The sequence below is a fragment of the Sorangium sp. So ce1153 genome (assembly GCF_051521595.1).
Classification (GTDB): domain Bacteria; phylum Myxococcota_A; class Polyangia; order Polyangiales; family Polyangiaceae; genus Sorangium.
Genome location: NZ_CP150361.1, coordinates 12,220,001 through 12,277,671, shown reverse-complemented (window position 1 = coordinate 12,277,671; position 57,671 = coordinate 12,220,001). Strand labels below are relative to the sequence as shown.

The window sequence follows — 57,671 nt, the reverse complement described above, 5'->3', positions numbered from 1 at the left end:
AGACGCCCGGCGCGGCCGAGCTCGGCGGGGCGACCGCGACCCCGCTGCCGCAAAGCGAGGCCGACGCGACCCTCGGGCGCAGCGGCGACGAGCCGCTCGACGGGGAGATCCGCGAGGCGGCCGAGCTGGCGACGAGGCTGCTCGACGCGACGAAGAGCGTCATCGGCGGCACGCCGCACTACCTGCCGCCCGAGCTGTGGCGCGGCGACCTGGCGACGCGCCGCTCCGACGTGTACGCGCTCGGCGCGGTGCTCTACGAGCTCTGCGCCGGCGCGCCGCCGCACGACGACGTGCCGCTGGGTGACCTGCCGCGCGTCGCCCAGTGCTACCGGCCCCTGCCCCTCGCCCCGCGCGCGCCGGGCGTCGACACGCGGTTCGCGGCGGTCATCGAGCGGTGCCTCGAGATCGACCCCGCCGCCCGCTTCGCCTCGGGCGACGAGCTGCGCGACGCGCTGGAGCAGCTGCTCGCGAGGAGCCGGCGCGCCGCGATCGCGCCGGAGGGCAACCCGTACCGCGGCCTGCTCGTCTTCGACCTCGAGCACCGCGCGGTGTTCTACGGGCGCAGCTCCGAGACGGGGACGATCCTCGACCGGCTGCGCTCCGAGCCGATGATCGTCGTCGCCGGCGACTCGGGCTCGGGCAAGTCCTCGCTCTGCCGCGCCGGCGTGCTCTCGCTGGTGCTCGAGGGCGCCCTCGGCGGCGGGCGCGACTTCCAGGCGGCGATGATGGTGCCCGGCCGGCACCCGCTCGCCGCGCTGGCCGCCGCGCTCGAGCCCGTCCTCGGCTCCCCCGCCGAGCGCATCGCCGAGGCCGTGCGCGCGGCGCCGGGCTCGGTCGCCCGCGACCTCCGCGCGCGCCTCGGGGAGCGCGGCGGGCTCGTGCTGTTCGTCGACCAGATGGAGGAGCTCGCGACGCTCAGCAACCCGGGCGAGGCGGCGCTCGTCGGCGAGGTCCTCAGCGCGTTCGCGGCGCGCTCGCCCTCGCTGCGCCTGCTCGCGACGGTGCGCGGCGACTTCCTCGCGCGGGTGGCCGGCATCTCCGGCCTGGGCGACGAGATCGAGCGCGCGCTCTACCTGCTCCGCCCGATGTCGGCGGACAAGCTCCGCGAGGCCATCACCGGGCCGGCGCGCGCCAAGGGGGTGGCGTTCGAGTCCGACGCGGTCGTCGACGCCCTCGTCGAGTCGACGGCGCGCGCCGAGGGCGGGCTGCCGCTGCTCCAGTTCGCGCTCGCCGAGCTGTGGGACGCCCGCGCCGCGCCCGACGCGCCGCTCAGCAGCGAGGATCTCGCGCAGATCGGCGGCGTCGAGGGCGCGCTCGCCCGCCACGCCGATCGCGTGCTCGGCCGCATGCCGCCCGCGGTCCACGCGGCCGCGCGGCGGCTCCTCGGCGCGCTCATCACGCCGCAGGGCACGCGGGCGCGCCGCGCCGAGGGCGAGCTCGCGCAGGGCGGCGGCGACGGGTCGGCGCGCGCGGCGCTCGACGCGCTCGTGCAGGGCCGCCTCCTGTTCGCCCGCGAGGGCGAGCAGGGGACGGTCTACGAGATCGCCCACGAGGCGCTGATCCACGGCTGGGGGACGCTGCGCCACTGGCTCGAGGAGCAGCGCGAGCAGCGCGCCACGCGCCAGCGCCTCGAGGCCTCCGCCGCCGAGTGGGAGCGGCTCGGCCGGCGCCGCGACGCGCTCTTCAGCGCGCGCCAGCTGGAGGAGGCGAGGGGCCTCGACCCGGGCGAGCTGCCGCCGCGCGAGGCGGCGTTCCTGCGGGCGTCGCGGCGCGCCGTCCTCACGCAGCGCGCGGTCCGGTGGGCCCTCGTCGTGGGCGTGCCGCTCGTCGCGGCGCTGCTCTACGGGGCGCTGGAGCTCAGGGCGGCGCGCCACCTGGCCGCGCGGGCGGACCGGCGGATCCAGGAGGCGGCCGTCACCTCGGCCGCCGCCGCGCGCGCGAGCGCCGAGGCCGAGGCGCTCCGCGCGGAGGCGCTCGCGGCGTTCGACGACCGGCGCCGCGACGAGGGGGAGGCGCTCTGGGAGCGCGCGCGCGGGCGCGCCGCCGAGGCCGAGAAGCTCTCCCTGCAGGTGGGCCAGAAGCTGGAGGCGGCGCTCACGATCGACGGCACCCGCCACGACGCGCACGACCGGCTCGGCGACGTCCTCTACGAGCGCGCGGTCGCCGCGGACAGGAGGGGCGACATCGCGCTGCGCGACGAGCTGCTCCAGCGCATGACCACCTACGATCCCGACGGCGCGCGCCGGCAGCGGTGGAACACGCCCGCCGAGGTCGCCATCGAGACCGATCCCCCCGGCGCGGACGTCACGATCGAGCGGTACGAGAGCGACGCGGAGGGGCGCCGGCAGCTGGTCGACCTGCGGCGGCTCGGGTCGACGCCCCTCGCGCCCCTCGCGCTGCCCCAGGGCTCTTACCTGCTGACCTGCGAGGCGCGGAACCGCACCATCGTTCGCTACCCGTTCCTGGTCCGACGCGGCGAGTCGCTGCGGCTCTCCGTCACGCTCCCGCCGGCCGGCGAGGTCCCCGCCGGGTTCATCTACGTCCCGCCGGGCCGCTTCCTGTTCGGCGCCTCCCTGGACGACATGTACCGGTGGGCGTTCCTCTCGACCGTCCCCCTGCACGAGATCAGCACGGGTGCCTACCTCATCGCGCGGCACGAGACGACGTTCCAGGAGTGGCTCGACTACATCCAGGACCTCCCGAGAGAGCCCCGCGGGCGCCCCTCGATCCAGGCGGGCAACGGCGCCATGACAGGCGCCCTCGGGCTGCGCCAGCTGCCGAACGGCGTGTGGCAGCTCACGATTCAGCCCACGGTGCAGGCCTATACGGCGCGCGCCGGGGAGCCGCTCGTCTACCCCTCGCGGTCGGCGCGGGCGCAGCAGGACTGGCGCCGTTTTCCCGTCACGGGCATCTCCTTCGCTCAGGCCACCGAGTACGCCGCGTGGCTCCACCGGACGGGCCGCGTCCGCGGCGCCCGCCTCTGCACCGACCACGAGTGGGAGCGCGCGGCGCGCGGGGCCGACAGCCGCATCTTCCCGCACGGGGACAGGCTCTCTCCCGGCGACGCCAACTTCGATGAGACCTACGGCAAGGAGAGCTCCACGATGGGTCCAGATGAGGTGGGCTCGCACCCTGTCTCACGTAGTCCCTTCGGCGTCGACGACATGGCGGGGAACGTGCTCGAATGGGCGATTTCGTCGATCGAGGTGGATAAAGTCCTTTTACGCGGAGGGGCTTACCTCTATGATCAAACATCGGTTCGTAGTGACAATCGGACCGTCGTTGACGGCACCTTTCTCGATCCGGTGATCGGTCTCCGCATCTGTGCCTCCTTTCCTCCACCACCATGACGGGCGCCGCTGATCTGACGCGCCGCGCGGGCGGCGCCGCAGGCCAGGTCCACCGCGCGACCGGAGGCCTACAGCCGGAAGGGAGATCGTCGACGCACGAGGCGTCACGGCTTCAGCTTCATCGTCGGGAGGTAAGCATGTTCCACCGAGGGTTCCTGGCAGCGTCGATGGTCGGGCTCCTGTCTCTCTGCGTCGGGTGCGCCGCGGAGGTCGACGGCGGTGAGGACGAGGAGGCGCTGGCGGACGGCTCGCTCGCCCTGCTGGGGTCGAACAACCTCACCCTCAACGGCACGTACCTGAACGGCACGCAGCTCAACGGGGTGCGTTTCAACGGGGTGCGCTTCAACGGGGTTCGCTTCAACGGCGTCTCCCTGAACGCGACGGCGCTGGTCGGGACGCGCGAGAGCGACGGTCGGCTCGTCAGCGGGAGCGATTTCATCGGAGCGGATCTCGAGGCGGTCCTGGACGACCTGTCGACGGTGACTGTCCGCATCACGAACGTCGCCGAGCGCGGCGGGCTCCGGTACTACACGGTGAAGTACAACGTCGTCGGCGGGATCTGGGCGAACATCTGCGGCGAGGGCGTCGAGGCGATCCCGCTGAGGGGGACCTGGGACGCGGCGACCGGCGCCTACTCGGACGACGGGAGCCAGTTCACGTTCGGCTGCCAGGGCGCGGCGCTCGCGAAGTGCGCCGAGTGGGGCTACAACGCGTGGTCGCCCCGGGTGGAGTGCAACGGGAGCAGCTGCGAGAGCAGGGATCTCTCGTATCTCCATCAGGCGTGCGTCCGCCTGGTGCGCGCCGACTACTGCGGCGACGGCGTGCCGCACACGAGGTCCGGGACGGCGATCGACGTCTGGGACGCGCTCGCCATCCAGACGGAGACCGCGGGCTCCGGCATGAGCCTCGAGGCGGAGTGGACCGTGGACGGCGCGGCGTGCGTCAAGCACACGCGGTGGAAGGGCCTCGCCGGCAACCCGGACCGCGACTACATCATGACCCATTGCCCCGAGCGGTGGGCCGGGAACGACCCGAGCTGCGGCGGGGACTCGTCGACGTTCAACAGGGCGAGCGGCTTCACGACGCCGCTCGGCCAGCGGCGCCTCCTGCGGAACGCGTCGTTCATCACGAACGTGAGCCCGCTGTAGGTCGCGCCGCGGCGCAGCGCCGGGCGCGCTGGCACGGTCGCGCCCGGGCAGGGGAGTGCCGGAGTGTGTCAGCGACGCGGCGCGAAGATCGAGGGGAGCGCGCCGCGCTCCGCGCCGATCTCGATCATTGTTGTGTGACGTAGCCTCGGCCGGAGTGGCACATGGCTTGCGATAGCAGCCGGCACAAGGCGCCATGTTCCGAGCTCCTCGCTGTGCTCATGAGGCAGCGGGGCATGGGCTGGAGGTGCACGTCATGCTGCTCGACCGATCCTTTCGACGAACGCTCATCGCCCGCCTGTTGCTGAGCGCCGGCCCCTCGACGGCGGCCGCGCTCCTGATCGCGGCGCCGGGCTGCGGCGATCCCGAGGCCGCCGAGGCCGCGGACACAGCCGAGACAGCCGACATTCGCTGCTTCGAGTGGTTCGAGGAGCTCGGGGCGTGCCTCGACCGCGAGCAGGCGCTGGAGGAGTTCAGGAGCATCTATGCACCCTGCGAGAGCAGGGAGGAGATCCGCTCGGTGAAGAGCGACGCGACGCAGCGAGGCGGCGCGTGCTGCTACGAGGTGGTCGCCGAGGAAACCGGCCCCTGCGCCGTGGGCCGACCCTTCATGCTGGAGGGGCACCGGCGCACGGCGGCTCCGCGGCCGGCCGAGGCAGGGTGGCTCGCGCGCGGGAGGAGCACCGGCCCCGGCGGGATGGAGCCTTCGCTCGCGCATCTGACGGACGAGGAGCGGGAGACGCTCGCGGAAGGCTGGCTCAGGAGCGCGCTCGAGGAGCACGCGTCGGTGGCCTCGTTCGCGCGCTTCGCGCTGGATCTCATGGCTCACGGCGCGCCTTCGTCGCTCGTCGAGGCCGCGCACATCGCCGCGCTCGACGAGGTCGGTCATGCCCGCCTCGGCTTCTCGCTCGCGTCCGCCTACCGGGGCGCGCCGGTCGGCCCGGCCGCCTTCCCCATGCCGCCCGCGATCCCGGTCGCCGCGGACCTCGTGGCGCTCGCGCGCGCCGCCGCGGAGGAAGGCTGCGTCGGCGAGACAGTGGCCGCGCTGCTCGCGGCGGAGCGGCGCGCCCGCGCCGAGGACCCCGCCGTCCGCGCGGCGCTCGAGGCGATCGCGGACGACGAGGCCCGGCACGCCGAGCTCGCGTGGCTCACGGTGGCGTGGGCGATCGGGGCCGGCGGCGAGCCGGTCCGCCGCGCCGTGGCCGGCGTCTTCGAGGCCGCCGCGGAGTCGCTCCAGCGGCCGCCTCCGGCGGAGGCGGAGGCGGAGGCGCCGCGCGGCCGAGCCGCCGCGCTCGCCGCGCACGGCCGCCTCGCCGGCGCCGATCTGCGCGCGCTGTCCCGCGCCGCGGTCGCCCAGGTGGTGCTGCCGTGCGCGCGCTCTCTCGGTCTCTGGAAGCCCCGAGCCGCCGCACCGGCGGTCGCGCCGGCGGTGAGCGCCTAGCCAGAGCACCGCTATCCGATTGAAACGGCCGGGAACAAAGAGATTTGAACCACAGAGGCACAGAGGACACAGAGGAACAGCAAAAAAACTCTGTGCCCTCTGTGCCCTCTGTGCCCTCTGTGCCCTCTGTGCCCTCTGTGCCTCTGTGGTTCGTTTTCTCGGGGTTTCATCTGTTCGATGGCCCAGGAAAGATTCGCCTCCACCTGCGCCATGACATCGCGAATCGAGGCGCAGGAAACTCACGTCGTCGCCGGCTTGTGGGTGGCGAAGAAGAGGCCCGGCAGCACCAGCGCCGCGCCGAGCCAGTGGTGGAGCGCAAGCGTCTCGCCGAGGAGCAGCCAGGCCATCACGGCGGTATAGACCGGCGACATGTAGAGCAGCAGGCCGGTGCGGCCGGGGCCGAGGTGCTTGGTGATATAGCCGTACGTGGCATAGGCGCCGACGCCCGGCACCAGGACCAGGGTCAGCACGGCGGCGATGGTGCGCAGGTCGAAATCCGGCGGACCGCGGCTGGCCAGCTCCCAGCCGAGGGGCGGCAGCAGGAGGATCACCCCGGCCAGCGCGATCGCGGTGAGCCGCGCTGTGACCCCCAGCGGATCGGGCCAGCGCTTCAGCAGCACGGTGTAGAGCGCCCAGGAGATCGCGGCGGCAAGGATGATCAGGTCGCCGGCGCTGAAGCTGAGCGCCAGCAGCGCCGCCGGGTCGCCGCGCAGCACGATGACCAGCACGCCGGCCAGCGCCAGCCCGGCGCCCAGGCCCTGGCGCCGGCTGAGCCGGTCGCCGAACATGGCCCGTGACAGCAGGATGATCATCACCGGCGAGACGGCGTAGATCAGGCCGATATTGGTGGCCGTGGTGCTGGCGGCGCCGCGGTAGACGCCGGCGCCGCAGATGCCCATGCCGAGCAGGCCGAGGAGGGCGTATCTGGCCCAGCCGCGGCGCAGCGTGGCGCGGTGGCGCCACAATTCGCGGCCGCAGAAGGGCAGCAGCACCAGCACGACGCCCAGCCAGCGCAGCTCCGCCAGCGCCACCGGTGGAATGAAATCCGCCGTGGCGCGCGCCAGCACCATGTTGGCGGTGAACATCGCCGGGGTGACGAACAGCAGGACCTGGGCGATGCGCTGGTCGCGGTTCTCGGTGAGGCGGAGAGGGGCGGAAGCCACGGGCGGCGGAGAGTAGGGAAGAGCCGCTGCCATGGCCAGGGCTCGACCCTGATCCCGCCGCGGGAGCGCTCGAGGCGGGAGAGGCGCTCAGCTCTTCGCTGCGGCGAGGATCGCCGCGGCGTGCTCCTTGGGATCCACCTCGAGCCACACCTGCTTGATCTTGCCGTCCTTGCCGATGAGGAAGGACTGGCGCGTGGCGACGTCGTTGCGCAGCGGCACGTGGAACGCCCTGGCGACGGCGCCGTCGGCGTCGACGACGAGCGGGAACGGGAGCTCGTACTTCTGGATGAAGGCCTGATGGCTCTGCGCGTCCTGGGTCGAGACGCCGTAGACCTCGAGCCCGGCGCCATGGAGATCGGCCCAGCCGTCGCGCAGGCCCTTGGCCTGAACGGTGCAGCCCGGCGTGTCGTCCTTGGGGTAGAAATAGACGAGCACCTGCTTGCCTTGCAGGCTCGAGAGCTTCACCTCCTTGCCGTCGTGCAGCGTGAGCGTCACGTCGGGCGCGGCGTCGCCGGGCTTGAGCGCTGCGGGCTGGGCAGCGCTGGAGGCGCCCGTCTGGGCGGGCTTCTCGGCGGCCCCGCCGGGCGCGCCGGCGGGCTCGTTGCAGCCGGCGGCGAGGGCCAGCGCCGCGAGCGCGACGCCGAGGGGGGAGGCGAGGTGCGTTCTGCTCATCATGGCGCGCATGGTCCCACCGGCCCTCGGGGGCCGCAAGCGAGCACCGGACGACTGCGGGCGCCGCGGCTGAGGTTGACAGGGCCGCCTTGACCTTGGCGGGCGGTCCAGGGGCGCTAGGATGCGGGGACGCGAGGAATACAGCATGCAACGAGCGAGGCTGAACATCGTCATCCCTGCGGATCATCGCATCGAGCTGAAGCTGCCGGACGAGCTCCCGCCAGGGCCGGCGGAGGTGATCGTGGAGGTGGTAGTGAAAGCACGAGAGGTGCCGAATCGACGCGACGCCATCGGCAAGGACGTCGGAAACGGATGGATCGCGGAGGATTTCGATGCGCCGCTCCCCGATGAGATCCAGCGTGCTTTTGAAGGCGAGACGTGAGGCTCCTCGTCGATACGCACTGCTGGCTGTGGCAGTTTCTCGCGCCGGACCGGCTGCGCTCTGACGTCGTGGAGCTGCTCACCGACGAGCGGCATGACGTCTTCCTGTCCGTCGCGAGTGCATGGGAGATCGTCATCAAGCATGGGCTCGGCAAGCTGAAGCTTCCGACGGCTCCGGAGCACTACATACCCGACAGCCTCGCCGCTCAAGGGTATCTCGAGTTGCCCATCGAGCAGCGGCACGTCCTCCGGCTCGCGCAGCTGCCACTGCACCACAAGGACCCGTTCGACAGGATCCTCGTCGCGCAGTCGCACGCCGAGGGTCTGCACCTCGTCACCGCAGATCGGTTGATGCTGGCTTATGGCGTCCCGGTGATCTGGGCCGGCGTCGACGCGCCGTGAGGTGCCATCGCCCTGCAGCGCGGCCCAGCGGGCGAGTCGCTCGCGCGCTTCCGCGCTCCCGCGCCACCCACGCCACGCTCAACGCGAGCAATGCAAAACGTCCCGACCAAAAGGTAGGGTGGCGCCTGATATGGAGTCCACGCTATACCTGCGGTTGTCATGCGCTGGACACCTGGAAAACGCAGTGCGAACCTCCAAGACCTCCGCGGCGTATCCGGCGGAGCGAAGCTCGGCATGGGCGGGACGGTGATCCTGCTCGTGCTCTCGCTCGTCTTCGGGAAAGATCTCCTCAACTCGGGGCTCGGCCAGGGCGTGTCGCTCCCCGGCGCGCAGACCGAGCGCGCGAGCTCGCCCGAGGAGGAGCGGCTCGTCGACTTCGTCTCGTTCGTCCTCGACGACACCGAGGCCGTGTGGAAGCAGACGTTCAGCCGGGCGGGGCAGACTTACCCGGCACCCAAGCTCACGCTGTTCACCGATTCCGTGAGGTCGGGGTGCGGCGTCGGCGAATCGGCGATGGGCCCGTTCTACTGCCCGGCGGACCGGACGGCGTACATCGACCTCGGCTTCTACCGCGAGCTCAAGGCGCGCTTCGGCGCGCCCGGCGACTTCGCCCAAGCGTACGTGCTCGCCCACGAGATCGGCCACCACGTGCAGAACGTACTCGGGATCGAGCGCAGCATGCGCCAGCAGCAAGCCGCGCGTCCGAGCGATCGGAACGCGCTCTCCGTGCGCATGGAGCTCCAGGCGGACTGCTTCGCCGGCATCTGGGCGCACTCCACGGCGAAGCGCGACCTGCTCGAGGCCGGCGACGCGGACGAGGCCCTCCAGGCGGCGTCCGCGATCGGCGACGACCGCCTTCAGAAGAGCGCTACCGGCAGGGTCAACCCGGAGACGTGGACGCACGGCTCGTCCGCGCAGCGCGTCGCCTGGTTCAAGCGCGGCATGCAGGGCGGCCGCATCGAGGACTGCGACACGTTCGCCGAGGGCTCGCCCTGAGCGGAGAGCGCGCGCCCGAGGCGGCCTGATCTGTCCAGCGCGCCGCGTCGCGCGCTGGCGCGTGTGTTCAAGACGACCACGACAAGGCGCGTCCAGCGCGCGACTCCGCCTCTCTTTCCGGGGGTGCTTCCGGGGACGCGCGGGCGCGTGAAGAGCGGCTCGCGACAGCTCCGCGCGAAGGTGTACCCTGCTCGCCCGCCGATGGTCTCGCCGCACGGTGTCCTTCGCTCCCCGCCGCAAGGCCGGCCCCTTCGCGATCGTCGTCGCGCGGAGGTGCCGTGAGCTCGCGCCCGTCGACCGACACCTGGACCGCCGCGCCGCGGACGCTCGCGGAGGTCATCGAGGACAGCCTGCCGCAGATCGAGGTGCGCCTGCGCCCGCGCGCCATCGCCACGGTCGTCGCGCGCGTCACCGCCGAGCTGGGCGACGAGGAGCACCCGAGGCCCGCGCTCATCGCCGCGCTCGCCCGGTGCGCCGACGGCGCGGTCGCCGAGGTCGACCGGCTGCGCAGCGCCGAGTCCGCGCTCGCTCTCGCCTACCAGTCGGCCGCCACCCCCGCCGAGCGGCGCGAGCTCCTCGCGCGGCAGCTCCGCGTCTGGGCGCGCGAGCGCAAGAAGAGCGGCCTCTCCCTGCTCGGCTGGGCCGCCGCCCGCGTCGAGCAGGCCGGCGACATGTCGGCGCTCGGCCGCAGCCTCGACCTCGAGGCGGCCCAGGAGCGCTTCGCCACCGCGATCGCCGACCGCCTCGACGAGATCGAGGTCGCCTACCACGCGCTCACCGACCTCGCGCACCACCTCGACGACCCGTCCGACGCGCTGCACGTCGCCCGCGACGGCGGCGTCCTCCGGCTCGCGATCGCGCACGCCGAGCCGAGCCGCCCCGCGCCCGTCCGCCGCGCCGCCCTGCTCGCCGCCGTCGCCCTGCTGCACCGCATCCCGGCGCGCGAGCGGCTCGGCCACCTCGGGCTCGACGCGGCCCGCTCGGTGCTGGCGTGGTCGCGCGGCGTCAACGCGCCCCGCTGGGTGCAGATCGCCGCGCTGGAGATCGGCGTCCTCCTCTTCCCGGACGAGGCGTTCTCGCTCCTCGCCGAGCGCATCCGCGCGCGCGACCCCGCGGACAAGGACGGCCCCATCCTCCGCCGCAACGCCCTGCGCCTCCTCGGCGCGGCCGCGCGCCCCTCGGCCCTGGTGATCCCGATCGACGGCGCGCGCCCCGCGCGCCGCGCCGGCGCAGCCCAGGACCCGCCGGTCTGGAACGGCACGCACGCCGGCCGCGGCAGCACGCCGAGCGAGGCCCCGGAGGGCGACGCCCTCGCCGCCGGCGGCGCGGGCGAGGGGATCGAGGAGCCCGCGCGCTCCGGTGCGTCCGACGAGCGCGCGTCCGACGAGCGCGCGCCCGACGAGCGCGCGCCCGACTCGGCCCCCCGGCTCAGCGCGGAGCCCGCGGTCAGCGCGCCGCCTGCCCGCCCGGCGCCCGCGAGCGCGGATCCGCTGGCGATCGCGCTGATCGCGCGCGACGACCCGAGCGAGCACGTCCGCCAGGAGCTCGTGCGCCAGCTCGTCGCGATCGGCAGCCCCGAGGCCCTGACCGCGCTCGTCGAGCTCGCCGAGGGCGACGCGTCGCCGCGCGTCCGCGGCTACGCCATGCGGGAGCTCTCCCGCCACGCCACCGACCACGTGGAGGCCGCCCCCTTCGCCGAGCGCGCCGTCCGCTTCGCCCTCGCGAAGCCCGGCCCGCCCCTCGCGTCGCGCGCGGCGCTCGAGGCGGTCCGCACGCTCTGCGCCGGGCCGTACGCCCCCCTGCCGCCGACGACGTTCGTCGACCTGCTCGCCGAGTTCGCGAGCCGCCCGGCGATCGCGCCGGACCTCTCCGACGACGCGGCCGCGGCGCTCCGGCTGCTCGAGGTCGAGAGCCGTCCGATCGCCGAGCGCATCCGTCAGACCGTCGTCGCCGCGGCCTCGGAGCTGCTCGAAGGCGAGAGCGCGCCGGTCGAGATCCCGCGCGACGCCGAGCCCCGCGACATCGAGCGCGCCCTCGCGGTCGCGTCGCGCGGGGACATGACCTACACGCTGCGGCGCCGGGGCCGGGGCCGCTACGTGCTCACGCGCGGGGAGCCGCGCGGCTTCCGCCTCTGGCGGCTCGTGCACGAGCTGCGCACGCCGATGCCGGACAAGCGCAAGGGGTGGATGCACACGAGCGGCCGCCTGTTCGCGGGCGAGCTCGTCGCGCCGCCGGTCGGCATGGCGGAGGTCACGCCCACGCGCGTGCCGGGCGAGCGCCACGTCTACCCGCCCGTCGGCGGCTGGGGGCCGTTCATGCCCCGCATCGACGACCTGCTCGCCGCCGCGAGCCTCACCCAGCGCGAGATCCGCCTCATCACGGCGCGCGGCACGGTCACGGTGCGCGGGCCGGCCAAGCTCGCGCACCGGCTGCGCGCCCGCGCCCTGCTCACGCTGCGCTACGACCGCTACGCGCAGGCCCGCATGCGCGCGCTCGTGGCGCAGGAGCCGGCCGAGCAGAAGAAGTTCACGCTGATGACCGGCGAGCTCGGCTTCACGGTCGCGCTCGGCGACACGGGCGGCGACGTCGACGGCCGGCCGTACGCGATCGAGCCGCACCTGCCGAGCAAGTACCTCGCCGTCGCGCTGCCCTCCGTGCTCCAGCTCGGCCGCGACTGGCTCGCCGGCCCGTCGGTGCCCGTCTGGATCGACAGCTTCTTCTCGTACCTCGTGTCGCCGGCGGGCAACGTGCCGACGCAGCTCGCGTGGGTCGTGTTCATCGTCCTCGCGTACATGGTGCTGCGGGCCGCGTGGATCATGACGCAGATCGAGCGCGCGCGGCGCGGCATCCCGCTCTCGATCGGCGGGTGGGGGACGCGGGGCAAGAGCGGCTCGGAGCGGCTCAAGGCCGCGCTCTTCCACGCGCTCCGGTACGACGTGGTCGTGAAGACGACCGGCTGCGAGGCGATGTTCATCCACGCCATGCGCGACCTGCCGGCGCAGGAGATCTTCATCTACCGCCCGTACGACAAGGCGACGATCTGGGAGCAGCGGAACATCCTCACCGCCGGGCGGAACCTCCGCGCGCAGGTGTTCCTGTGGGAGTGCATGGCGCTCCAGCCGCTGTTCGTGGACACGCTCTGCTCCGAGTGGATGCGCGACGAGATCACGACGCTCACGAACGCCTACCCGGACCACGAGGACATCCAGGGCCCCGGGGGCGAGGACGTCGCGCGGGTGATCGCGCGCTTCATGCCGACGGACGGGCTGTCCTTCACGACGGAGGAGCAGATGCTCCCGCTGCTCAAGGACGCGGCGCAGCGCAGGGGGACGAACCTCGTCGCGATCCCGCCGATCGACGCGGATCTCCTGCCGGTCGACCTCCTGGACCGGCTGCCCTACCAGGAGCACCCGCGCAACGTGGCGCTGGTGCTGGCGCTCGCGGACCATTTCGGCGTCGATCGCGAGTTCGCGCTGGTCGAGATCGCGGACCACGTGATCCTCGACCTCGGCGTGCTGAAGACGTACCCGACGGTGAGCTACCGGGGGAGGAAGCTGACGTTCTCGAACGGGATGAGCGCGAACGAGCGCGCCGGGTTCATGTCGAACTGGACGCGGCTCGCGTTCGACAAGCACGACATCGACGCGACGCCCGGCAAGGCGTCGGTGATGGTCGTGAACAACCGTGCGGACCGGGTCGCGCGGTCGCGCGTGTTCGCGCAGATCGTCGTGGAGGACATCGGGGTCGATCACGTGGTGCTGATCAACTCGAACCTCGGCGGGATGATGCAGTTCATCACCGAGGGGCTCGACGCGCGGCTCCGCGACATGGTGATCACGGGCGACGGGGGCAAGGAGCGCGCGCTGGAGCGCTTCGACGAGCAGATGAAGAAGGTGGGCGTGCCGGCGCGGGCGGGCGCGTTCGAGGAGGATCTCACCCGGATGCTGCGCGCGCTGCCGGCGATCGACGAGGCGGCGGCGGCGGCGATCGTGGGCGGCCCGGACGTGGCGGGGAAGAAGGGCGAGCCCGAGGCGATCGAGGCGGCGGTGAAGAAGGCGCTGGAGGCGCACGCGCCGCCGGCGGGGGAGGACGACATCCGCCCGGACATCATCCACCACGCGGCGCGGCTGTCGCGGCGGCTGGCCCGGCGCGACAAGGCGCGCGCCGAGGTGGAGGCGGCGCTGTCGCGGGGTGCGGACGCCGAGGCGAACCAGGCGTTCCGGACGGCGTTCCGCGAGCTGTTCCTCGAGCGCATCGCGGTGCTGTGGAACGCTGACGCGAAGGGGGACAAGGTCATCGACTTCATCACGCGCGAGATCCCGCCGGGGTTCGACGCGCGGCTGATGGGGTCGCAGAACATCAAGGGGACGGGGCTCGACTTCGTTTACCGGTGGCTCTCGATGGACCGGGTGCGGACGGCGATCGAGCGGATGCAGAGCAACGCGTCGTCGCGGCGCGAGGTGCTGACGTTCTTCCTGTCGTACTCGGACTTCGGCCTGATCGACCTGCGCGAGGCGCTCGCGGCGGTGCGCGCGGCGAAGGAGCAGGGCGGCGCCGAGTGGGCGGAGCACGCGAACCTCATCGACGGGGCGATCCGGAGGCTCGAGGCGCTCGACAAGGAGAAGACCGCGGCGCTGGTGGTGACGGGCAAGACGGGGGTCGGGACCAAGGTGCTGCTCCGGATCGAGCAGTTCGTCGATCACATGGATTCGGTGCGCCGGACGCGGTGGGCGAAGATCGTGATGGACGACCTGTTCGCGATGCGAATCGGCCACGGCCAGGCCGCGCTCTTGCTGCGGGAGATCGTGGGGCGGCAGAAGGGCGGATGGCTGGCGAAGGATCTCGCCAAGTGGGTCGAGAAGCGGAGGGCGTGGCTGGAGAGCCGGCGGAAGAAGAAGAAGGCGGAGGCGGCCACGCCACCGCCGGGGGCGGCGGCGCCGGCGGAGCAGGGGTAAGCAGGGGTAACTGAGTGGAGGGGGCAGGGGAGCGCTGCTGCCGCCCGGGGTTTGGCCTGTGCTATCCTCGTCTCGTGATGGCCGGTGCCGCCGTTGCTCTGGACAGCTCGGGACGCCTCGGCGACGAGGCGTGGGTCGAGCTGTCCGAGGACGAGCCGGGCGAGCTCGTCGGTGGCGTGCTCGTGGAGGAAGAGGTGCCGGACTGGATCCACGAGACCGCCGTCATGTGGCTCGTCCGGGTGCTCGGCGTGTGGGCGGCGGCTCGTGGGGCCTTCGTGGCCGGCTCGGAGCTCAAGTACCTTCTCCGCAAGGGGAGCGGGCGCAAGCCGGACGTCTCGATGATCCTGCCGGGGCAGAAGCCCCCGCCGCGGCGCGGGCCGATGCGGCGCCCGCCGGACGTGATGATCGAGGTGGTCTCGCCGCGGCCGCGCGACGTGCACCGCGACCGCATCGAGAAGCTGCGCGAGTACGCGGCGTTCGGCGTGCGCTGGTACTGGCTGCTCGATCCGGCGACGAGGATGCTGGAGATCTACGAGCTCGGCCCGGATGGCCGCTACGTGTGGGCGCAGGGCGCCGCGAGCGGGCGGGTCGAGGTGGTACCGGGGTGTGAAGGGCTGGTGCTCGACCTCGACGAGCTGTGGGGCGAGCTCGATCGGCTGGGGGAAGAGGAGCCGGCGGAGTAGCGGCCGGCGTGACGCTGGTCATCGTGGCTGCGCGCCGAAGCAGGCCGACGGGCGGGCGCCTCGCGCTCGGTCGGCGGACGCACTACGCTGCTCGCAATGGGGCAGCCCGCGACGCGCACCGGACTCTCGCCCGAGGAGTATCTCGCGCTCGAGCGCGCCTCCGAGCAGAAGCACGAGTACGCTAACGGCGAGATCTTCGCGATGTCGGGCTGCTCCCGGGAGCACAGCCTCCTTGCGGGGAGCGTCCAGCGCGAGCTGGGCAATGCGCTGCTCGAGCGGCCGCGCGAGGTCCATACCTCCGACATGCGGGTCAAGATCCCGTCCACGGGACGTTATGTATACCCAGACGCCTCTGTCGTCTGCGGAGATCCCGTGTTCGAGGACGCCGAGGTCGACACGCTCATGAACCCGAACGTGATCGTCGAGGTGCTCTCTGACTCTTCAGAGGCCTACGATCGCGGCGACAAGTTCGCGCAGTACCGGAGCGTCCCCTCCATCACCGATTACGTGCTCGTCTCCCAGAAGGCGGTGCGCATCGAGCACTTCCAGCGGCAGCCGGACGGCCGATGGCTGCTCTCGATCCTGGGCCCCGGCGCGCAGCTCGCGCTCGAGTCGATCGGCGTCGTCATCGAGGTCGATCGCGTCTACCTCAAGGTGCCGCTCGCGCCGGCTGCGGGAGCCTGAACGGCTCGCGGCTCCCGGCGGCCCTCACGCCGCGTCGTGGAAGATGACACCCAGCGTGTGACGGTGCCCCGAGCGCACGCGGCTGACGCCGTGCCGCATGCTGACCCGGTACACCCCGCGCGTGCCCTGCACCGGCCGGTGGCGCACGGCGAAGACCGCCGCGTCGCCCTGGCGCAGCGGCACCACCATCGGTCGAGACTGCATGCGCGGGCGCTGCTCGGTCATCACGAGCTCGCCGCCCGTGAAGTCGCGCTCTGGCTCGGACAGGAGGATCGCGACCTGGAGCGGAAAGACGTGCTCGCCATAGAGGTCCTGGTGCAGGCAGTTGTAGTCGCCCTCTCCGTACTGGAGCAGCAGCGGTGTCGGCTGGACCTGGCCCGCGGCGTGGCAGCGCTCGACGAAGCGCGCGTGCTCCTCCGGATACTGCACCTCGAGGCCCATGTCCGCGCTCCAGCGGTTGGCGATGGGCACGAGGCGCGGATAGACGCTGGCGCGCAGGGCGGCGACGAGCCCGGGCAGCGGGTGCGCGAAGTACTTGTACTCTCCGCGCCCGAACCCGTGCCGGGCCATCACCACCCGGCTGCGAAAGAGCTCGTCGCGCGCGTACAGCGCGGCCAGGTCGCCGCACTCGGCCCCGGTGAGCAGGCCATCGAGCACCGCGCAGCCCTGCGCGTCCAGCTCCTGCGCCACGCGCGCCCAGTCGACCGACGCCGCCCGCTCCTCCACGCTCGTCGCGGCGGGGACCACCCCGCGGCGCGCGCTCATCCGCTCGCCTCCCGGTCGAGCAGCGCGCGCTTGCGCTCGACGCCCCAGCGATACCCCGACAGGCCGCCGTCGTTCCGCACGACGCGGTGGCAGGGGATCGCCACCGCCAGCGCGTTGGCCGCGCACGCCTGGGCCACGGCCCTGGCCGCGCCGGGGGCGCCGATGGCGCTGGCGACCTCCGCGTAGCTCGCGGTCGCGCCGGCCGGGATGTCCCGCAGCGCCTGCCAGACGCGCTGCTGGAACGCCGTGCCGCGCACGTCGAGCGGCAGCTCGACGCCGGCGCGAGGGCTCTCCACGAGGCCCACCACCTTCGCGACGAGCTGCTCGAACGCCGCGTCGCCGCCGATCAGGTGGGCCCGCGGGAACCGGCGCTCCAGATCGTGCGCCAGCTCCTCCGGATCGTCGCCCAGGAGGATGGCGCAAACGCCCCGCGCCGTGGCGGCGACCAGGATGGAGCCGAGCGAGCACTCCCCGATCGCGAAGCGGACATCCATGTTCGCGCCTCCGGCGCGGTACCTCGTGGGCGTCATGCCCAGCACCCGGTTCGACTCCTCGTAGAAGCGCCCGCCCGAGCCGTACCCGGCCGCGTAGATCGCCTCGGTCACGGTGCCGTCCTTGCCCAGCTCGGCCCTGACCCGCCTGGCGCGGTGCGCCGCCGCATACGCCTTCGGCGTCACCCCGGTCACGGCCTTGAAGAGGCGATGGGTGTGGAAGACGCTCAGCCCGGCGTGGCGCGCCAGCTCCTCGAGGCGCGGCACCTCGGCGCTGCCCTCGATGAGCCGGCACAGCGCGGCGACCTGGGCCGCCTGACGCTCGGCCAGCGGGGGCTGGTCCGGCTTGCAGCGCATGCACGGCCGGAACCCCGCCCGCTCGGCGGCGGCAGCGGTCGGATGAAAGCCGACGTTCTCGGGCCGCGCCGGGCGAGCGCCGCAGGAAGGGCGGCAGTACACGCCAGTCGTCTTGACCGAGTAGAAGAACTTGCCATCGACGCTCGCGTCGCGGGCCACCACGGCGGCCCAGCGAGGGTCGCGCTCCACGGCGGCGGCGAGCGCATGGGTCTTTCCGGACATGTCGTGTCCCTCCTTCCGGCGCTTCTCGCGCGTCACGAGGTGAGGTTAACTCGCGGCAGAGAGCGCAGCACTCCGGGTCTTGCTCCCGAATTCATCGACGCCGGGAGGGTGGCCGAGCTCGACCGGGAGGCTGGAGGCCGCCGCGCCCCCCGGTCCGGCCGCGTCATGGCGCGGGGAGGCAGTACTCGTCCTGCGGCGTGACCGAGTCCACGACGACGGTCGTGCCCTGCCTGATCACGAACTCGCTCAGGCCGACCTCCTCGCCGTCAGGGCTCCAGTCGTACGTGTACCCGAGGCGCGTCCACGGATAGCCATCCTCGCCATAGGACGTCGCCTTCAGGTCGTTGAACCAGTCCACGTGCTCTTGCGGCGTGCCGGTCGGGAAGTCGAGCTCGGCGACCGAGTCGTCGATCTCCAGGTCCGGGCTCGGGCGGAACAGCGATGCGGCAGGCACCCAGAGCTGGACGACGCGATCCTTGCCGTTGCCCGGAGGCAGGCCGAGCAGCTGCTCGAGCCGCAAGGAAAGGGCTGACCCTTCGAGCCCGCGCGCGCGGCAGAACGCCTGGAGCTCCGGCGCCGCCGTGACCCAGACCTCGACGGCGAGATCCGTCTCCTCGCCGACCAGCTCGTCGTACCCGGCGTAGGACGTCCAGGTGACCATCAGCACGCGATCTTCGGCGTCGCGGACGAGCCCGTTGTTCTCATCATCGATCGCCGTCAAGGTGTCCACGCGCTCGCTCTCTTCAGCGATCTCGGCGTCGGCGACTGCCGCCTGATACAGCTCGGTCAAGTCCAACTCGCCGCCCGCGCCGCCCGTGCCACCGCTGCCGCCCGCGCCGCCCGCGCCGCCCGCGCCGCCGCTGCCGCCCGCGCCGCCGCTGCCGCCGCTGCCGCCCGCGCCGCCGCTGCCGCCCGCGCCGCCGCTGCCGCCCGCGCCATCATCGCCGCAGGCCACGAGCAGCGCGCACCCGCAAATCCCGATCAGCGAAAGAAATCTTCTCACCATGCCCTGGTTGCCTCCCGCCTGCCCCGCCGGTTCGACGAGAACCGGTCGACGTCAGCCGCAGCAGGCTACAGCAACGAGGTGACCGCGAGGTGCGGGACCGCGAGGTGCGTGACCGCAATCCGCCTGGCGCAGGAGGCGCTCTCTCGCTCCGTCCGCCCGCCGCGCGCTCTCTCGCTCATTGCTCCGGCGCCGCGCCGGTGTGCTCGCCCGCGTGCTCCGGCCGCGCCACCGCGCCTGGCGGGCCGCCGGTCATCGGGTCCGCCGCGGCGCGCTGCCTGGGCTCCCAGCACCTGCGCTGGTAGCAGTCGACGATCGTCTGACAGGCCTCGTCGATCGAGTCGGTGACGATCATGAGCTTCATGTCGTCAGGAGAGATCTTGCCCTCCGCCAGCATGCTCTGCTTGATCCACTCCACCATGCCGGACCAGAACCGCCGGTTGTAGAGGACGATCGGGAAGTTCTGCACCTTGCCCGTCTGCACGAGCGTCAGCGCCTCGAACAGCTCGTCGAGTGTGCCGAAGCCGCCCGGGAAGATGACGAACGCCTCGGCGTACTTCATGAACATCGTCTTCCGGACGAAGAAGTAGCGGAAATTGATCGGGATCTGCACGAACGGGTTCACCGCCTGCTCGTACGGCAGCTCGATGTTGCAGCCGATCGACATGGCCTGCGCCTCCGCCGCGCCGCGGTTGGCCGCCTCCATGATGCCGGGGCCTCCGCCGGTGATGATCGCGAACCCCTGCTCCCCGAGCCGCCGCGAGAGCTCGACGCACGCCGCGTAATCCGGGTCGTCTCGCCGCGTCCGCGCCGAGCCGAAGATGGCCACCGCGGCGTCCACGTGCGCGAGCGCGTCGAAGCCGGCCACGAACTCGCCCGTGATCCGGAGGACCCGCCACGGGTCTGAGTGCGTGAAGTCGGCGGCGGGCCTGGCGAGCTCCGGCCGGTTCAGGAGCTGCTCGTCCTCGGTCTTGCGCCCGGCGCGCGCCGAGCGGTTCAGCGTCGGGTTCGGCACCATGCCGGGGTGACCGGCGCCGGCGCGCTCCGCTGCCGCGCCGGAGGGCTGCCCGGGTGCGTCGGCGCCTCGCGCGGGCTCGTTCGGGGACCGCTCGGTCGGGGGTTGTTCGCGGCGCTGGTCGCTCATGGTCACCTCGGGCTGGGGGGCCAGCTGGATCCGCGCTACTGCGCGCGTCCAGCGGAGGCCGTCGATGACGGGCAACGTGAAACGGGCGGCCCGGACGTCAAGGGCCGCGGCCGGGCTCGATCCGCGCGAGCGCTCCACGCCGGCGCCGCGATCGCGCGCACCGGGACGGCGCTGGCCGCGGTCGCCTCGGACCCGGCCAGCGCCCCTGCGGTCAGATGCTCTTGCCGTCGAACTTCATTGTCTTGAGCGCGTCGAGATCGACGTCGTCCAGACAGCGGACGTTGATGGCGCACATCTCCTTTCCGTCGGGGCCCGTCCCCCGCGCGAACGACTCGATGCCGCACACCGAGCAGAACACGTGGTGAATGACCTTCTTGTTGAACTGGTAGTCCGTGAGGAAGTCTCCGCCCTCCTTGAGCGTGAACTGGTCCACCGGCGCGAACGCCAGGACCGCGCCCAGCTTCGAGCAGCGCGAGCAGTTGCACACGCCCACCGGAGCGCTCAGGTCCACCTTCACCTCGTAGCGAACCTTCCCGCAGTGACAGCCACCTGTATAGCTCTTGAGCTCCGTCATGCGCGCATGGTGCCACACGGCGCCGGCCGCGTATCGCAAAAACACGGGGGGATGCGGCCCGCGCCGGGGGAGGCGAGCCGCCCGCTGCGGTGCGCTCCAGCGGCGGCGCGCCGCAGCGGGCGCTGCCACGGCGCATTGCATCTCGTCGAGAGCTTTTCTCGGTATCCAGGCCGACCGACCGACCCGCCTCCGGCGAGGTCGCCGGCGCCTCGTCTCCTGCTCTCTTTGCTCCCTTGCTTCTCCTGCGCCTATTGCTCCTCGTAGTCCCAGGTCAGCCCGCCATCGACGAAGTACGTCGAGCCGGTCACGTAATCGGCGTCTGCCGAGGCGAGGAACACGGTCAGCCCGGCAACGTCATCCGGTTTGCCCAGGCGGCCGAGCGGGATCTGCCCGAGCAGCGCGTTCAGCTTGTCGCGGTCCTTGAGCAGCTCGGCGTTGATCTCCGTCTCGATCGCGCCTGGCGCGATGGCATTGACGGTGATCCCGGTGCCGCGCAGCTCCACCGCGAGGGTGCGGGTGAGCATGCGCACGCCGCCCTTGCTGGCGCAGTACGAGGCGAAGTTGGGAAACGGCAGGTCCTCGTGCACGGAGCTGATGTTGATGATCTTGCCGGGGCGCCTGGCCTCGCGCAGGTGCCGGACCATGGCCTGGCTCCCGAAGAACACCGCCTTGAGGTTGGTGTTCATGACCTGATCGTAGTCCTCCTCGGTCGCGTCCCAGAACGGCGCCCGCTTCTCCAGCCCGGCGTTGTTGACCAGCACGTCGAGCCGACCGAAGTGCGCGACTGCGTCCTTGATCAGCCCCTGCACGCTCTGGACGGAGGCGACGTCGACGGAGAACAGATGAGCTCGCCGTCCGGCGGCCTCGACCTCGGCCAGCACCTCCTCGGCGCCCTCTTTGCTCTTGTGGTACGTGATCGCCACGTCGGCGCCCTCGCGGGCAAAGCGAACGGCGATGCTGCGGCCGATCCCCCGGCTGCTGCCTGTGACGAGCGCGATCTTGCCTTGCAATCTCATGGTGGCCTCTCGTCTCCTCCTCTTCCTCCTCTAGCACACCGCTCGGGTCGGCCGATTACGCCATGCCGCGCCGCGCCGCGCCCGGGAGTCTCGAGGTAGGCGCGGGCGCCCTTTCGCTGCATAGAATTCCCGCATGCGCATCGCCTCCCTCCTGCCGTCCGCGACCGAGATCGTCTGCGCGCTGGGCGCGCAGGGCGAGCTCGTCGGCATCTCGCACGAGTGCGACTTCCCGGAAGGGCTCCGGGGCCTCCCGGTGCTCACGCGCCCCCGGCTCGGGCCGGCGCGCTCCAGCCGGGAGATCGACGCCGCGGTCCGCGACGTCCTCCGGGACGCGCTCGCGGTCTACGACATCGACGTGGACGCCCTCCGCGAGGCGCGGCCGGACGTGATTGTGACGCAGGACCTCTGCGATGTATGCGCCGTCTCGCTCGATGACGTGCGCGCGGCGGTCGTCCGGCTGGCGCGGAGCGACGTGCGCATCGTCAACCTGCACCCGACGCGGCTCGGCGACATCTGGGCCGATATCCGCCGCGTCGCCGAGGCGATCGGCCGAGCGGCCGACGGCGAGGCGCTCCTCGACCAGCTGCAAGCGCGCGTCGCCGCCGTCGCCGCCCGCGCGGCCGCGGCCCCGGACAGGCCGCGCGTGCTCGCGGTCGAGTGGATCGAGCCGGTCATGATCGGCGGCGTGTGGATGCCCGAGCTCATCGCCCTCGCGGGCGGGGAGCCGCTCGTGACGCGCCCCGGCGACCACGCGCCCACGCTCTCGCCGGCCGACCTCGCCGCGCTCGACCCGGATGTGGTGCTGATCAAGCCGTGCGGCTTCACCCTCGAGCGCACGCTCGAGGAGCTCGAGCTCCTCCCCCGCGCGCTGCCGTGGGCGAGCTATCGCGCCGTGGCGCAAGGCCGCGTGTACGTCGCCGACGGCAACGCCTTCTTCAACCGCCCTGGCCCGCGCATCGTCGAGTCGCTCGAGATCCTCGCGGCCTGCGTCCACCCGGGGCTTTTCGCCCCGATGCGCCGCGCGCACGCCCGATCCGTGGTGCGGCTCGACGCGGAGCTCCGGCGGCACGCCTTCGACCAGGGGTGACGCCGGCCCTCGGCCGTCGAGCGACCCGGCCGATCGGCTCATCCGCTCATCGGCTCACCAGGCCGCGCCGGAGGCGCGCTTGCCGGCCGACGACGAGCCGGCGCCGACCGCGGTGTGCAGCACGAAGGTGCCGCTCGCGCCGCCGTCGGGGCTCCGGTTCATGGAGACGCCGTCCGTGCCCGACAGCGCGCTCGTGTAGGTGAAGCAATCCTTCACGCCGCCGCCGCCGTCCTTCAGGCACACCTGCTCGCTGCCGTTGCCGAGGCTCAGGGTGCCGCTGGAGCACGCCACGGCGTTCGTGAGCCCCGCCGGGATCGCCGAGGCGCCGCCGAACACGGCGATCGCCTTGCCGGCGGCGAGCGTCGTGCCCGCGGCGAACGTGTGCCGCACGCCCGTCGCGTCCGAGAGCGTCCACCCGCCGATCGACGCCGACGTCCCGCCCACGTTCACGATCTCGATGAACTCGCCCGCCGTGTCGCTTCCCGGCTCGTTCGCGCAGATCTCGTTGAGGATGACCTGCGCGGACCCGCCGCCACCACCGCTCCACGTATACCTGCTGAACACGGGGAAGTGATCGCTCGTCGTCGTACCGTAGCTCGGGATGAAAGAGTCCGCTGGATAGACCTTGACGGAGCCCGACACGTACGAGGCGCTGAGATCATTGGTGACCAGGTGGTGATCGATGAGGTCCGGATAGCCGGTCGTCGACGAGATCCCGGCGTCGGTGAGCGCCTTCGTGACGAAGGTGTAGTCCAGCGAGTCGCTGACGAAGTTCTGGTACGGCGACGCCTTCCCGGCGGTGATCGAGGTGTCGACGTCGTCGTTCCAGTCGCCGACCACGAAGACCTTCCCGGTGGGGTAGCTGGTGTCGAGGTACGACTTGAGCGCGTTCGACGCGTTCTGCCGGCGCTGCCAGCTCGGAGCGTCGCTGGTCGCCTTCGCGTGCAGGACGATGACCACCACGTTGTCCGTCACGCCGCCCAGCGTGACCGAGAGCTTCACCTCGAGGGGCGGCCGGCCGGCAAAATCGTAGTCGCTCGCGGTCAGGATGACCTTGGCGCTCTGCAGCGTCGCGACGGAGCTCTTGTAGAGGATGCCGACCTTCTGCTCCGTCGCGCTGTACGAGCCCGAGCCGCCCGTCACCGCCGCGTCGTTCGCCAGGAACCCGGAGTAGCCGGGCAGCTGCGACTTGAGGCTGTTGAACTGGGTGGTGCTGACGATCTCCGCGACACCCCAGATATCCATGTCGGCGCCGCTGATGACGTCGCGGGCGTTCTGGAGCTGCAGGGTCTCGTTCGAGGGGCCGTTGGCCGTGTCGCCGAACCATTCGATGTTCCAGGACGCGATGTCGAGCGTGCTCGCCGTGCCCTCGGGCGGCCCGGCGACCGCCTCGGCGGCGAGGTCGATCGGCTCTCCCTCCTCGTCGTAGGGAGCTGCGCACGAGAGGGTGTGCATCGCGGCGTGAAGACAGACGAGCGCCACGAGACGCGGGTGTCTCTTCATGAGTTCCTCCTGTTCAGATGAATGCGTGTCCGCAGCCCCCGGCGGTGGCGACGAGGCCATCCAGCGCGGCGTCGTCGGAGCGATCGAGGTGCGATCGAGAGCTCGCCGGATGCTCTGGCGAGCGTCGCCATGCTAAGTGAACAGGCACGTTTCTGTGTGTAACGAGTTGGTGTATATTCGATTCCGCTTTGAAGATGGCCTGCCCTCCCTACACCCGCGCCACCCGCGCGCACGAGCCCGCGCGCACGAGCGCGCCCCGCTGAGCCCCCCGCCCCTCCGCCCGTCCGCGCGAGCTGCTCTGTTCGCTGCGCGCGCTGTCGCCGTGCGCTGTCGCAAATTGCCACGCAGCCGGCGCCGCTCGCGCGCATGACGCGCCGCTCTCGGCCTCGACCGCGTGGCAAACCGTTTGCAGGGCGCGGGAGCACTGGGAGCGCCGCTCGGCACGGGCGGCTCGCCACGACCGGAGGCCTCAATGACGGATCGAGCATACGATAAAGACACTGCATGGACCCACGCAGCGCTCCCGCCCATCGCCCCTCTCGCCACCGAGCACCGGACCACGGTGTGCGTCGTCGGCGCGGGCATCGCCGGGCTCACGACCGCGTACATGCTGGCGAAGGAGGGCCGCGGCGTCATCGTCCTCGACGACGGCGTGATCGGCGGGGGTGAGAGCGGGTTCACGACAGCGCACATCGTGAACGCGCTCGACCGCCGCTGGACCGAGCTCGCGAAGCTCCACTCGCAGGAGCGCCTCCGGCTGGCCGCCGCGAGCCATACCGCCGCGATCGACACGATCGAGCGCATCGTGCAGGAAGAGGGCATCGACTGCGACTTCCGCAGGGTCCCGGGCTACCTGTTCGCGGCGCCGGGGCACCCGTCGAGCACGATCGAGGACGAGATCAAGGCCGCTCACCAGGCCGGCCTCGAGCTCGTTCACGGCGTCGAGCGGGCGCCCCTCGAAGGGCTCAACACCGGAATCGCGGCGAAGTTCCCCGATCAAGGCCAGTTCCACATCCTCCGCTACCTCGCTGGCCTCGCCCGCGCCGTCGAGCGCCACGGCGGCAAGATCTACACGAGGGCGCACGTCGTCGACGTCGACGAGCGGGCCGAGCCCGAGCACGTCGTCGTCAAGACGGACCGGGGGGTGAACATCATCGCGAACGAGGTCGTGCTCGCCACGAACTCGCCGTTTCTCCCGTGGATCTCCGTGCACCTGAAGCAGGCGGGGTACAGGACCTATGTCATCGCGCTGCGCGTGCCGCGGGGCTCCATCCCCGCTGGCCTCTACTGGGACACCGAGGATCCGTTCCACTATGTCCGCCTCAGCAACGTCGACGGCGCCGACGGGCCGGACGAGCTCCTCATCGTCGGCGGCGAGGACCACAAGACCGGTCAGGCCGACGACGCGGACCAGCGCCACGCGCGCCTCGAGGCGTGGGCGAGGGAGCGCTTCCCCCAGGCGGGCCAGGTCGTGCACCGCTGGTCCGGAGAGGTCATGGAGACCGCCGATGGGCTCGCGTTCATCGGGCGCCTCAAGAAGGAGTCTCGCATCCTCCTCGTGACGGGCGACTGCGGCAACGGCATGACGCACGGGACGATCGCCGGCCTCCTCGTGAACGACCTCGTCCACGGCCGCGAGAACGCGTGGGCCGAGCTCTACGACCCGAGCCGCGTGAACCTCACGCTGCACTCGGCGTCGGAGTACCTGAAGGAGAACCTGAACACGGCCGCGCAGTACACCGACTGGCTCACGGGCGGCGATCTCGATGACGTGGAGAAGCTCCCGCCGGGGATGGGCGCCATCGTGCGACGAGGGCTCACGAAGCTCGCCGTCTACCGCGATCCGCAGGGCCACGTCCACGAGCGGTCGGCCGTGTGCACCCACCTCGGCTGTATCGTCGCGTGGAACCCGGCCGAGCGGACCTGGGATTGCCCCTGCCACGGGTCGCGCTTCGAGTGCACGGGACGCGTCATCCGCGGGCCGGCGACGAGCGACCTGAAGCCGGTAGAGACCGCCACGCCGGGCGGGACGGAGACCGCCACGCCGGGCGGGGCGGAGACGCCCGCCGGCAAGGAGCTCGCTCGGACCGGATGAGCACGCCTCCACAACGAGGCGGGCCCGCGCGCCGTCACGCGGCCTCCCGAGGCGGCCCGCCGCGCGGCGGCCCGGCGGGGGCGGCGCGGGCGAGCGGCCGTCCAGGCGCTCCCCGGCCCCTCGCGGCAGGGGAGGAAAGGTGACAGGTCCGCTGTACCATGTACATGTGTACGGAAAGCCATGCAGGAGAGCCACCACCCCGGGGCCGCGGCCCGGCCCAGCGACGCGCCGTTCCTCGCCGGTGACAGCGAGATGGCGCAGCTCATGCGCGATCTCGACTGGTCGCTCACCCCTGTCGGACCCCTGGACCGGTGGCCGCAGAGCCTGCGCACCGCGGTCAGCATCTGCCTCGCCTCGCGTCACCCCATCGAGATCTGGTGGGGGCCCGAGTACGCCCGCTTCTACAACGACGCGTACCGCCCGATCCTCGGCGCGACCAAGCACCCGCAGTTCCTGGGCCGCCCGGGGCGCGAGTGCTGGGGCGAGATCTGGGACGTCATCGGCCCGATGCTCGACGGGGTGCGCGCCACCGGGCAGGCGACGTGGTCGGAAGACTTCCAGTTGATCCTCGCGCGGAATGGCTATCTTGAAGAGACGTATTTCACGTTCTCCTACGCGCCAGTCCTGATCGAGGACGGCACCGTCGGAGGCATCTTCTGCGCGTGCGCCGAGACGACGGCGCGCGTCCTCAGCGAGCGCCGCCTCCGGGCGCTGCGCGCGCTCGGCGCGCAGTCGGCCGCGGCGGCGATGGTCTCCGTGGAGGAGACGTGCGCGCGCTCGGCGAGCACGCTCGCCGAGGGCTCCGCGGACGTGCCGTTCGCGCTGCTCTACATGATCGAGCCCGGCGGCGCGTTCGCTCGCCTCGCCGCCGCCGAGGGGCTCGCCCCCGGCGGCCCGGCGAGCCCCGAGCGCATCTCGCTCGCGGAGGAAGGCGGCGCGTGGCCCCTCCCGGAGGTCGCGCGCGCCCGCCGGTGCCAGCGCGTCGACACCCCCGCCGAGCGGTTCGGCGAGCTCCCCGGCGGCCTCTGGCCCGAGCCGTGCCGCGAGGCGGTCGTGCTGCCGCTCCCGCGCGCCGGGCAGCCCGCGCTCCAGGGCTTCCTCGTCGTCGGCGTCAGCCCGCGCCGCGCGCTCGACGCGGCCTACAGCGACTTCTTCGAGCTCGCGGCCGGCCACATCGCCACGACGATCTCCGGCGCGCGCGCCTACCAGGAAGAGCGCCTCCGCGCGGAGGAGCGGGCCGAGCTCCTCGCGCGCGAGCAGGCCGCGCTCGCCGAGGCCGAGCGGCACAGGTCGCGCCTCGAGACGCTGTTCATGCAGGCCCCGGCCGGGATCTGCGTGCTGCGCGGGCCCGAGCACGTCTTCGAGCTCGCGAACCCGCGCTACCTGAACCTGATCGGCGACCGCGACATCGTGGGCAAGCGCCTCCGCGACGCGCTGCCCGAGACGGAGCAGGTGGTCGTCCCGCTGCTCGACCGGGTGTACGCCACCGGCGAGCCGTTCTTCGGCAACGAGTTCGCCATCTCGCTCCAGCGCGGCGGCGCGATCGAGGAGTGCTTCTTCAACTTCATCTACCAGCCCATCTACGACGCCGCCGCCCGGGTCGAGGGCGTCGCCGTGCTCGCCTTCGAGGTGACCGACCAGGTGCGCGCGCGGCGGCGCGCCGAGCAGCTCGCCCACGCGCTCGCGATCACGAACCAGGATCTCGACCAGTTCGCCTATGTCGCGTCGCACGACCTCAAGGCCCCGCTCCGGGGCATCGCGAGCCTCTCCGAGTGGATAGAGGAGGGGCTCGCCGACAAGATGAGCGACGAGGCGCGCCAGCAGATGCGCATGCTCCGCGGCCGCGTGCACCGCCTCGAGGCGCTCATCGAGGGCATCCTCAGCTACTCGCGCGCCGGCCGCATCCGCGACAGGATCTCGCCCGTCGACGTGGGCACGGTCGTCGCCGAGTGCGTCGAGCTGCTCGCGCCGTCCCCCGAGGCGCGCGTCCTCGTCGGCGGCGGCCTGCCGACGCTCCTCGCCGAGCGCGTGCCGGTGCAGCAGGTGTTCATGCACCTCATCGGCAACGCCCTGAAGCACGCGCGCCGCGCGGACGCCGTGGTCGAGGTCGCGTGCGCCGACGCGGGCGACTTCTACGACTTCTCGGTGAAGGACAACGGCCCCGGCATCCCGCCGCAATTCCAGGAGCGCATCTGGGGCATCTTCCAGACGCTGGAGGCGCGCGACAAGGTCGAGGGCACCGGGATCGGCCTGTCGGTGGTGAAGAAGATCGTCGAGACGCGCGGCGGCCACGTGTCGCTCGAGTCGGAGCCTTACGCCGGCGCGACCTTCCACGTGTACTGGCCGAAGCGCCAGAAGGCGGCCTCGTGACCGGCGCGCTCGTGCCCGGCGCGGCGGCGCGCGGGCGGCTCAGCCGTTGAGGAACCGCTCGCCGGGCGCGGGCTTGCGCCGCTCGGCGACGCTCGCAAAAGCGAACGTGTAGCTGGAGTCGAGCGCCGGGCGGTCCGCCACGGCGAGCTCGAGCTGGAACGTGTCGCCCTCGAACCTGGGCAGCAGGAACGAGAGCGTGGGCCCCTTCTCGTTTCGCCGCGCCGCGAGCTCGGGGAACTGCCAGCTGACGCGCGCGACGGCGCGCCCCGCGATGACGACCCGCGCCTCGAGCGTGCCTGACGCCACGGGCTCCGGAGCGTCGTTGAGGACGAACAGGTCGGCGCGGAACTCTTCGCCGCTCTTCCAGCCGAACTTCGGCGCCCGGGCGCTGGCGAGCGCGGGCCGGCACGCCGCCTTGACCGCGTGGTACGCCGGCTTCGGCCGGTGCGGCCAGCTGATGAGGTTGTTGTTCGCGGCCGACGGCCACGGCTCGTTGAAGCACCAGTTGAGCGCCATGGCGCACACAGGCTTCTGCCGGCGCGCCTCCTCGAAGATGAACTTGTACCCTTCGCACTGGAGGAGCTGCCCTCGCGCCACGAGCTCCTCCAGCGTCCTCTGCGGGCCGAAGTAGTGCTCGATGGTGGCCTGGCAGAGCCAGCTCCCCGGGTCCATGTTCCAGGCGCCGAACCCGTGGTGCGCCTCCCAGGCCGCGCCCTTGCGCGGCGGGAAGAGCTCGGCCTCGGGGATGAACGTCTTCAGGTACTCCACGTCCGAGGGCCCCGGGCACCCGAACTCGGAGTAGGCCGTGTTGCTCGCCGACGCGAAGATCTGGTGTGGCTCCCGCCCGTGCTCGTCGCGAAAGCGGTAGTCGCCGTGCCCCATCCCGTCGAGCGGCGCGGTCGGGATGAAGGGCGTGTCGCGGTCGAGCTCGTAGGTCAGCTTGTTGAGGAGGCGCAGCGGCAGCGACTGGTCGGTCATGCCGGACCATACGTTGAAGAGCTCGTTCCCCCCGCACCAGAACGCGAGCGACGGGTGCTGCCGGACGCGCCGGATCGTGCTCGCCGCCTCCTGCTCCAGCACGCGCAGGTAGCTCGGCTCGCCCTCGTACAGGTTGCACGCGAGGTGGAACTCCGTCCAGACCATGAGACCGAGCTCGTCGCAGATCTCGTAGAACGCTTCCTTGTTGATGATCGCGCCGCCCCAGGTGCGGAGCAGGTTGAAGTGGGCGCCCTTCGCCAGCTCGAGGAGCGGGCGGTAAACGCCTTCATCGATGATCCCCGGGAAGATCTCGGGGCAGACCCAGTTCGACCCGCGCGCGAAGACCGTCCGGCCGTTCACCTCGAGCGTCACGGGGGGCCGGCTCCGGCTCTTCGGGAAGCGCGCCGGCTCGTCCCAGGCGCCCTCGTGCATCACCAGCCGGACGCGGCGAAACCCCACCTTGCGCGCGTGGACAACCGCGCCGTCCAGGAGGACCTCGAGCGTGTACAGCTCCGGCTCGCCCTCGCCGTTCGGCCACCAGAGCCGGACACCCTCGAGCCGCGCCTCCGGCCTCTCGCTCGAGACCACCTCCTTCCCCTCCGGGTCGAGCAGCCGGTACGCGGTGATGGCCGCGCCCGCGCCCGGGTCGCTGGTCTCGATCCGCACGTCGAGATCGGCCGAGGTCAGGTCGTCCGACAGGCGGTAACGGAAATCGACCGCGCGGAAGTGGCGCGCCGGGCGCCGCTGGAGGCCTGTCTCTTGCCATATCCCGCACGGGATGAGCCTCGGGTGCCAGTCCCAGCCGTAGCTCACCGGCGGCTTGTTCGAGAGGCGCGCCTGCGTCCGGTCCTCCGGCGACGGCGTGGCCTTGGGCGCGGGGAAGATCACGACGGAGATCTCGTCGCCCGGCCGCGCGCGACCGGTGAGATCGATCTCGAACGGCGTGAACATGCCCTCCTGGTCGTGGCAGAGCTCTCCCTGGAGGTACACCTGAAAGCGGTAATCGACGCCGCCGCAGTAGAAATACACGCGCTCGCCCTTCCCGGCCTGCGGCAGATCGAGCCGCGCGCGGTAGACCCAGTAGACGTCCTCGGCGAAGCGAAACTGCCTGAAGTTGCTCCCGACCGTGTAGTCGGGGAGGCCCTTGGCTCTGGCCCAGTCGAGCTGCACCGCCCCCGGGACACTCGCGGGGACGAACTCCGCGGGAGCGATGGATGGGTCTCTGGTGAACCCGACCTCCCAGGCCAGCGGGGCGAGCGGATACGAGGCGGCGACGTGCTCGGAGGCGAGGCGCGAGGTGATGGGCATGGGCGAGGCCCGGTTCATAGCGCCCCGGCGCGCCGGCCGGAAGGTCGAGATCGGGACATCGCGCGCGCCACAAGGCCGCGGCCGCGCGCCACCGCGGCGTGAGCCTCGCTCCGGCGCGCGGTCGAGACTCAGTGTTTGCCGAGGCGCTTGACCTCTTGCCCGGCGAGCAGCGCGTGCGCCTCCGCCAGCACCTCGGGGATGCGGTGCCGCTGCGGCGCCTCTGCGAGGGCCTGCGTGAAGTCGAGCTCCCGCGCGCGCTCCGCGCGATTGCCGGGGAACCAGTGGCCGCCGTTCCCGAGGAGGTTGTACCGCATCTTGCCGTAGGCGGTCATGTCGAGCGCCCTGGCGAGGTTGTAGAGCCGCAGGATCTCGCGGATGTTGACGTGCCCGGGCGCGGCCTCCCACTCGGGCAGCCCGACATCCCATGTGTCGAGCCACGCGCGGCCGAGCACCCGCTCGAGCTCCTCGTCGATCCGGCGCAGGATCGGCGCGAGCGCGGCCTCTCGGGCGCCCTCGCCCTCGAGCAGCGGCAGCACCTTCATGTGCTCGTCGAAGTCGGACGGGCGCGCCGCCCCGACGCTGAGCGTGTGGACCTCGGGGCGCGCGAGGCAGAACAGGTCGTTGAACACGATGGGAGAGAGCGGGGCGCACAGCCGCGCGAGCTTCTCGCTCGGCTCGTACAGCTTGCCCCCCTTGTCGGTGGGGCTGATGATGAAGACCCCCATATCGCGCTCGGCGGCGGCCTGGATGGCCGGCCAGGCGATCTGGTTCACGTAATACCAGTGCAGGTTGACGTAGTCGCAGCGACCGTCCTGCACCATGGCCATGATCACGCGCAGCGGCGCGTGCGTCGAGAACCCCACCGCGCGCACGCGCCCCTGCCGCTTCAGCTCGAGCGCGGCCTCGAGGCAGCCCCCTTTGCGCAGCGACCAGGAGAGGCCCGTCTCGTCGTTCACGCCGTGCAGGGCGAACAGGTCGACGTGATCGAGGCGAAGGCGCTTCATCGAGCGCTCGAACGTCTCGAGGAACTTCGCCGGATCGGCCTCGGGGATGGCCTTCGTCTGGACGATGATCCGCTCGCGCGGCAGACTCGGCAGGATCTCCCCGAGCTGCGCCTCGCTCGTGCCGTACCCTCGCGCTGTCTCGATGTGGTTGATCCCGAGCTCGAGCGCCCGCGCGATGCACGCCTCGACGTTTCGCTGGCTCTCGGGCGAGATGCGGTCCCCGTCGCTCCAGGACTGCTGGTACCGCATCCCTCCGCACGAGAGGACGGGCATCTTGATCTCGGTACGACCGAAGCGGCGATAGAGCATGCGTGTGACCTCAGGCTCGGGAGGGGGGATCTACCGCACCCTGCCAGCTCGCCGCAGGCGCCGCAACGCGAGGAGGGCGAGCGGCGAGAGGAAGGGCAGGAGCCGCCACGGGGACCCGGTGTGGGGGTCAATCGCGCAACCGCTGCCGGACGAGCCGCCTTCCCCCTCCTCCTCGGGCGCGCCATTCCCCGACGCGCCCGAGGACCCGGCGCCGGAGCTGCCGGAGCTGCCGGAGCTGCCGGAGCTGCCGGAGGCGCCGCCGCCGCTCGCGCTGCTGGTCCCGCCTGGCGTGCAGAGGCCGGGGTCCTCGTCGACCATGCCGTCGCAGTCGTCGTCGAGCCCGTTGCACTGCTCGGGGCTCGGCGCGCCGGGCGTGCACGACCCGGCGGTGCACGCGACCGCCTCCCGCGCGCACATCCCGACGCCGCACACCTCGCGCACGCCCTCGTCGATCCGCTCATCGCAATCGTCGTCGGCCAGATTGCACGTCTCGGTCGCGTCCGGGTGGACGAGAGGGGACCTGTCGTTGCAGTCGTTCGAGCTCGGCGCGAACCCCGCGGGCGGGCACTTCGCCATGACCGTCGCGCCGAAGAACGACCCGTACCCGTCGCCGTCGGCGTCCTCGTACTGGGTGCTGACCTCGAGGTCCTCGTCGACCTGACCGTTGCAGTTGTCGTCGCGCTCGTTGCAGGCCTCGGCGCGATCGGGGTGGACGTTGACGCTGTAGTCGTCGCAATCCCCGCCGCGGGCGGCGTGATCCGGAGGCTGGGCGCAATCGATCCTGGGCACGCCGGAGTCGCCGTAGCCGTCTCCGTCGCGATCGAGGTAATAGGTCGTCCCTTCGCACCCGTACGCGAACGCGGCGCTGGTGGACGACGCGCCGTCGCCGCGCGAGCCGTTGTCGCCGTTGCCCGAGATGGCCCACACCTCGACGACCACCCCGCCCGGCGCCCCCGGCGCGGTCCACCGCGCGTCGAACCGAACGACGCCGCCGCTCGCCCGCTTCGGCGCGTCGTGGACGAGCTGGTGCTCGTCGACCAGCTTGGTGCCCTGACCGTCGATGGTGGCGAGCCGGCCTGCTCCGGTGCGGAGGTAGAGCCCACCGACGTTGATGTTCGCGGCCGCGATCTGGACCTGCAGAGTCGCCGTCTCGCCGGGAGCCGGGTTCCTCGGGTTGAGATCGATGGTGATGTCGGGCCCCGAACCGCCGTTATGGCAGCCGTTGCACCCCTCCACCACCAGCCCGGTGCGGCGCGCGTGCGCCTGCGACGCGGCCAGCGTGGTCAGCAGGGCCAGGCTCACCGAGAGGATCGGTGAATAAAGCGATGATCTGAGCATGCGCCTCGGTGCGCAGCCCGGGCTCGCGGGCTCCGCGCGCACCGCTGCGACGCTCAGGGATAGCCTTACTCCATGGGATCGACAAGCGCATCCATGCAGAGCGCAACATTGCACCGCGACCATCCAGCGCGGCAGTTCTCGGGCTCTCGATGTCCTGGCCGCTGCCGGCGTCTCCGGAGCAGCGGTGTCGCCATGTGCCTTGCCGTTCAGCGCGGCGCGTTACCCGAGCCGGACGTGCTGCGGCCGCGTCACGTCGCAGACCACGCCGTGGTACTTGAGGAGCCCCTCATCGAGCGTCACCACGGTCGCCTCCGCGCCGTGGGCGGCCCACAGGTACACGAGGTCGGTCGCGTTGGCGAAGGGCCTGCAGCCGCGCATGCGCCTCGTCAGCAGGCCGAGGAACTCGGCGATGGCGCCCTCGTCCGCGGGCGCGACAAGCTCGACCGCGAGGCCCGCCAGCGGGCTCTCGCTCGCGGCCGCCGGCGCCCGTATCGCCGCCGCGCGCGCCGGCGGTGCGCGCGACGCGCGCGACGCGGCGAGCCGTTGCTCGGCCACGTACACCTCGAGCCATAGCTCGGCCGGCGCGAGCACGCGCGCCCCGCCGGCGGCGACGGCCGCGCGGGCGCGCTCGAGGAAGGCGAGCGCGTCCGCGTGCCCCGGCTCGGCGGGCTTCATCGAGGCGATGGCGACGGAGCTGTCGAGCACGATCCGCATCGAGTCCTCACATCGGCTGATGGCACATGTTGGCACGGCGGAGCGGCCGTGGCGGCCAGAACCACGTGGGTTCGCGCGGTACATGCCTTGCTTCGTCGCTGGCCATGAGAGCTTTTCTGGCCCGCATCGTCCTCGCATCCCAGTGGGGCGCGAGCCTCGCTCTGGCGTCTGGCTGCGGCCCCCAGGTCGAGTCCGGCTCCAGCTCGAATCCACCCGGAGGCGCAACCTCGGAGTCTGGCGGAGGCGGCGAGACCGACCCTGCGGACGCCTCGGCGCCGATGGATCCCTATCCGGATCCGACCTGCGTCGGGCCGGTGCATGACGGCGGCTATGATGGGCAGTGCTGTTACCAGGTGCACTGCGCGGCGCCGGTCGACGGCGCCTGCCCTGCGGCCGCCGAGGCGGCGCCCCACCTCGACGGCCTGCCGCCCGGCTCGGGATCGTGCATGTGCGACGGCACCGGCGAGGGAGGGGCCGAGTCGATCCAGGGCCCCTACGCGAACCGCGCCGCGTCGGACCCCGCGAGCTGCTGCTATCTCGTCGGACATATCGGCTGCGAGGGGCGACCCCTCCTGGTCCGGGGCGAGCCTCGCCTCGCGCCGATCGCGCGCGGCCCGAGCGCCTGGTCGCAGACCGACCTGCGGCGCTTCGAGCGCGCGCTGGCGGACACCGACGTTCGCGCGCTCCCGCCGGCGGCGCGCCGCGAGCTCGCCCGCCGCTGGGCCGAGCGCGGCCGGAACGAGCACGCCTCGGTCGCCTCCTTCGGCCGCTTCGCGCTCGGGCTCATGGCGCTGGGCGCGCCTCCCCAGCTGCTCGAGGCCGCGCACCGCGCGGCGGTGGACGAGGTGCGGCACGCCCGCATCGCCCTGGCGATCGCCTCGCTCTACGCCGGCGAGCCGGTGGGCGTGGGCCCGCTGCCCCTGCGCGGCGCGCTCGACGACACAGGCTCGCTCGAGGAGCTCACCCTCGCCACGGTGGTCGAGGGCTGCGTGGGAGAGACCCTGTCTGCCATCGAGGCGGAGGTCGCGGCCCAGGCCGCGGAGGCGCCCGCGGTGCGCATGGCGCTCCAGGCCATCGCCCGCGATGAGGCGCGCCACGCCGAGCTCGCCTGGGCGTTCGTCCGCTGGGCCGTGGCGGTGGGCGGCGCGGGCTTGCGGGAGCGCGTCGCCGCGACCTTCGCGCGCGCGCTCGACCAGGTGCGCTCCACGCCGATCCCTGCCGGCGCCGACTTCCCGTCCACCCACGGGTTCGTGCCTCCGGCCGAGCTCCACCTGCTGCGCCAGCAGGCGATCACCGACGTGCTCCGGCCTGCCGTCGCCGCGCTCGTCGCCTCTCATGTCGCCTCGACAGACCGGGAGTTCGTCAGCGAGCGTGGACATGCCCTCCTGAGCGGCGGGGCGACGTACCTGTCGACGTGAGCCCGCGGCGGCGCCGCCCGCCGCCCCGCCCAGACGCGCGGCGCCGTCCCGGCGCGCGGCGGCGTCGCGGCCGTCATGCGCCGGCCGAGGCCGACGTGGCGGGCGCCCCGCTCCCCAGGCCGTGCGGCGCGTCGCTGTCGCGCGCCGGCGCGAGCGCCTCGGACGCGGCCGCCGCGATCGGCGCGCCCCTGTCGAATCCGCGCGTCGGCTGGCCGCCGCGCTCCGGCGCGACCGCCCCGGGCGCGGCCGACCCCTCGCGCCGCTCCCGCCAGAGCATGTGCATGCCGAGCGCGTAGATAGCGAGCAGCACATACAGGTTCACCGAGAGCGCGAGGGGCGGCAAAGGCGCCTTGAAGCGCTCGTAGACGTACGGAAAGTCGATGGTCGCGAGCGAGATCAGGACCACGAGCGCGCCCATCTCGATCCGGCGCTCGTGCTTCGCCGCCCGGTCGAGCGCGTAGAGCGCGGCCGGGAAGATGTAGAGCACGTGGTGCACGTAGGTGAACGGGCTCGCGACGACCATCGTGACCAGCAGCGGCAGGAACATCCGGAGCGAGCGGGAAGGCGAGGGGTCGCGGCCGCCCAGCGCGAGCGCCGCGCCGAGGAGGAGCAGGATAGTGATCACCGAAGCGGCCTTGATGGTGGCGGCATCCTGGCCGAAGAGCCGCGCGTAGAAGCCGGCGAGCGAGAAGTTCGGCGCCGTGCCCGGATCGAACAGGCCCGGGATCCTGGAGCCGTGCGACATGCGCGGCAGCCGCCTCAGGAACTCGAGCCACGCCGGCGCCGCGCCGAACGGCAGGCTGATCACGACGAGGGCGCCGAGCCCGGCGGCGAGCCCTGCGAGCGCGCGGAAGCGCCGCTGGAGGACCCAGGGAATCGCGAGCAGGATGGGCGTGACCTTGATCCCGGCGGCGACCGCGAGGGCGAGCCCCGCGGGGGTGTCCTTGCCCGAGAGCGAGAGCGCGAGCGCGGCGCAGATGAACACGAGGACCAGCGGGTTGACCTGCCCCATCGCCAGGCTGTGGCGCAGGTTGAGCGACCAGGCGAGAAAGGCGATGAACGCGAGCAGGACCGTGGGGATCGCGGGCCCGCGCGCGGCGTCGTCGGCGTCCCGCGCGCCCCGCGTCGCGCGTCGGATCGCGACGACGGCGAACGTCGCGGCGAGGCCGTAGCTGACGACGGCCGTGCTCGACCACACCTGCTGGGCGGTATCCGGGCTCAGGCGCGCGAGCCACGAGAAGGTGTGCGCGAAGAACGGCGGATACAGGTAGGGGAACGTCAGCTCGTGCGGGAGCTGCAGCTCCCTCGCGATCGACTCGAGGACCGTCACGTCGTAGACGTCGAGCCCCCGGCTGGCCGCGACGGCCGCGCAGTAGAACGACTTGAAGTCGATGGCGACTGGCTGCTTGAGGACGATATCGAGGACACAGAGCCAGGCGGCGCCCGCGGAGAACGCGAACACCGAGAGATAGCCCAGGCGCTCGTTCGAGAGACGCGCCCTGGCGGCGGCTAGGATCGACGTCACGGAGCAATCCATCTGGCGTGAAAGGTCAGGGAGCGAAATGTCCTCAACGTGGGGCGCCTCCGCTGCTCACGCCGGGACGCGCCTGCCGGCGCGGGCCGCCTGCTTCTCTCGCTCGAGCTCGTAGAACAGCGTCCCGTCGTACATCCGACGCAGCTGCTCGCGGGTCAGCTTCCCTCCTTTGCCGGCGAGCGCGTAGACCACCGTCCACTCGCCTGCTGACGCCAGGAACCCGAACACGTCGAGCAGGTCGCGATCCCCCAGGGTGCGCGCCACGAGCTCGCGGACGTTCAAGGCGCCGTCTCGGTCCTTGTCCCAGCGCGAGAACAGCTCGTCGAACTTCGCCGGATCGAACCTGCCGTCCTTGTCGTAGACGCCGGTGTCGCTCGCGTGCTTGCCCCGGTGGATGTTCTCGAGCGTGATCGAGAGCGTGGGCACGAACGATCGCGAGGTCGGGAGCCCGAGCGCCCCGTTGATGAAGAGCGCGAACCACGCGGAGAGCACCCGTCCGATCCCGATCGCGCGGAGCCCTTCGTAGGTCTCGCGGAGGGTGATGATCCCGTCGTGGTTCCTGTCGAAGAACGCCGAGTGCATCTCGAGCGCCGTTCTGTCCCCGAGCGCGGCCGGCTGCGTGCCGTACGCGTCCCTGCTCGCCGACGCGGAGACGAACGCCTCTGGCCCGCGCCCCTCGCCTCGGGCCGCGCCGTCCGGCGCCGAGCTCGCGCCGGCCGAGATCTCGGAGACCTCGGCCGGCTCCGCCGTCTCGGTGGCCGCCGGCTCCCCGTTCAGTTCGTTCATGTGGTGTTCCTCTGGCTCGCGGCGTGTGCCGCGCGCGCGTGCCCGCGGCGCAAGCACGACGTGGGCCGGCGCTGCGCAGCGCCATGGAGGCGCGCGTCGCAGCGGCCGTACGGCCTGCATGTGAGGCAAGATGCCTCGCAGGGTGGCCAATGATCACACGAGCTCACCGGTCCTGGGGCACCCTGCTCCGGGACGCCGCGCTTCCTCTTGCTCCATGCGATCTTCGCCTCGCCCCACATCGCACGCCTCGTGCCCGCGCCGTGGCCTCTCGCCTGGCCGGCGGTGCGTCTGCTGAGTTGGCGCGGCTGCGACGGCCTGGATCACGGAGAGCGGTCCGGCCCTGGGCACGATCTTGCTTGGGGCGTCGCGGCGAGGTGGAACGACATGGCTACACTCTCGACGTCTGCATGGGTATTACATGAGCTCGGTCTGGCCGCGGGGTTCGGCGGCCCTCTCTTCGGCCGGCTGGCGCTGCACCAGGCGGTCAAGGATATCCATTCCGAGGCCGAGCGCGGCAAGGTGCTCGCCGACGCCTGGCAGAGGTACAACCTCGTCAACGCGATCTCGCTCGGCACCGCCGCGGCCACCTGGTTCCTCGGGCGGACGATGATCTCGGGTCGATCGATCGATGCGGAGACCCGCAACCTTGTGCATCTGAAGGACATCCTGCTCGGCGCGACGCTCGCGACGAGCGTCGTCAACATGGTGAGCGGAAGGCAGATGAGCGAGCAGGCGCCCGGCCGCGCCGTGCCTGTCCACGACGGCGACACCCCGTCGCCCCGCACGCCCGGGAAGGCCGCTGCCCTGCAGCAGCTGCTCAACGTCATGGGGCCGCTCAACATCGCCCTCACGGCGGGGGTGATCGGCGTGACCACGGTCCTCGCCATGAAGTCCGGCCGCTCGACGAAGTGGAGCTTCATCTCCCGGCTCCTGCCCTGAGCCGCGGCTTTTTCGCGGAGGGGCGCCGCGGCGCGCCGGGTCCCCGCCGCGCCGGTCCCGCGCGCTCGGCGCCGCTCTCATGATACGATGGCCTGATGAAGGTCATTGCAAGAATGGCGCTCACCGCGCTCGCCGTCGTCGCCGTGAGCTGTAGCAGCGGTCACGGCGAGGAGGGGTGCCCTGAGCTCTGCGAGCGAGCGGTGGAGTGCCCGGGCGAGCCCCAGACCGAGGAGAGCTGCCTCGACACCTGCAGCGCCGACACGGAGACGGCCGAGGAGGCTGGCTGTTCCGACGCCTGGGAGTCGTACCTCGAGTGCCGCAATCACGCCGAGGACAACTGCGATCCCGAGAAGTACGACGAAGAGTGCAGCATCCAGCGGGAGTCGCTGACGAGCTGCCTCGACCGCAGCTGAGGGGAGGGCGCGCGGGCCGCGCGGCCCGGTGAGCACCGGCTACCCACGCCGTGGCTACTCGAAATCGTGGACCGCGCGCCCGCTCGGGAGCTCGTCCGGGATGAGCGCCTCGAGCCGCTTCGGGGTCGCGCGCGGGTCGAGCAGCGCCTCCCCCACGAAGGCGCAGAGCCAGCCGATCTCTTCCTCCGTGAGCTCGATGGGCTGCTGCAGCAGCGGATCGACGGCGGCGAGCACGGGGGCGAGCGGGCCCATCTCGCCCCGCAGGTCCGGGTCCAGGTGAGCGTTCGTGTACTCCGTGGCCGAGCTGTAGACGTCGAGGTGGTGGCGGATGGCGCCCTCCAGCGACGTGAACGCGCCGTTATGGAAGAACGTGGGCTGGAGGGCGACGTTGCGCAGCGGCGGGGTCCTGAACTTGTAGCGGTCCGCCCGGTCGCCCGTGACCTGCTCCAGCCCGAAGTCCTCATCGGCGTTCGGGCCGTCGAAGACGACGTTGGAGAGCGCCGGATCGTCGGTCGGCGCGATCTGCGGCACGCCGATGGCGTGCTGCTGGAAGTCGCTGAACATCTCGTTCGAGCGCCCTGACACGGCGTGGCAGGTGACACACCCCGCCTCGCCGAAGAAGAGCAGCGCGCCGCGCTTCTGCTCCAGCGTCATCGCCTTGCGGCGGCCGCGGGCGAACCTGTCGATGGGCGCGTCGGCGAACGTGAGCGAGATCTCGAACTCGGCGATGGCGGCCGCGATCATGTCGTAGCTGATCGCGCCGCCCCGCTTCACCGCGTCGAAGCGCCGGCCGAACCGGCGGCGGTACGCGTCCTCCTCGTTCACGCGCTCCACGACGTCCGCGCGCACCACGTCGTGCGACGGAGGCGCCTTGTAGCCGGTCATCTCCGTGATCTCGGTCGGCGGGATGAACGCCTGCGCGTCGAGCAGGTGCGGCAGGTACGAGAGCGACATCCCCTCCGGGGAGGTGAACGAGAAGCCCTGGCTGTTGTCGAACGGGTCGCCGGAGACGGCGAAGAACCGCGAGTTCCACATCAGCGTGGGGTAGAAGGCCGAGTTGATGACCGTGGGCGCCCGGCGCTGGTTGCGCGGGCCCTCTCGGCTTGGCCCGACGACGCCGTTGTTGTCGATGCCGATGGCGATCGACTGCGTGTCGGCGAAGCCCGTGGTCGGCGAGTGGCAGCCTGCGCACGAGTTGTCGTCGTTCAGGCCGAGGATGCTGTCGAAGAACAGGTCACGCCCGAGCTTCGCCAGCTTCTTGTCGACCTTCCGCCCGAGGCGCGACTCCAGGGTCGACTCGATCTCTCCGGTGAAGCCGTGTCGGGCGAGCGTCGCCGCGAGCCGGTCATCGATGAGAGAGGCCCTGGCGCGCGCCGGGCGCGCGAGGACGAGCGTGATCACGAGGCATGTCGCCAGGGCGACGAGCGTCCGCCCGATGCATCGCAGGGTCATGGCGCCTCCAGGTCCCCCGGCGGGGGACGCGCACATCGCTGTGCGTCCGTGAGATCAACCAGTCCTGCCCAGATGCTGACCGAGCGGCGGCGAATTGGATGGTTGGAATCTAACGTCGTGAGTTGCCAGTCGGCAAGTCGATTCTTCCATGATTCAACAGACTTACTGCGTGTCCGGGGGTCCGGACACAGCGCTATCTGCGGTTGTCGTGCCTACATCGAGCAGGCGAGTCGGCCGCTGTCGCCGCGCGCTCGCGGCGCCGCGACCCCCGGCGGCGCGGCGCGACGGCGCGCTCCCTCGCTGCCGCGGCGGCTCCGACGAGCCTCCGACGAGCCTCCCACGTGCCTCCCACGGAGATCGACCGGCCGCGTCGTCGCGCCGCGCCGCGGCGACACGCCGGCGTGGCGCCGTTGTAGGTGTGTGGCCGGCGCTCCGCGTGGGTGCGGCGCTCGGGCGCAGCGCGCCTCCGAGGTCGCCCGAGACTCATGCTTTGTGGGGCGCGAGGGGCCGTCGTATGCTTGAGGTGATGGGGCGGACAGCACCTCTGTCGGATCCGACGGCGCTCGTGGGGGGCGCGCTCACGGGCGGATATCGGATCATCCGCGTGCTCTCCGCGCAGGGCTTCGGTGTCGTGTTCGAGGCCCGGGGCCCCTCTGGCCGCCGCGTCGCGCTCAAGGTGCTGCGGCCCGAGGTGGTCACCGAGGACACGCTGTCGCGGCTCAGCCGCGAGGCGAGCGTCACGTCGAAGCTCGACAACGCCCACGTCGTCCCGATCGTCGATGCCGGTCACGACCTCGAGCGGGACCTCGCCTACCTCGTGATGCCGTTGCTCGACGGCACCGACGTCGCCGCCCTGCTCGCCGAGACCGGCCCGCTCTCGCCCGACATCGCCGTGCGGATCGCGCTCCAGGCCGCCGCCGGGCTCTCGGCGGTCCACGCGGCCGGCCTCGTCTACCGCGACGTTCGCCCGCAGCGCATCTTCCTCGAGCACCTCCCGAGCGGGGAGGTCCTGGTCCGCGTCTTCGGCTTCGGGCTCTCGAACAGCCACGACATGGCCGCCTCCAGCCCGGGCAAGGCGAGGAGCTCCGGTCACCACCGGGAGGAGTCGGGGCCGCGGGATCGCGCGGCGGACGTCCGCGGCGACGTGTTCGGCCTGGCGGCCACGCTCTACGAGATGCTCTGCGGCGTCTCGCCGTGGGCCGAGCTCGACGTCACGCCCGACACCGCCGAGCTCGGCCCCGGCGACACGGCCGCGGACGGGCCGCTGTCGTCGCTCGCGCAGCTCCCGTCGATCCAGGACCGCGCCCCGTGGATCGAGGCGCGCCTCGCGGCCGCGCTCTCGCTGGCGCTGCACAGCGACGTCGACCGGCGCTACCCGTCGATCGAGGCGTTCGCCGAGGCGCTGCGCGCTGCCTCCGGCGGCGACGAGCGGCTCACCATCGACCTGCTGAGCCCGCTCGATCCCGAGCTGCGCGAGGCGATCGCCGAGCGCGCCGACGCCGAGACCGACCCGCTCGTCGGCCGCGAGCTCGGCGGCCGGTACGCCGTGCGCCGCCTGATCGGGCGCGGCGGGATGGGCGCCGTCTACGAGGCGGAGTCGCCCGAGGGGCGGCGGGTCGCGGCCAAGGTCATCTTCCAGAGTGCGGTCGGCCAGGACGACCACGCCGTGCGCCGCTTCATCCGCGAGGCGCGCGCGGTGACCGCGATCCAGAGCCCGCACGTCGTGAAGACGTTCGAGCTCGGGACGGATCTCACGCTCGCGACGCCGTTCATCATCATGGAGCTGCTCCACGGCGTCGACCTCGCCAAGCTCCTCAGGATGCGCGGCCCGCTGGAGCCGGCGCCGGTCGTGCGCGTCTTCATCCAGGCGGCGCGCGGGCTCGCGGCGGCGCACGCCGAGGGCATCGTGCACCGCGACATCAAGCCGGCGAACCTCTTCCTGCACGCGCCCTTCGAGGCCGCGGCGCACCGCGCGTCGAGCTCGGTGGCGCCGCCGCCGTCCACGAAGCGCACCTCCGGCTCGGTCCGCCCGCCGCCGTCCGGCCATCGCCGGTCGGGCTCGATCCGTCCGCCGCCGTCCGTCCGCCGCCCGTCCGGCTCGATCCGCCCGCCGTCCTCGAGCGACCGCAGGATCGTCGTCAAGGTCTGCGATTTCGGCATCGCGAAGCGCACCGGCGACGGCGTCTCGCACGAGCTCACGCGCGCCGGCGGGGTGCTCGGGTCGCCGATCTACATGTCGCCCGAGCAGGCGAAGATGGCGAGGGACGTCGATCGCCGCTCCGACATCTGGAGCCTCTCCATCTCGCTCTACCAGGCGCTCTGCGGCAGCTGCCCCTGGGATCCGAACGCCTCGCTCGCCGAGCTGCTGCTCTCCATCTGCACCGAGCGCGTGCCGCCGCTCGGCGAGGCCGCGCCGTGGCTCGACCCGGCCCTCGCCGCCGTCGTGCACCGCGGCCTCTGCCGGGATCCGGCCGAGCGCTGGCAGACCATGGAGGAGATGATCACCGCGCTCGAGCCGCACGCGGACGGCGCGGACATCGTCACGCTCGATCAGCTGCGCGGCATCGACCCGGAGCGGCGGGCCCGCGCCACCCCGATCTCCGAGCTGCGCCGCGAGGCCAGGCTCTCCCGCTCCGTCGAGGGGGAGGAGCGCTCGATCGGCGGCAGCTCCTTCACGGCGGCGCACGCGGCCGCCGGCGCCGCGCGGCGCCGCTTCGTCGGGGCGGCGGTCACGGCGGTCGCCCTCGCCGCGGTCGGCGGCGGCCTCGCCCTGCGCGCCACGACGCGCGACGCCGGGCGCGCCGCGCCCGTCAGCGCGAGCGAGCTCGCGCCGCCCGCCGCGCCCGCGCCCGCGCCGACGCCGGCGTCCTTCACCGCGGTGGTGACGCTCCCGAGGGAGGCGACGGTGCGGGTGAACGGCGCGGCGCGCCCGGTGAGCGAGGGCCGGCTCGATCTCACGGGCAGGGCCGGTGACATGTTCGAGCTCGAGGTGAGCCGCGACGGCGCGACGACGAAGCAGACGGTCTTCATGCTGAGCGACGGCAAGGTCCGCCCCGATCGCATCGAGCTCCAGCCGCCCGCGCCGGCCTCCGCGTCGGTCTCGGCCGCCGAGCCGGCGCCGCGCCGCGAGAAGGCGCGCCGCCCTCCACGCGGCTCCTCCCCGGCGGCCGGCGCTCCCGCGTCCCCCACCGCGTCGCCCGCGGCGCCGCCGGCCCCGACCGCGGTGGTGCCGGTCGACCGGTGGTGATCCGGACGCCGCGCGCGCGGCGCTCCCTCGCGGCGTGCGCGCTCGCCGCGGCGCTCGCCGCGCCTCCGTCCCCGGCGCGCGCGCAGCCCGAGCCGACGGCGCCGCCCGCTCCGGGAGCGCCTCCGGCCGCTGCCGTGCCACCAGCCGCCGTCGCGCCGTCGCCGCCCGCGTCTCCTGACGAGGCGCTCGCCCGGGCGAAGGAGCTCTTTCAGGCGGGGAACGAGCTGCGCAAGACCGGCGACTGCCAGCGCGCGCTCGAGCTCTACCTGAGGTCGCGCCAGATCGTCGCGTCGGTGCCCAACACCCTGAACGCCGCGTTCTGCCTCGATCAGCTCGGGCGTTACGACGAGGCGCTCGAGCTCTACGAGACGCTGCTCACGGAGCTGCGCGCCGAGCTCGGCGAGCCGGAGCGCAAGGGCGTCGCCTCCACGGTCGCCGGGCTGCGCGCGCGGATCGGCGGCGTGCTCGTCTCGTCGAACGTCGACGGCCTGGTGCTCATCGACGGCAGGCCGCGCGGCCGGCTCCCCCTGGCCGGTCCGATCCGGCTGCTCCCCGGCGGCCACACGCTCCGCGTGGTCAAGGACGGCTGGCGCACGTTCGAGGCGATCCTGACGGTGAGGGTCGCCGAGACGACGACGATCGACGCGAAGCTCGAGCCGCTCGCCAGCACGGGCCGCCTGAAGGTCGAGGACGAGCGGCTCGTCGGCGCCGATCTCTTCCTGGACGGCACGCTGATCGGGCAGCTGCCGTGGGAGGGAGCGCTCGCGCCTGGCCCGCACTTCTATTCGGTGCGCAAGGGCAGCTTCGGCTCCGCCCCGCGCGAGGCGAACGTCATCGCGGGGCAGCTCGCCGTGGCCACGGTCGAGGCGGGCCCGCTCGGGGAGGAGGTCCGCGTCGTCGCCCAGCCCCTGAGCGCGGAGCTGACCATCAACAGCGTCCCGGTCGGCAAGGGCCAGTGGCGGGGGGCGCTGCCGCTCGGGCGCCACACGTTCGAGGCGCACGAGCCCGGCTATTTCGCGCGCACGCTCCGCACGACCATCGACAGGACGACGACCGGCGAGTTCGTCCTGCCGCTCGCCATCGACGAGAGCCACCCGCGCTGGGGGCGGAAGGTCGGGGTCTTCCGGCTCGAGGCGGTCGGCGGCTACGCCTTCGCCTCATCGCTCGAGAGCGACGCCGAGCTGAGCTGCGATCGCTTCCACTGCTCCGGCGCCTCGCGCCCGGCCGGCGTCCTCGCGGGGCTGCGCGGCAGCTACCAGTTCCCGATCGGCACCGCCATCGAGCTCACGGCCGGGTACATGCTCCTCCGCACGGAGTTCGATCGCTCCCTGGACGCGACGTTCGCCGATCCGCGCGGGGGCGGGGGCAAGCTCCCCATCAGGTACGCCTTCCACGACGATCTCCAGATGGCGGGCGTGACCGTGATCGTCGGCGGCAGCTACCACCACGAGCTCTCTTCATGGCTCGACGTCGGCGGCGCGCTCGGGCTCGGCATGGTGCTGGCCGAGGCGAGCGACGAGGTGACCGGCACGGCGTCCGACGCGCAGAAGACGGTCGGCGTGGCCGTGTACAACGGGGGCAACCCGGTCCGCTACGCCGCCCCGTTCGCGATGCCGGAGCTCCGGCTGCGGCTGAAGCTCGGTCGGCTCAGCGCCAGCGCGGGCCTCGGCGTCGGCTTCTTCCTCGTCGACGGCCCCCCGCTCGAGACGGGCAACACCAACGTGGTCGGCCGCCAGTGCGACGAGCAGAACCCCACGGTCGACTGCGCGCCGGGCAAGAAGGTCATCTTCGAGGAGCTGGCCCAGGGCACGTTCACGATGTTCTTCCCGAGCCTCTCCGTGGGATACCGCTTCTGAGCGCCGCCGCGCGCGGCGCTCAGCGGCTCGCCTGGTCCCTCGCGACGCGCGCCTGCTCGCGCACCATGTCGAAGAGGCGCCCCGCGTCGAGCAGCGACGTCGTGAGCCGGCCGAACTGGATGACGTCGCCCACCGCGACCGGCTGCGGCTCGTTCTCGGAGAGCACCTTGCCGTTCACGCGGGTGCCGTTCTGCGAGCCGTTGTCGACGAGAACGAGCTGCTGTTGCGCGTCCACCCGGAAGTGCGCGTGCAGCTTCGACACCGAGGGATTGCGCAGCACCACGTCGCAATTGCGCGTGCGGCCCACCGAGATCTGATCGGGATAGGGATTGCCCTTCGCCTTGACGATCTCGAACACCTCGCTCGCCGGCCCGGGCGAAGGCGGCGGCTTCCGGTGCGCCGCCGGCGAGGCGGCGACGGTCCGGAAGGCGATCTGCTGGCTGTCCGGGCCGGCCTCCGACACCACGAGGAGCAGGTTCGTCACCCTGCGGACGAAGCGGTCTCGAGGCATCACACGCGCTAGCTCGATGATGTCCCCTGATTCTTCCACGATGCGGCGAGTATAAGCCGATCTGGAGCGGCGGATCCGTGGGTGGGCGCACCTTTGCTGCCGCGCGACACACGTCGAGGGTGGGACTCAGAGCGCCTGTCGTGTGTCGGTGTCTCGCGCACCCCGCCTCAGCGCAGCGCCGCGCGACGAGCCCTGAAGCGTCATGACAGTGTGCGTGCGCAGTGCTGCGATGGCGAGACATTCGCGACGTTTTACCGTGTTGCGGTAACTGCCGGCGCCATGGCAGACCCCGCTGACGGCTGGCGCTAGAAAATGCCAGGGCCTGGCGTACCTTCGGCGCCCATGCACGCACTGGTTCGTGGACGCATCTCGGTCAATCCGCGCGGCTTCGGGTTCCTGAACATCGAGGCCTCGCCGGAGAAGGGGGGCGCGCCGGGCGCGTCGGGCGCGTCGGGTAAATCGGGCGGCGCTGCCCTGGGCCCGGTGACCGCCTTCGTGACGCCGCCCGACCTCAACCCGTTCCTCGACGGCGACGTCGTGGACGCCGCGGTCGTGGAGGCGGAGCCGGGCCGCTACAGCGCGTCGCAGCTCCTGCTCGTCCACCGCGACCGCACCGAGCTCTTCGGGACGGTCGTCTCGCACGCGAAGCGGCCGCACCTCCGGGTCGATCGCCTCGTCTCCAACACGGACTGGCCGTTCAAGCCGGGCAGCGCCGACGACCTCGCCGAGGGCACGGCCGTCGTGGCGGCGATCGACGGCGCGGCGGTCGTCCCGGCGCGCGTCGTCGCCCCGGGCGCCGACCTCGGCATCGAGCGCTGCCTCGCCCGCAACGGCGTGCGCGCCGTGTTCCCGGGCGAGGTCCTCGAGGCGTCCCGCGCGGCGGCGGCGGCGGTGTCGATCGAGCGCGAGCTCGCGCGCGGCCGCCGCGACCTGCGCGAGCTCACCACGGTCACGATCGACGCGCCGGTCACCACGGACATCGACGACGCGGTCGCCGTGCTGCCGGCCGGCCCGGACGGCGCGCTCCGCGTCTTCGTCTCGATCGCCGACGTCGACGCGCTCGTCCCCGAGGGCTCGCCGCTCGATCTCGAGGCCCGCGCCCGGGGCACGAGCGTCTACCTCGCGGGCCGCGTCATCCCGATGGTCCCCGAGGCGATCTCCAGCGAGGCGGCGAGCCTGCTCCCCGCGGTCGATCGGCTCGCGGTCACGGTCGAGCTGCGCGTCGATCCCGAGGGCTGCGTCACCTCGATCGACCTCCACGAGAGCGTGATCCGCTCGCACGCTCGCCTCTCGTACGACGCCGTCGAGGAGTTCCTGACCACGGGCCGCTCGGCGGGCGTCCCCGAGGCCGTCGAGCCGGTCGTGCGCTGGCTCCGCACCGCGGCCGCACGGCTGTCGACGGTCCGCGCCGCGCGCGGCGGCGTCGAGCTCGACCGCGACGAGGCCTACGTGACGCTGGACGCCGAGACGCGCGAGCCGACGGGCGTCTCGCCGCGCTCCGACACGGGCGCGCACCGCCTCATCGAGCGGCTGATGGTGGCGGCGAACGAGGCCGTGGCCACCTGGCTCGTGGCGCGCGGGCTCCCCTCCGTCTTTCGCGTCCACGACGAGCCCACCGAGGAGCGCGTCCGGACGCTCGAGCAGTTCGCGCACAACTTCGGCATCGAGGCCGGCTTCGGCCCGCGCCTGAGCCCCCGCGGCCTCGCGGCGTTCGAGGCGCAGTTCCGGGGCTCCGGGCTCGCGCCGGCGATCCGCACCGTGCTCGGCAAGGCGCTCGGCCCGGCCCGCTACACGGCCGAGCCCGGACTGCACTTCGGCCTGGGCGCGCCGCTGTACCTGCACTTCACCTCGCCGATCCGCCGCTACGCCGACCTCGCCGTGCACCGCGTCGTCAAGCGCTACCTCCAGGGCCACCGCGATCAGCTCGTGGAGGTCGAGGCGCTCGCGTCGCTCTCCCACCACCTGAACGCGCGCGCGCGCAGCGCTGGCAAGGCCGAGACGGAGCGGCACCGCATGCTCGTGGCGCGCCTGTTCGCCTCCCGCATCGGCGAGGAGATCGAGGGCAACATCGTGGCCATCAAGCCGTTCGGCCTCGTCGTCCAGATGGCCGAGTCCGGCGCGACGGGCACGATCGCGCTGGAGGCGCTGCCGGGCGGCCCTTACCGGCTCGACGTCGCCGCGCAGGCGCTGATCGGCGCGGATCGCCGCTACGGCGTCGGCGAGCCGATCCGCGCGGCGATCGCGTCGACCAACGAGGAGCTGGGCCGCGTCGACCTCACGCTCACCGGCGCCCGCGGCGCGTCCTAGCGCCGGCGCGCGGAGTTTCCTGGCGCCGCCTCGCCGCGCGCGATCTGGCGCCGCGCAGCGCGCGGCGCCTACGGCGACACGAGCGCGGCGAACGCGTCGGTGCCGTTCGCCTGGCGCACGCCGAGGCCGAAATCGATCGTCCCCTCGGCCGCGCCGCAGAGCAGGATGGTCCCGCTCCCGGGCGAGATCGCCGCGGCGTTCGACTTCTGGTTGCCGGCGGCGCCGAGCACCTTCCCCCAGAGGAAGCCGCCCTCCGGGTCGAGCTTCGCGACGAAGGCGTCGAAGCCGCCGCCGCTCGGCAGCGGCCCGCCGCCGAGGTCGACCACGCCCTGGACCGATCCGGTCACCACGATGTTGTCGTCCGCGTCCGTGACGACCGCCGCGCTCTCCTGCGGGCCATCGCCGACGAGCCACTTCGCCCACACGGGCGTGCCGTCGGGGGCGAGCGACAGCACGAACGCCGTCTGCACGTCGTTGGCGGGGAGCACGCCCGCCGGGCCGAAGTCGATCGCGCCCGTGTACGTCCCCGTGACGACCACGGCGCCGGACGGGGCGGCGTCGATCCCGGTCCCTGCCTGCGACGACGTGTCCCCGTAGTCCGAGAGCCAGACGCCGTTGCCGCTGCTGTCGAGCTTCAGGACGAACAGGTTCGTCCCGAGCCCGTTGTTCCTCACCTGCCGGGACCCGACGGTCAGGGTGCCGTAGTACCTGCCCGTGAGGAACACGCTGCCCTCGGCGTCGACGGCGACGCCGGTGGCGAACTGGTTCGATGTGTCTCCGTAGATCCTCGTCCACACCACGGCGCCGGACGGAGCGTATTTGCGCACGAAGATGTCGGTGCCGCCCGCGCTGGTGGCGCAGACAGGGGCCGGCGGCGCCGAGCAGAGCAGCGAGCCGCTGAAGTAGCCGGCGATCACGATGTTTCCGGCCGGGTCCACCGCGATCGAGCGCAGCGTCTGATCCGCGGCGTCTCCGAGCTGGCGCGCCCAGCGGGGCGCGCCGTCCTTGTCCAGCGTGGCCACGAAGCTATCGAGGGCGTTGACGCTGCTCAGCGCCGCGTCGCCGAACATGAACGAGCCGTAGAACGTCCCGCCGAACACGACGTCATCGGTCGGCGTCAGCGCGAGCCCGTTGAGCGTCTCGGCGCCGCTGCCGCCGAACCTCGCGCTCCAGCGGTGGGCTCCGGACGCGTCGAAGCTCGCGAGGTACACGTCGGCGGTGCCGATGCTCACCAGCGTCTCGCCGCCCAGGTTGATGCTCCCCGAGAAGGTGCCGCCGATATAGATGTTGCCGTTCGAGTCGACGCCCGCGCCGGTCGCGCTCTGGATGTTCGGGTCGCCGAAGAGGGCGGCCCACAGCGGCGCGCTGCACGCGAAGCCGTCGCAGTCCTCGTCGGTGTCGTCCGTGCACGTCTCCCGCGCCGGGGTGACCGCGCCGGCGCACGGCTGCCACGACGTCCCGGAGATGTCGCACGCCCGCAGCCCCGCCGCGCAGAGCCCGACCCCGCTCGTGCCGTCGGGGCCGTTGTAGCAAGCCGCGATCTGCCCCGGGGTGCACACGCACCCCGCGTCGGGCTCGTTCGTCGCGCCGTCGCAGTCGTCGTCCAGGGCGGTGCCGCAGTCCTCGGGCCTGGGGACCACGGCGCCCTCGCACTCGCCGAAGCCCTGGCCGTCCGGCAGGCACCTCCGCACGCCCGCCGCGCACGCGCCGATCCCCTCGGTGCCCTCCGGGCCGGGATAGCAAGGCTGCTCCTCGTCCACGCTGCACACGGGCGCGCCTCCGCTGCCGCCGCCGCCGCCGGTCCCTCCGGCTCCGCTTCCACCTCGGCCGCCGGCGTCGGGCGCCGGGTTGAACGGCGCCGGTTCCGAGCACGCTCCCGACAGCGTGAGCACGAGCGCAGACCCGACGAGCATCGATCGAGCGCGCAGGCATGTCCTCGTGGCCATGAGGGGGCGGAGCTCCATGTTCGGCGATTCTGGCTTCAGTCGTGGCGTGGTTTTCTCGTCCGCGGCTTCTTCTCGGTCAAGTCGATGATGAACGTGCTGGCGGGCGGCGGGCTCGCTGGCTGGCTCGGCTCGTCCATGCGCATCGTCTCGGGCTCGTCCTCGTCGCGCGGCGGCTGCTCGGCGTTGTCCGACGGCGAGAGCTGGGTCGGCCTGGCGCTCGCGCTCTGCGCGGGCAGCAGATCGCGCCGGAGCGGGTCGTCCTGCTGGGGCTCGCCGCGGAGCGCCATCCACACCGCGACCGCGCTCGCGATCACGAGCACCACGCTGCCGATCGCGAGCCCGATCACGAGCTTCGGCGGCTGCTTCGGCTGAGCGCGGCGCGGAGCCCAGCCGGCCGCCGGCTGCTCACCGTACGGCGCGCCGGCGCCGTGCGGCGCGGCGGGCGCGCCGTAGGACGCGCCGGTGTTGTGGAGCGACGGGCCTGTGGTGTGCATCGAGGCAGGCGCGCCGTGCGGCACGCTGGCGCCGTGTCCCGGGGCGGGCGCGCCGTAGGACGCGCCGGTGTTGTGGAGCGACGGGCCTGTGGTGTGCATCGAAGCAGGCGCGCCGTGCGGCACGCTGGCGCCGTGTCCCGGGGCGGGCGCGCCGTAGGACGCGCCGGTGTTGTGGAGCGACGCGGGCGCGCCGTAGGACGCGCCGGTGCTGTGGAGCGACGCAGGCGCGCCGTAGGCGGCGCCGGTGCTGTGGAGCGACGCAGGCGCGCTGTGCGGCGCGCTGGCGCCGTGCCGCGAGGCAGGCCCGTGCGCCCCGGGGTGGCCTGCTCCCGTGTTGTACAGGGCCGACGGCGGTCCGTTCGGCGCTCCGGGGCCGCCCTGCGCCATGCCCGGGTGGCCCCCGTGCGCCTGGGCAGCATCCATCACCATCCCGCCCGCTGGCCCGGGCGCCGCCATCGTGGGGGCGTCCCACCCCGTCGTGCCGCCGCCACCCGGGTTGAGCTCCGACCCGCCCGGGGGCGAGCCCGCCTCGTTCCACCGCGGTCCCGAGGCGGCCGCTGCGCGCGGCGGCGGGTCGCCCGCCGCCTCCAGCGAGGCGGCGGCCGCCGCGACCAGCGGGGAGAGCTGCGGCGCGCCCGCCGACGGCACGTCGCCCGCCGCGAGGCGCGCCGACGCGTAGGGCGGCGCCTCCCCGCGCAGGAGCGCCCGCATGTCCGCCTGCATCGTGCGGGCGTCCGGGTAGCGCCGCTCGCGATCGAACGCGAGCGCCCTGTCCACGAGGATGCACAGCGCCTGCGGCGTCTCCGGCGCGACGCTCGCGAGCGGCGGCGCCGCCATGGTCGCCATCTTCACGAGCAGCTCGGACTCCGTGCGCGCCTCGTGGATGCGCCGCTTCGCGAACAGGCGGAACATCGTCGCGCCGACCGCGAAGAGGTCCGCCCTGTGGTCGACCGAGATGCCGCGGACCTGCTCCGGGGCCATGTAGGAAACGGTCCCGAGCGTCGCGCCGGTCCGGGTCCGCATCGCGGTCTTCACCCCGTCGCGCATGCGCGCGATGCCGAAGTCGAGCACCTTGAGCCGCCCGGTCCGCTCGACGAAGAGGTTATCGAGCTTGATGTCGCGGTGGATGATCCCCTGCTCGTGCGCCGCCCCGAGCACGTCGAGCAGCTCGTCCATGAGCCGCAGCACCTCGCCTGTCTCGATGTTGCCGAGCCGCTGGAGCCGGTCGGCGAGCGACTCGCCGTCGAGGAGCTCCATCACGAGGAACGGCGCCCCGTCCTCGGTCATGTCGATGTCGCGGATCTCGACCACGCCGGGGTGCCGGAAGCGATTGACCGCCTGCGCCTCGCGCTCGAACCGGGCGCGCAGGTCCTTCGAGCGCGCCACCTCGGGGTGGAGGATCTTGATCGCCTCGCGCCGCCCGATCTTGTGGGTCGCGGCGTAGACGGCGGCCATCCCGCCGATACCGAGCAGGCCATCGATCGTCCATTTGCCCCGCAGGGTGGTCCCCACGCGCCTCTCGCAGGCCGCCCTCTCGTCGTCCATGCCCCGATCGAATGTCACAGCGCGCGGGATCGAGGTCAAGGTGAGAGCCGCGGCCGAGGCGAGTTCGCCACCCTTCCCCGTCACTCTTCCGGTCCCGACGAGGCTGCCTGCGACCCTGGCTCAATCGGGGACCGGGTACACGCCGTCGCGCACCCAGGGATCGATGGTCGGCCGGAACGCCGCCTCGGTGCGGAGCCCCGCCAGCACGGACGCGAGCCCCCACTGCAGCCGATTCACGAACGTGAAGTCCTGCGGCATCTTCGGCACGTGGGGGATGGTGGGCATCTTCTCTCCCTGCTTGAGGGCGAGCCCCCGGATGCCGCGCGTCAGGTACGCCACCGTCTCGCGCGCCTTCTCCGGCGAGCACTTCCATGTTCCCTGCGCGCAGAGCGGGACCATGAGCTCCATCGTGTAGCTCCGGTAGAGGTCCCAGCTCTCGTCGTTCGGGTCGTAGCCGAGCACCTCCACGCACGCCCGGTCGAACTCCTTCCAGTCCGCGTCCATGGCGGCGCGCATGTAGCGCTTCATGCCGTCGACGAGGTCGGGCGGGAGCTGCTTCACGCACCCGAAATCGAGGATCGTGACACGGCCATCCTCGTGGAAGCGGTAGTTGCCCGGGTGCGGATCGGCGTAGAGCCAGCCGTACCGGAGCATCGAGCGGAAGGTGAAGCGCCAGATGGAGAGGCCCGCGCGGTTCTTCGCCTCCTGGCTGCCGCGCTCGCAGAACTCGGCGTAGCTCATGCCGTCGACGAACTCGAGCGTGATGACTCGCCTCGTGGTGAGGCTGTGGTGAATCCGAGGAATGTAGATGTCCTCGTCCCCGGCGTTCATGCGGCGGAACAGGTCCGCCATCTCGGCCTCGCGGGCGTAGTCGAGCTCGGACAGGAAGACCTTGCGGAGCTCGTCGACGGTCTGCCGGGCGTGCAGCTTCTTGGCGATGGGCGCCATCATCGCCTCCAGCATCGAGATGCTCTTCAGGTCGTTCTCGATGGCCCTGTCCATGCCGGGGTACTGCACCTTGACGGCCACCCGCTCCCTCGACTTCGTCGTGGCCCGGTGCACCTGCCCGATGCTCGCCGCGGCGAACGGCTCGCGCTCCCACGCCGAGAACACCTCGTGCGGCGGGGCGCCGAGCTCCTGGAGGACCATCTGCTCCGCGGCCTCCGGCGACAGGGGCGGCGCCTTGTCGAGCAGCTTCTTCAGCGCGGCCTGGAACTTCTCCTCGTACCCAGGCGGCGCGAGCCCGTCGATGTAGCTCGCCATCTGGCCGAACTTGAGCGGCAGGCCCTTCATCTCGCCGAGCGTCTTCAGCATCGCCTCGGCGGTCTTCTTCACCTCCTGGCCCATCCTCCGCCGCGCCTCCGCCTCTTCCTCCTCGGTGCGCGTCCCGCCGAGGGCGCGCTTCGCGCCCTCGATGGCGAACGGGATCGTGCGCGGCGCGAGGCCGGCGAGGCGCGCGAGGCGCCCCAGCTTGGAGGTCGGCGGTTTGTCTCTGGGTGTATCGTCAGCCATGCGGGAGTGACTCGTCAGGATAGCGGTGTCGGCGCGGAGAGGTCATGCGCCGGCGCGGCGCCTCGAGGCGGCGCGGATCTTTGGAACCGGCCAGAGGGAGACGGTGTTCCTCAGCTGTTGAGCCTGCTCCGGGGAGATGTCCCCTTCGACGTGGACCCGCGGCCGCCGGTCCTCGACCACGACCCGCACCGCGCCGCGGCCGACCGGCGCCGCGCGGAGGACGTCGACGATGTCGTCGAGCAGCCGTTGCGGCAGCCGGCCCCGGAGCAGCCGGACGTTGCGCCCCTCGACGCGCACGTAAAATAGCTCGTTTGCCCGGAGGAGGGCCACGATGAGCGGGACGGCCACGGCGAGCAAGGCGAGGGGGATCAGGAAAGACATGCGTGGCCGCCCACGACGAGCGCGCGTTCCCCGAGCTCACCGCGGGCCTCGATCGTGGACCTGCGGCGGCCGTTGTCAACGCTGGACGCGGCGAGCTCCGGGAAGCGCGGGGGAGGAGCGAAGCTTCGGGAAGCTTCGGGAAGCTTCGGGGAAGCTTCGGGGAGGAGCGCGCAGCCCGGAGCGTGAGCCCTGGTCAGCGCGGCGCGCGGTGCCTACCTTATACACCCATGACGAGCGCCTCGCCCCAGCCTGCCGCCATCGACCCGCGCCTGGATCTGCACGACGAGATCAGCCGCCTGAAGCGGGAGAGGAACGCCGTCCTCCTGGCGCACTACTACCAGGACGGCGAGATCCAGGATCTCGCAGACTTTCTCGGCGACTCGCTACAGCTCGCCCAGCAGGCCAAGAAGACGACAGCGGACGTCATCCTGTTCGCCGGCGTGCACTTCATGGCCGAGACGGCGAAGATCCTGAACCCGGAGCGCATCGTCCTGGTGCCCGACATGCAGGCCGGCTGCTCGCTCGCGGACGGCTGCCCCGGCGACCGCTACCGCGCCTGGCGCGCCCGCCACCCGGACGCGGTCGCGATCTCCTACATCAACTGCTCCGCCGAGGTGAAGGCGGAGAGCGACTACATCTGCACCTCGTCGAACGCGGAGAAGATCGTCCGCGCGATCCCCGAAGGAAAGGAGATCCTCTTCGCGCCCGACAGGAACCTCGGGCGCTGGCTCATCGAGCGGACGGGCCGCCCGATGCGCCTGTGGCAGGGCAGCTGCGTCGTGCACGAGACCTTCAGCCTGCGCAAGATCGTCGCGCTGCGCGAGCGCCACCCGGACGCCAAGCTCATCGCGCACCCGGAGTGCGAGGAGCCGATCCTGCGGATCGCCGACTACATCGGGTCGACGACCGCGCTGCTCAAGTACACGACCGCGGACGACGCCACGAAGTACATCGTCGCGACGGAGAGCGGCATCGTGCACCAGATGCGCAAGGCGTCGCCGCACAAGGAGTTCATCGAGGGGCCGCCCGAGGGCAACTGCGCCTGCAACGAGTGCCCCTTCATGCGGCTCAACACGCTCGAGAAGGTCTACCTCGCGCTGCGCGATCTCTCCCCGCGCCTCGAGATGGCGCCCGAGCTGCGCGAGCGCGCGCGCGTGCCGATCGACCGCATGCTGGCGCTCAGCTGAGCTCGCCGCGCCGCTCACCGCGCCGGGCACGCGTGGCGGCGCAGGGTGCAGATGTTCGTCCGCTCGCACGTGGTCGACATCGTGAAGTCGCGACAGGGGCGCCCCTTCTCGTGGGGTCGCTCCGGCGTCGCGCGGACGGGGTGGGGGCGCGGCTCCTGGTCCACGGCGCAGTCGTGGTCCCCCTCGCACGGCACGGGCACCACGCGGAGCAGCGCGCACGCGCCGGCGTCGCAGTAGCAGACGATCCCCTGGTCCGTGATCGGCGGCTGCCGGTTCAGCCGGGGGTCGGCCCCGCAGCGCTCGCTCGCGGGATCGTACCCGCAGGCCTTGTCGTCCGCGCACGCGGTCGGGAGCGCTCGCTCCGGCGCCTGCGCCTCGGGCGCGTCCCCGCCGGCGCGCGCGAGCTCCTGGTCGCCTCGTTGCTCGCTGCGCGGTGCTCCGCGGTCGACGTTGCCCGGGGACGCCGCCCGCTCCTCCGGGGCGAGCGATCGGGGCGGTGCTGGCGAGCGCCTCGTCGCGGTCGCGTCGCCGCACGCTGGCGCCGCTGCTGCGAGCACGGCGGTGAGGGCCGCGCGCCTGCCGCGCGCGCTGATGGAGGCGATCACAGCACGAGCGACAGGCCGAGGGTCTGGAGGAACGAGCCCTGGGCCTGCGGCAGCGGGCCGATGGTGCGCCGTCGCCCCTGGGCGTCGATGGCCTGGCCTTCCCGGGTGGCGTCGCCGCCGCGGCCGAGCAGGAACGCGCCCGAGGTCTCCAGCTCGATCGTGAGCCAGTCCTGGATCAGGTCGAACGAGAACCCGAGCCCGAGCGGGAGCGCGACGTACGAGGCGCCGCGCTCGCGGATGGTGAACTCTCCCCCTGGCTCGGAGACCCTCATGCGGCCGACGAAGAGCCGGTCGTAGCCGATGCCGACCGACAGCCACGCGCGGGCTCGCTCGCTGATCGGCAGCGTCGGCGCGAGGCGCCCGCCGAGCGCGAGGGCGCGCACCGAGGGCGCGCCGTCCTCGCGCGGCTCTGCGGTGATCGCGCCGGGCTGCGCCAGCGCGCCCCTGGAGAGCGCGAGCTCGTGCTCGGTGTGCACGAAGAAGGCGGAGAAGCGCAGATAGTCGAAGACCTCCCACCGAGCGTGGACCCCGACGCCGATCGCGGGCTTCAGGCGAGCGAGCGTCAGGTTGCCGTCCTCGTCGCGCGATCCGAGCCGGCTGACGAAGGCCAGGTCCGCCCCGATCTCGATGTGCCTCTCCCACGGCAAGCGCGGCGGTGGTGTCGCGGGCGGCAGCGGGGGCCGCGGAGGTCTCGACGGCTCCTCGGCGCCCGCGGCGTCCTGGGTCGTTCTGGCGCCTGTCGGCTCCTCGGCGCGCGCGGTCGCGGCGCAGGCGAGCGCGACAGCGCCCGCTGCCATGCCTCGTCCCACGAGGGCGCGAGCGGTTCGCATGTCCGCCCTTGTAGCAGGCTTTCGAGCGACCGAGCCGTGAGCTGTGCGGCGCGTCGCTGCCCGCTGCGTCGCCGGGGGGGCCGCGCGCCCGTGCGCCGGGCGGGCGTGCCCCGTTCGGGTCGGTGGCAGAGGGCCGCCCGGTCGGGCAAACTCGCTCGCATGCGAGCAAAGCACATCGCCTCCCTGTTCTTCGTGGTCGTCGCGCAGCTCGGCTGTTCCGCCGACAGGAAACCCGAGGAAGCGTCGGCCCCCATGGTGGCGCAGGGCTCTCCCGTCCCGGGTGCCGCGCCGGTCGCTCCTGCCGAGGGGGCTGCGCCGATGCAGGCGTCGGCTGCCGGGATCGGGCGGCTCGAGAAGAAGCAGTTCGGCGCGCCCATCACGGAGACCTCGACCACGCCGCTGCCGGCGCTCCTGCAGGAGCCGGCCAAGTTCAGCGGGAAGACGGTGCGGACCGAGGGGGTCGTCTCGGCCGTGTGCAAGTCGATGGGCTGCTGGATGGAGATCGCCGACGAGTCCGGCAGCGCTCACATCAAGATGGCGGGCCACAGCTTCTTCGTC

General features: G+C 72.5%; 43 protein-coding genes (2 of these 43 running past the window's edge). 20 read left to right on the top strand and 23 right to left on the bottom strand.

Going from position 1 to position 57,671, the window contains the following annotated elements; translation table 11 throughout:
- From WME85_RS44685 to WME85_RS44675, 3 genes are all read left to right on the top strand, one after another.
- Window positions 1-3,350 carry the 3' portion of an nSTAND1 domain-containing NTPase gene (locus WME85_RS44685; RefSeq protein ID WP_437830344.1) on the top strand. 691 nt of this gene lie to the left of the window's left edge, so 3,350 of the gene's 4,041 nt are visible here — the last part of the coding sequence; the start codon falls outside the window, past its left edge; the stop codon is at window positions 3,348-3,350.
- Between the two features lie 137 nt (window positions 3,351-3,487).
- Window positions 3,488-4,498, top strand: a complete 1,011-nt coding sequence (locus WME85_RS44680) for an ADYC domain-containing protein (protein WP_437830343.1) — start codon at window positions 3,488-3,490, stop codon at window positions 4,496-4,498.
- 253 nt (window positions 4,499-4,751) lie between these two features.
- Window positions 4,752-5,936, top strand: coding sequence for a ferritin-like domain-containing protein (locus WME85_RS44675; protein WP_437830342.1), 1,185 nt, complete (start codon window positions 4,752-4,754; stop codon window positions 5,934-5,936).
- 239 nt (window positions 5,937-6,175) lie between these two features.
- Here WME85_RS44675 and WME85_RS44670 read toward each other — a convergent pair whose 3' ends face one another.
- Complete coding sequence (locus WME85_RS44670; protein WP_437830341.1) at window positions 6,176-7,132, bottom strand: DMT family transporter; 957 nt, start codon at window positions 7,130-7,132, stop codon at window positions 6,176-6,178.
- Window positions 7,133-7,186: 54 nt separating this feature from the next.
- Window positions 7,187-7,774: a peroxiredoxin gene (locus WME85_RS44665; protein WP_437830340.1), complete on the bottom strand. Its 588-nt coding sequence runs from the start codon at window positions 7,772-7,774 to the stop codon at window positions 7,187-7,189.
- Window positions 7,775-7,916: 142 nt separating this feature from the next.
- Between WME85_RS44665 and WME85_RS44660 the strand changes: the two genes are divergently transcribed.
- From WME85_RS44660 to WME85_RS44635, 6 genes are all read left to right on the top strand, one after another.
- Window positions 7,917-8,153: a type II toxin-antitoxin system Phd/YefM family antitoxin gene (locus WME85_RS44660; RefSeq protein WP_437830338.1), complete on the top strand. Its 237-nt coding sequence runs from the start codon at window positions 7,917-7,919 to the stop codon at window positions 8,151-8,153.
- Window positions 8,150-8,554 carry a type II toxin-antitoxin system VapC family toxin gene (locus WME85_RS44655; RefSeq protein WP_437830336.1) on the top strand — a complete coding sequence of 135 codons (405 nt, stop codon included), beginning with the start codon at window positions 8,150-8,152 and terminating at the stop codon, window positions 8,552-8,554. The genes WME85_RS44660 and WME85_RS44655 overlap by 4 nt, the downstream gene beginning before the upstream one ends.
- 159 nt (window positions 8,555-8,713) lie before the next feature.
- Window positions 8,714-9,550 carry a KPN_02809 family neutral zinc metallopeptidase gene (gene ypfJ / locus WME85_RS44650; RefSeq protein WP_437830334.1) on the top strand — a complete coding sequence of 279 codons (837 nt, stop codon included), beginning with the start codon at window positions 8,714-8,716 and terminating at the stop codon, window positions 9,548-9,550.
- 278 nt (window positions 9,551-9,828) lie between these two features.
- Complete coding sequence (locus tag WME85_RS44645; RefSeq protein WP_437830333.1) at window positions 9,829-14,505, top strand: HEAT repeat domain-containing protein; 4,677 nt, start codon at window positions 9,829-9,831, stop codon at window positions 14,503-14,505.
- Window positions 14,506-14,582: 77 nt separating this feature from the next.
- Window positions 14,583-15,188: a Uma2 family endonuclease gene (locus tag WME85_RS44640; RefSeq protein WP_437830332.1), complete on the top strand. Its 606-nt coding sequence runs from the start codon at window positions 14,583-14,585 to the stop codon at window positions 15,186-15,188.
- 96 nt (window positions 15,189-15,284) lie between these two features.
- Entirely contained in the window at window positions 15,285-15,872 is a 588-nt protein-coding gene (locus WME85_RS44635) for a Uma2 family endonuclease (protein ID WP_437830330.1), read from the top strand.
- A gap of 24 nt (window positions 15,873-15,896) precedes the next feature.
- Here WME85_RS44635 and WME85_RS44630 read toward each other — a convergent pair whose 3' ends face one another.
- The 6 genes from WME85_RS44630 to WME85_RS44605 all read right to left on the bottom strand — a co-directional run bounded on the left by WME85_RS44630 (window position 15,897) and on the right by WME85_RS44605 (window position 21,444).
- Window positions 15,897-16,637: a 2OG-Fe(II) oxygenase gene (locus tag WME85_RS44630; protein ID WP_437830329.1), complete on the bottom strand. Its 741-nt coding sequence runs from the start codon at window positions 16,635-16,637 to the stop codon at window positions 15,897-15,899.
- On the bottom strand, window positions 16,634-17,707 hold the full coding sequence (gene ada, locus WME85_RS44625) for a bifunctional DNA-binding transcriptional regulator/O6-methylguanine-DNA methyltransferase Ada (RefSeq protein WP_437830328.1): 1,074 nt from the start codon (window positions 17,705-17,707) through the stop codon (window positions 16,634-16,636). Before ada ends, WME85_RS44630 begins: the two co-directional genes overlap by 4 nt.
- 163 nt (window positions 17,708-17,870) lie before the next feature.
- Window positions 17,871-18,713 (bottom strand): hypothetical protein, encoded by an 843-nt coding sequence (locus WME85_RS44620; protein ID WP_437830327.1) that lies wholly within the window; start codon window positions 18,711-18,713, stop codon window positions 17,871-17,873.
- A 175-nt stretch (window positions 18,714-18,888) separates the two neighbouring features.
- Complete coding sequence (locus WME85_RS44615; protein WP_437830326.1) at window positions 18,889-19,854, bottom strand: TIGR00730 family Rossman fold protein; 966 nt, start codon at window positions 19,852-19,854, stop codon at window positions 18,889-18,891.
- A gap of 211 nt (window positions 19,855-20,065) precedes the next feature.
- Window positions 20,066-20,428, bottom strand: a complete 363-nt coding sequence (locus tag WME85_RS44610; protein WP_437305160.1) for a GFA family protein — start codon at window positions 20,426-20,428, stop codon at window positions 20,066-20,068.
- A 248-nt stretch (window positions 20,429-20,676) separates the two neighbouring features.
- Window positions 20,677-21,444 carry an SDR family NAD(P)-dependent oxidoreductase gene (locus WME85_RS44605; protein WP_437830325.1) on the bottom strand — a complete coding sequence of 256 codons (768 nt, stop codon included), beginning with the start codon at window positions 21,442-21,444 and terminating at the stop codon, window positions 20,677-20,679.
- A 133-nt stretch (window positions 21,445-21,577) separates the two neighbouring features.
- Between WME85_RS44605 and WME85_RS44600 the strand changes: the two genes are divergently transcribed.
- The gene (locus tag WME85_RS44600; protein WP_437830324.1) at window positions 21,578-22,531 is read left to right on the top strand and encodes an ABC transporter substrate-binding protein; all 954 of its coding nucleotides are present in this window, start codon (window positions 21,578-21,580) and stop codon (window positions 22,529-22,531) included.
- Window positions 22,532-22,585: 54 nt separating this feature from the next.
- Here WME85_RS44600 and WME85_RS44595 read toward each other — a convergent pair whose 3' ends face one another.
- Window positions 22,586-24,034 carry a lamin tail domain-containing protein gene (locus WME85_RS44595; protein ID WP_437830323.1) on the bottom strand — a complete coding sequence of 483 codons (1,449 nt, stop codon included), beginning with the start codon at window positions 24,032-24,034 and terminating at the stop codon, window positions 22,586-22,588.
- A 472-nt stretch (window positions 24,035-24,506) separates the two neighbouring features.
- Between WME85_RS44595 and WME85_RS44590 the strand changes: the two genes are divergently transcribed.
- A complete protein-coding gene (locus WME85_RS44590) occupies window positions 24,507-26,129 on the top strand; it encodes an FAD-dependent oxidoreductase (protein ID WP_437830321.1) in 1,623 nt (540 codons plus the stop codon).
- Between the two features lie 180 nt (window positions 26,130-26,309).
- Complete coding sequence (locus WME85_RS44585; protein ID WP_437830320.1) at window positions 26,310-28,499, top strand: sensor histidine kinase; 2,190 nt, start codon at window positions 26,310-26,312, stop codon at window positions 28,497-28,499.
- 39 nt (window positions 28,500-28,538) lie between these two features.
- Here WME85_RS44585 and WME85_RS44580 read toward each other — a convergent pair whose 3' ends face one another.
- The 4 genes from WME85_RS44580 to WME85_RS44565 all read right to left on the bottom strand — a co-directional run bounded on the left by WME85_RS44580 (window position 28,539) and on the right by WME85_RS44565 (window position 34,150).
- Window positions 28,539-30,785 carry a glycoside hydrolase family 2 protein gene (locus WME85_RS44580; RefSeq protein WP_437830319.1) on the bottom strand — a complete coding sequence of 749 codons (2,247 nt, stop codon included), beginning with the start codon at window positions 30,783-30,785 and terminating at the stop codon, window positions 28,539-28,541.
- 128 nt (window positions 30,786-30,913) lie between these two features.
- Window positions 30,914-32,098 carry an aldo/keto reductase gene (locus WME85_RS44575; protein ID WP_437830318.1) on the bottom strand — a complete coding sequence of 395 codons (1,185 nt, stop codon included), beginning with the start codon at window positions 32,096-32,098 and terminating at the stop codon, window positions 30,914-30,916.
- Between the two features lie 30 nt (window positions 32,099-32,128).
- Window positions 32,129-33,436, bottom strand: a complete 1,308-nt coding sequence (locus tag WME85_RS44570) for a putative metal-binding motif-containing protein (protein ID WP_437830317.1) — start codon at window positions 33,434-33,436, stop codon at window positions 32,129-32,131.
- A 219-nt stretch (window positions 33,437-33,655) separates the two neighbouring features.
- Complete coding sequence (locus tag WME85_RS44565; RefSeq protein ID WP_437830316.1) at window positions 33,656-34,150, bottom strand: PIN domain-containing protein; 495 nt, start codon at window positions 34,148-34,150, stop codon at window positions 33,656-33,658.
- Between the two features lie 278 nt (window positions 34,151-34,428).
- Between WME85_RS44565 and WME85_RS44560 the strand changes: the two genes are divergently transcribed.
- Window positions 34,429-35,568, top strand: coding sequence for a hypothetical protein (locus WME85_RS44560; protein WP_437830315.1), 1,140 nt, complete (start codon window positions 34,429-34,431; stop codon window positions 35,566-35,568).
- A 73-nt stretch (window positions 35,569-35,641) separates the two neighbouring features.
- Here WME85_RS44560 and WME85_RS44555 read toward each other — a convergent pair whose 3' ends face one another.
- Both WME85_RS44555 and WME85_RS44550 read right to left on the bottom strand, forming a co-directional pair.
- On the bottom strand, window positions 35,642-37,093 hold the full coding sequence (locus WME85_RS44555; protein WP_437830314.1) for a glycosyltransferase family 87 protein: 1,452 nt from the start codon (window positions 37,091-37,093) through the stop codon (window positions 35,642-35,644).
- Window positions 37,094-37,159: 66 nt separating this feature from the next.
- Window positions 37,160-37,888: a caleosin family protein gene (locus WME85_RS44550; protein WP_437830313.1), complete on the bottom strand. Its 729-nt coding sequence runs from the start codon at window positions 37,886-37,888 to the stop codon at window positions 37,160-37,162.
- Window positions 37,889-38,272: 384 nt separating this feature from the next.
- Between WME85_RS44550 and WME85_RS44545 the strand changes: the two genes are divergently transcribed.
- Together WME85_RS44545 and WME85_RS44540 are read left to right on the top strand one after the other, a co-directional pair.
- On the top strand, window positions 38,273-38,827 hold the full coding sequence (locus WME85_RS44545; protein WP_437305147.1) for a hypothetical protein: 555 nt from the start codon (window positions 38,273-38,275) through the stop codon (window positions 38,825-38,827).
- Between the two features lie 95 nt (window positions 38,828-38,922).
- The gene (locus WME85_RS44540) at window positions 38,923-39,240 is read left to right on the top strand and encodes a hypothetical protein (RefSeq protein WP_437830312.1); all 318 of its coding nucleotides are present in this window, start codon (window positions 38,923-38,925) and stop codon (window positions 39,238-39,240) included.
- Window positions 39,241-39,294: 54 nt separating this feature from the next.
- Here the strand turns inward: WME85_RS44540 and WME85_RS44535 are convergent, their stop codons facing one another.
- Entirely contained in the window at window positions 39,295-40,692 is a 1,398-nt protein-coding gene (locus WME85_RS44535; protein WP_437830311.1) for a cytochrome-c peroxidase, read from the bottom strand.
- 514 nt (window positions 40,693-41,206) lie between these two features.
- Between WME85_RS44535 and WME85_RS44530 the strand changes: the two genes are divergently transcribed.
- Both WME85_RS44530 and WME85_RS44525 read left to right on the top strand, forming a co-directional pair.
- Window positions 41,207-43,939 (top strand): serine/threonine-protein kinase, encoded by a 2,733-nt coding sequence (locus tag WME85_RS44530; RefSeq protein WP_437830310.1) that lies wholly within the window; start codon window positions 41,207-41,209, stop codon window positions 43,937-43,939.
- Complete coding sequence (locus tag WME85_RS44525; RefSeq protein WP_437830309.1) at window positions 43,933-45,795, top strand: PEGA domain-containing protein; 1,863 nt, start codon at window positions 43,933-43,935, stop codon at window positions 45,793-45,795. Before WME85_RS44530 ends, WME85_RS44525 begins: the two co-directional genes overlap by 7 nt.
- Window positions 45,796-45,814: 19 nt before the next feature.
- On the opposite strand, the gene WME85_RS44520 is transcribed toward WME85_RS44525, so the two are convergent.
- A complete protein-coding gene (locus tag WME85_RS44520; protein WP_437842539.1) occupies window positions 45,815-46,306 on the bottom strand; it encodes an FHA domain-containing protein in 492 nt (163 codons plus the stop codon).
- A 342-nt stretch (window positions 46,307-46,648) separates the two neighbouring features.
- Here WME85_RS44520 and WME85_RS44515 point away from each other — a divergent pair, with 342 nt between their 5' ends.
- Window positions 46,649-48,613: a ribonuclease R family protein gene (locus tag WME85_RS44515; RefSeq protein ID WP_437830308.1), complete on the top strand. Its 1,965-nt coding sequence runs from the start codon at window positions 46,649-46,651 to the stop codon at window positions 48,611-48,613.
- Window positions 48,614-48,681: 68 nt separating this feature from the next.
- Here WME85_RS44515 and WME85_RS44510 read toward each other — a convergent pair whose 3' ends face one another.
- The 4 genes from WME85_RS44510 to WME85_RS44495 all read right to left on the bottom strand — a co-directional run bounded on the left by WME85_RS44510 (window position 48,682) and on the right by WME85_RS44495 (window position 54,491).
- Window positions 48,682-50,577 (bottom strand): hypothetical protein, encoded by a 1,896-nt coding sequence (locus tag WME85_RS44510; protein ID WP_437830306.1) that lies wholly within the window; start codon window positions 50,575-50,577, stop codon window positions 48,682-48,684.
- A gap of 17 nt (window positions 50,578-50,594) precedes the next feature.
- Window positions 50,595-52,598 carry a protein kinase domain-containing protein gene (locus tag WME85_RS44505; RefSeq protein WP_437830305.1) on the bottom strand — a complete coding sequence of 668 codons (2,004 nt, stop codon included), beginning with the start codon at window positions 52,596-52,598 and terminating at the stop codon, window positions 50,595-50,597.
- A gap of 120 nt (window positions 52,599-52,718) precedes the next feature.
- Window positions 52,719-54,110, bottom strand: coding sequence for an ABC1 kinase family protein (locus tag WME85_RS44500; protein ID WP_437305139.1), 1,392 nt, complete (start codon window positions 54,108-54,110; stop codon window positions 52,719-52,721).
- A 42-nt stretch (window positions 54,111-54,152) separates the two neighbouring features.
- Entirely contained in the window at window positions 54,153-54,491 is a 339-nt protein-coding gene (locus WME85_RS44495; RefSeq protein WP_437830304.1) for a DUF3634 family protein, read from the bottom strand.
- Between the two features lie 227 nt (window positions 54,492-54,718).
- Here WME85_RS44495 and nadA point away from each other — a divergent pair, with 227 nt between their 5' ends.
- Window positions 54,719-55,678, top strand: a complete 960-nt coding sequence (gene nadA, locus WME85_RS44490; RefSeq protein ID WP_437830302.1) for a quinolinate synthase NadA — start codon at window positions 54,719-54,721, stop codon at window positions 55,676-55,678.
- A gap of 14 nt (window positions 55,679-55,692) precedes the next feature.
- Here the strand turns inward: nadA and WME85_RS44485 are convergent, their stop codons facing one another.
- Window positions 55,693-56,283, bottom strand: coding sequence for a hypothetical protein (locus WME85_RS44485; protein WP_437830301.1), 591 nt, complete (start codon window positions 56,281-56,283; stop codon window positions 55,693-55,695).
- Window positions 56,280-57,113, bottom strand: a complete 834-nt coding sequence (locus tag WME85_RS44480; protein WP_437830300.1) for a hypothetical protein — start codon at window positions 57,111-57,113, stop codon at window positions 56,280-56,282. Before WME85_RS44480 ends, WME85_RS44485 begins: the two co-directional genes overlap by 4 nt.
- A 159-nt stretch (window positions 57,114-57,272) precedes the next feature.
- Between WME85_RS44480 and WME85_RS44475 the strand changes: the two genes are divergently transcribed.
- Window positions 57,273-57,671 carry the 5' portion of a DUF4920 domain-containing protein gene (locus WME85_RS44475; RefSeq protein WP_437830298.1) on the top strand. Its footprint extends 174 nt past the window's final position, so 399 of the gene's 573 nt are visible here — the first part of the coding sequence; it begins with the start codon at window positions 57,273-57,275; its stop codon lies beyond the right edge, outside the window.

Excerpts from the sequence above, each read along its gene's own strand:
- WME85_RS44680 (WP_437830343.1), top strand. The coding sequence starts at position 3,488 with ATGTTCCACCGAGGGTTCCTGGCAGCGTCGATGGTCGGGCTCCTGTCT.
- WME85_RS44675 (WP_437830342.1), top strand. The coding sequence starts at position 4,752 with ATGCTGCTCGACCGATCCTTTCGACGAACGCTCATCGCCCGCCTGTTG.
- WME85_RS44670 (WP_437830341.1), bottom strand. The coding sequence starts at position 7,132 with ATGGCAGCGGCTCTTCCCTACTCTCCGCCGCCCGTGGCTTCCGCCCCT.
- WME85_RS44665 (WP_437830340.1), bottom strand. The coding sequence starts at position 7,774 with ATGATGAGCAGAACGCACCTCGCCTCCCCCCTCGGCGTCGCGCTCGCG.
- WME85_RS44660 (WP_437830338.1), top strand. The coding sequence starts at position 7,917 with ATGCAACGAGCGAGGCTGAACATCGTCATCCCTGCGGATCATCGCATC.
- ypfJ (WP_437830334.1), top strand. The coding sequence starts at position 8,714 with ATGCGCTGGACACCTGGAAAACGCAGTGCGAACCTCCAAGACCTCCGC.
- WME85_RS44640 (WP_437830332.1), top strand. The coding sequence starts at position 14,583 with ATGGCCGGTGCCGCCGTTGCTCTGGACAGCTCGGGACGCCTCGGCGAC.
- WME85_RS44635 (WP_437830330.1), top strand. The coding sequence starts at position 15,285 with ATGGGGCAGCCCGCGACGCGCACCGGACTCTCGCCCGAGGAGTATCTC.
- WME85_RS44630 (WP_437830329.1), bottom strand. The coding sequence starts at position 16,637 with ATGAGCGCGCGCCGCGGGGTGGTCCCCGCCGCGACGAGCGTGGAGGAG.
- ada (WP_437830328.1), bottom strand. The coding sequence starts at position 17,707 with ATGTCCGGAAAGACCCATGCGCTCGCCGCCGCCGTGGAGCGCGACCCT.
- WME85_RS44620 (WP_437830327.1), bottom strand. The coding sequence starts at position 18,713 with ATGGTGAGAAGATTTCTTTCGCTGATCGGGATTTGCGGGTGCGCGCTG.
- WME85_RS44615 (WP_437830326.1), bottom strand. The coding sequence starts at position 19,854 with ATGAGCGACCAGCGCCGCGAACAACCCCCGACCGAGCGGTCCCCGAAC.
- WME85_RS44610 (WP_437305160.1), bottom strand. The coding sequence starts at position 20,428 with ATGACGGAGCTCAAGAGCTATACAGGTGGCTGTCACTGCGGGAAGGTT.
- WME85_RS44605 (WP_437830325.1), bottom strand. The coding sequence starts at position 21,444 with ATGAGATTGCAAGGCAAGATCGCGCTCGTCACAGGCAGCAGCCGGGGG.
- WME85_RS44600 (WP_437830324.1), top strand. The coding sequence starts at position 21,578 with ATGCGCATCGCCTCCCTCCTGCCGTCCGCGACCGAGATCGTCTGCGCG.
- WME85_RS44595 (WP_437830323.1), bottom strand. The coding sequence starts at position 24,034 with ATGAAGAGACACCCGCGTCTCGTGGCGCTCGTCTGTCTTCACGCCGCG.
- WME85_RS44590 (WP_437830321.1), top strand. The coding sequence starts at position 24,507 with ATGACGGATCGAGCATACGATAAAGACACTGCATGGACCCACGCAGCG.
- WME85_RS44585 (WP_437830320.1), top strand. The coding sequence starts at position 26,310 with ATGCAGGAGAGCCACCACCCCGGGGCCGCGGCCCGGCCCAGCGACGCG.
- WME85_RS44580 (WP_437830319.1), bottom strand. The coding sequence starts at position 30,785 with ATGCCCATCACCTCGCGCCTCGCCTCCGAGCACGTCGCCGCCTCGTAT.
- WME85_RS44575 (WP_437830318.1), bottom strand. The coding sequence starts at position 32,098 with ATGCTCTATCGCCGCTTCGGTCGTACCGAGATCAAGATGCCCGTCCTC.
- WME85_RS44570 (WP_437830317.1), bottom strand. The coding sequence starts at position 33,436 with ATGCTCAGATCATCGCTTTATTCACCGATCCTCTCGGTGAGCCTGGCC.
- WME85_RS44565 (WP_437830316.1), bottom strand. The coding sequence starts at position 34,150 with ATGCGGATCGTGCTCGACAGCTCCGTCGCCATCGCCTCGATGAAGCCC.
- WME85_RS44560 (WP_437830315.1), top strand. The coding sequence starts at position 34,429 with ATGGATCCCTATCCGGATCCGACCTGCGTCGGGCCGGTGCATGACGGC.
- WME85_RS44550 (WP_437830313.1), bottom strand. The coding sequence starts at position 37,888 with ATGAACGAACTGAACGGGGAGCCGGCGGCCACCGAGACGGCGGAGCCG.
- WME85_RS44545 (WP_437305147.1), top strand. The coding sequence starts at position 38,273 with ATGGCTACACTCTCGACGTCTGCATGGGTATTACATGAGCTCGGTCTG.
- WME85_RS44540 (WP_437830312.1), top strand. The coding sequence starts at position 38,923 with ATGAAGGTCATTGCAAGAATGGCGCTCACCGCGCTCGCCGTCGTCGCC.
- WME85_RS44535 (WP_437830311.1), bottom strand. The coding sequence starts at position 40,692 with ATGACCCTGCGATGCATCGGGCGGACGCTCGTCGCCCTGGCGACATGC.
- WME85_RS44530 (WP_437830310.1), top strand. The coding sequence starts at position 41,207 with ATGCTTGAGGTGATGGGGCGGACAGCACCTCTGTCGGATCCGACGGCG.
- WME85_RS44520 (WP_437842539.1), bottom strand. The coding sequence starts at position 46,306 with ATGCCTCGAGACCGCTTCGTCCGCAGGGTGACGAACCTGCTCCTCGTG.
- WME85_RS44515 (WP_437830308.1), top strand. The coding sequence starts at position 46,649 with ATGCACGCACTGGTTCGTGGACGCATCTCGGTCAATCCGCGCGGCTTC.
- WME85_RS44510 (WP_437830306.1), bottom strand. The coding sequence starts at position 50,577 with ATGGAGCTCCGCCCCCTCATGGCCACGAGGACATGCCTGCGCGCTCGA.
- WME85_RS44505 (WP_437830305.1), bottom strand. The coding sequence starts at position 52,598 with ATGGACGACGAGAGGGCGGCCTGCGAGAGGCGCGTGGGGACCACCCTG.
- WME85_RS44500 (WP_437305139.1), bottom strand. The coding sequence starts at position 54,110 with ATGGCTGACGATACACCCAGAGACAAACCGCCGACCTCCAAGCTGGGG.
- WME85_RS44495 (WP_437830304.1), bottom strand. The coding sequence starts at position 54,491 with ATGTCTTTCCTGATCCCCCTCGCCTTGCTCGCCGTGGCCGTCCCGCTC.
- nadA (WP_437830302.1), top strand. The coding sequence starts at position 54,719 with ATGACGAGCGCCTCGCCCCAGCCTGCCGCCATCGACCCGCGCCTGGAT.
- WME85_RS44480 (WP_437830300.1), bottom strand. The coding sequence starts at position 57,113 with ATGCGAACCGCTCGCGCCCTCGTGGGACGAGGCATGGCAGCGGGCGCT.